Origin of the sequence: Paracoccus sp. JM45 (assembly GCF_003590715.1) — a bacterium.
Taxonomy (GTDB): domain Bacteria; phylum Pseudomonadota; class Alphaproteobacteria; order Rhodobacterales; family Rhodobacteraceae; genus Paracoccus.
Genome location: NZ_QQVY01000017.1, coordinates 1 through 42,791, shown reverse-complemented (window position 1 = coordinate 42,791; position 42,791 = coordinate 1). Strand labels below are relative to the sequence as shown.

Genomic DNA, 42,791 nt, shown 5'->3' with positions numbered 1-42,791 from the left:
CGAAACGGCAACTTGAACAGCACTTTGATGGTCAGGCAGAACTGGACCGCCGCGTCGGAAAACACCGCAGGGCGACCGGGGCTGCCGTCATGCGGCGCAAGCCAGGTCACTTCCTTGTCCAACCAGATTAGCAGTGATCCGCGTTTGCGCAGCGACGCAGTATCGTCGGACCAGTTCGTTGTGCGGTAGCGGGCGGGTGATGAAGGGTGATGGCTTACTTATGCGGTTAGAGTTCTGCAACAACGCCGTTCATTGACGGAAAACAGCATAAGTATTTTATATTATGTCATCTGAAAGGCAAAGTAGCTTGTCGTTTTACAAATATTGTAAAACGTCACTATAGTTGTACTTTTTCGAAAACTACTCTTTCGTCTTCGCCACCCTGAATCACGTCAAAAGGCTAAAATCAACGGGTCTGGAACCTACGGGTTAATCTGTAGTTATTCAGTTCAGGTGTACAGCGCATACCCTTTAACGCAATTAAGTATTTCTGGAACGGATTGTTCGAACACGGGTTGGAACAATACACGCGACTAACGGGGGGGTATCGATGGCGGTACAAGGTGATGTATCCGAATTGATCGGAACCGCGACTATTTATTGTGGTCCCGCCCCCACTCCAAATCAGCTGTGGGCGAGCTGGAATACGGATCCGGCAGTGTTGGCGGGACTTATCTCATTCAGTGCGATGATATGGATCAAGCGGCAGCATATCAGCCTTGGGCCCGCTGTCGTTGGATTGATCGCGCTGTTTGTCGCTTTCGTTTCACCGCTTTGCGCTTTCACGTCCGCCCTGTTTACGGCACGTGCCATCCACCATGTTGTCATTCTGACACTTGCAGCACCGGCATTGGCAATAGCTATGCCGGTGGTTCGCATCGGCACTGTAAGTCTGTGGCTGGCAGCTGTAACCGCTGTGATGGTTGCATGGCATATCCCATCAATATATTCTTGGATCTGGCAATCGGCCATCGCTTATTGGAGTATGCAGGCAGCGATGCTGGGTTCGGCGTGGGCGTTCTGGTCCATGGCTCTTGCTGCACCTGAAAGAACCGAACAGATCATTTACAATGCATTCGGCATTGCGGGATTGGCGGGGATCATGGGCCTTGTCGGGGCAGTGCTGACATTTTCATCCTCGATCCTTTATTTCGAACATGTCGATGGCGCGGCGCTGTGGGGTCTGGCACCGATCGCCGATCAGCAATTGGCCGGTCTGGTCATGTGGGTTCCGGGTTTTGTGCCAGTTGCAACCCTTGCGGCGGTCATGCTGCGTCGCAGCTGGATGCGCGGGATAGAGGCATGATTGCCGCGCTGAAGTTTTTCCACCTTGCGGCACTGTTGTGTTGGTGCGCGGCATTGATTGCGCTTCCTGTGCTGATGACCCTTTACAGTGGTTTCGGGAAACGGGAGTTGAAACGCGGTCAAAGGCAGACGCGCTATTCCGAGTTCCGCTTGATCACCCACTATGGATATGTCGCCTTTGCCACCCCTGCTGCCATTCTGGCCGTTGTGGCTGGGACAGGCCTAATCTTTGCGGCGGATATTTTTGATCTGTGGCTGGTTGCCAAACTTGCGTTGGTCGCCGGAATGGCATTGGTCCATGCATGGCTGGGTCATCTGGTGGTGATTTCGGCAGAGGATAGGGGATTGCACAAGATGCCCTCGCCGTTATTCGCATTGGCGGCGGTAATTCCAATGATGATCGGTGTTTTATGGCTGGTTCTGGCCAAGCCCGATCTGGTGTGGGTTACCGACTGGATGCCGGAAGTGATGCTGTCACCTAGGGGGGAAGGATTATGACTGCCGCCCTAACCTTCCGGTCCGGCCTGCGTTCCAATCCGATAATCAAAGACCAGTTTTCCCCCATGCCAACCGGTAATTCCCGTCATGACTGCGGCCAAGGCCGAAATCAGCAGTCCGAAGGGCAGAACAGCCGCGACATGGTCTGGCAACCGGAACCCCCAATTCAGCCCCAAAACCGACAAAAGCATGACAGCAAGGATAAAATGGGTCCAGCTTGCCGAACGGATACGGATGCCTGGCGCTATCAACAATTCGACCGTGCCGGTCGCGCCTGCGACAATACCGATCAGAAAGGCCAATCCGGAGGTCCACAATGCAACGCGGGGCCAGAATTCCTCGGCGCTGAACCAATACATCGCATCGGCACCAAGGGTGCAAACCGCCAGAGATATCGGGAAGGCCACCATCATTGCGTGCAGCGGATGACCGGAAAGGGCAACCTTGGATTCCGTATCACCAAAAGCGGCATGTTCCTCGATCGGGTCGGACAGTCGGCGGCGTTGTTTCCAAGTGTATTTCTGGCGCATTGTCGCTCTCATGTTCGGGCGGTCTGGTCATACAAGGCGGCAGCACTAGCAACGGTTCCTTTTATCACCGCTTGCGATGCACCGCTAAGCACCCTATCGCCCGCAGGCCCCGCAGCAACCGAAATTGCCCGTCTTTGGTGGATCATGGCTGCTGGAGCGGGGCTTATTACGGCGATAATCGCAGCCATGCTGTGGATTGCCATGCGGCGCGGCCCGCGTAAAACATCGGCACGAATATGGATTTGTGGCTGGGGTCTGGTCTTCAGCATGACGCTGCTGACCCTGCTGTTGGGCAGCGCATTGTGGGTTGGCGAACGGATGATTGCGCAGGGTGACAATGTGATCCGTGTTCAAGCGCATGCCAGCAGATACAACTGGCAGTTTACCCAGCCCGCGCCGGATGGCAGGCTGGTCACGACCGACAACATCCTTTTTGTGCCAGCCGGTCAACCTTTCGAGGTTGCAATACATTCTGATGACGTGATCCACAGCTTCTGGGTCCCGCGCCTTGGCGGCAAGATGGATGCCATACCCGGGCATGTGAACCTGCACCGGCTTCAGGCAGACCAGCCGGGACAATATGCGGGACAATCGGCAGAATTCTCGGGGCCCGGTTACCGTGACATGCGATTCACACTGGTTGCCTATGATCCCGCTGACCCGCCAAAGGCATTGACCGACGCCCCGCTTCCCAAGGCCCTACCATGACCGATATACCACCGAACAAGGCACAACGCGCGCTGCATCTTCATCGTGAACTGGATAAGGTCTGGGCCGATCTGCCGGGATTGCGGGGGTTCTTTACCTCGGTCAATCATGGAACCATCGGTCTGCGTTTCATGGCCACTGCGTTTGTCTTCTTCGCAATCGGCGGCGTTCTGGCAATGATGATCCGCGCCCAATTGGCCACCCGCCAGGGCGCGTTCCTGTCAAGCGAGCTTTATAACCAGATCTTCACGATGCACGGCAGCATCATGATGTTCCTGTTCGCCATCCCCCTGCTTGAGGGGTTGGCCCTATGGCTGTTGCCCAAAATTCTTGGGGCGCGGGATATGGCCTTTCCACGGCTAAGCGCACTTGGCTATTTCTGTTATCTATTCGGCGGCACGACCATCGTATTGTCGTTAATTTTCGGGGTCGCGCCTGATGGCGGCTGGTTCATGTATGTCCCCTTGTCAGACAAGACCTATACGCCGGGTGTAAATGCCGATGTCTGGCTGCTGGGCGTTACCTTCGTCGAGATCAGCGCCATGGCCGCCGCGGTTGAAATCACCGTGACCATCCTGCGATGCCGCGCAGCCTATATGCCCCTGACCAAGATGCCGCTAATGGCGTGGTATCTGCTGGGCACGGCAGCAATGATGTTGATCGGTTTTCCGCCGCTTATCCTCGGCTCGATCCTGCTTGAATTGCAGCGTGCATTCGACTGGCCATTTTTCGACATCACGCGCGGCGGTGACCCGTTGCTGTGGCAACACCTGTTCTGGCTGTTCGGCCACCCCGAGGTTTATATCATTTTCCTGCCAGCCGCAGGTGCATTGTCTACGATTATTCCTGTCCTCAGCCGGACGAAGATCCTTGGATATGGTGCGATCGTTGCTGCCATTCTTGGATTGGTGTTCCTGTCATTCGGACTGTGGGTGCATCACATGTTCACCGTCGGCATTCCGCATATGGCACTGGCGTTCTTCTCTGCGGCCTCTGCTTTGGTGGCGGTTCCGACCGCGGTGCAGGTCTTTGCGTGGATCGGCACGATGTACGAAGGCCGCGTCCAGTTCCGTTTGCCAATGTTGTATATCATCGGGTTTTTCGCGACATTTGTTTTAGGCGGTTTGACAGGCGTGATGCTGGCGATGGTGCCCTTCAACTGGCAGGCGCATGATACGGCCTTTGTGACCGCCCATCTGCACTATGTCCTAGTTGGCGGGTTCGTCTTTCCCATGCTGGCCGCTGTGACATGGTGGATGCCGATGATCAGCGGTCGCTGGCGTGTTGCAGGCTTGGGTGAATCAGCGTTCTGGCTGATTTTTATCGGATTTCATGGCACATTTTTCATCATGCATCTGACCGGTCTTTTGGGTATGCCGCGCCGCATCGACGCCTATCCGGACAATCCCGAGTGGGAAATTCTGAACCTTGTCTCGTCAATCTTCGGTATGATTCAAGCAGCAGGGTTCGCCCTGTTTGCGTTTGACATGGTAATGCAATGGTTGTTCGGGCGACGCAGCTGGCGCAATCCTTGGAGGGCGCCGACGCTGGATTGGGCCATGCCCCTGCCCGCGCCATCATATAACTTCGCGTCGCTGCCCGGTCCCGTCCATGATAACGCCACCGCAATCTTGCCCTTGGCAAAAGGAGAAGGCCTTCTTCCCGGTGCGCCGCGCGGACATCGTGAAACTCTGGTGGTCGAACCTGCCAGCGGAAAGCCCGACCATATCGCCGTTCTGGCCAGCAATACGGCCCTGCCCGTTCTGACATCCTTGGCCATTGGCAGCTTTTTCGGGTTGATGTTGGCGGGACTGTACTGGCTGACGCCGATTGGCATTGTAGCCACTTTGGTCATGGCATGGCGGTGGGGAACGATCATGGGTGTCGATTATGATCCGCCGTGGATCGAGGTTGCGCCCTTATTGACCCTGCCCACCCATTTCAGCGTTACAAATACCTTGGCCTATACGGGCTGTGTTGCCCTGTTGGTGGCAGACGGCACCGTCTTTGCATCGCTGCTGTTTGGTCTTGGTTTTTTGAATGTTGTCGCGCCGAATTGGCCTGCGCCCGAAACCGGTTGGGCAACCGGCATGATGGGCTTAATGGCGCTTGCAGCGTTTCTAGTGATACTAGCCGCAACCTTTGCAGGCAGAAAGGCCGCGACATCTCGTGATCCTCGCGTCTGGACGCGGGTCGGTTTCGTTTGCGCGGTTCTTGGGCTGATCCTTATGGCTGGTCTGGCAACGGGGCTGGATGACCCGCGACGCCATGCAGGCGACGCATTGCGGGCCGTCATGCTGGGATATGTCGCCGTCCATGCGATTGTGGTTGCTATGCTAGCCCTGCGTTCGGACCGTGACGCCCGCACAGGTCGCGTCGGGCCGCATCGTCGGGGCGCGATCCCAGCATGGCAACTGTTTCAAAGGTTCTTGCTGTTCACCGCAACGATCAGCCTGACCGTCGTCGTAACGCAAGAGGTCCTTTAATGGGCTGGCTTCTAAGATCTCTGGCAGGACCGGTCCTTTGGGCCGTATTATTTTCAGCAGTCTATGCGCTGCACGGGATCGGGTGCGCGGGGGGGTGGCAAAACCGACCATTCTTCTGGACTGATCTGCAGCATGCAGTATTGGCAGGCCTATGGCTGACGGGCATTATCGCGCATCTGATCCTTGTCAGATACCTGCCGTCGGGCGACGGAATAAAGCAATTTCTTATTATTGCGGGCACCGTCATAGGTCTGGTTAGTTCAGCGATCACCCTATTTCCAGTTGTGATAATTTCATCGTGTTTATCGCTCTAGCGTTTTGACATCGCAGTTCAGCTTAGACCTAAAAGGCGATGTATTTTTCATAACGGTTTGCAATATATCATATATTTTCGGTCTATGTTGCACAAATCGGATAAGGATTCATGTCGTGGATTCGGTGTGGTAGCTAGCCCGCATGAGCAAACCGATATCACCTACCTAGAAGACGACGAACTGCGCAAATTATAACGCGGCGCTGAAGCGTCGTCGATCACTGGCGATCTGGTTCGATCCCGAGATGAACTGGAATGCTAAAACTTCCGGTAGGAGGAGCAGGTCGCGAATTTTCAGTAACGCTGCCCCAAATATGCCTAACGATGAACGTGCTATTCGGAATGGCGCTTCGGCCGACGACGGGCTTTGTGGAAAGTCTGTTGGACTGACGGGCCTTGATCGGGACGTGCCAGACTTTAGCGACACCTGCCGCCGTCAAAGGGTGCTTTCAGAGCACATTCCATATCGTGGCGCTAACGGCCCACTGCATCTGCTAACCAATAACCGATATCAAGATCCAAGGTGAAGGCGAATTGAACGCCCGCAAGCAAGGCGGCCCCAAACGGCGCGCCTGGTGCGGGATCCGCATTGGTATCGACGAGCAAGCACTGGAAATCAGAGTAGTCAAGGTCACCGGCAGCAATACCAGCGACACGCAGACGCTGCCTCATCTACTCGACCAAATTCCGCGCGATCAGCAGATTGGCAGCGTGCCCAGGGACGGTGCATACGACACGCGCCGACGTCACAACGCCATCGCTGGCCATGGTGTGACCGCAGTCATCCCACCACGCAGAAATGCCTAGCCATGGAAGCCAACTACCGCCGGCGCTATCGCCATGAAAAACACACTCCGCGCATCAAGATATTTTGGTCGGCCACTCTGGCGAAACTGGAGCGAATATCACCGGCCAAGTCACGTCGAGACAAAGATGCATTGCATGAAACTGCTAGGCCTGAGGCTGAGGGCGCGCGACTTTGACCGCCAGGTCGCTAAGGTTCAGGTGCGCATTGCGATCCAGAAATGCTACACCGCCTCGGCATCCCTGTTACGAAAGCAGTGGGATAGATCTGGCGGGGGTACGAGGAGAACCGTTCATCAGCTGGTTTGCGCAACAGAGCCACATTCGGTTGCGAAGTCAATTATATCCCATTGCCGATTGTTTTACTATTCTAACCCGCATGGTATCTTATACCATCACGGTATCAGCACGCATTGGACATCCTGTTATTGCAGGTACATCGATTGGGAAACGTGTGGCCGCTTGGGCAACTCGAACCGGTTGCACCAATATGCATCGTGCCATACTTGTCGCGATCCGTTCGAAGCTACTGTAAGTGAGGGACGTACTGCAGGTGACTCAAGATAGCGCCAGTGTTCTGGGGGATCCGAAAGCATAATCCTCTTTAATTTTTATGGCGGCATCCGAATAGCCCTAAAGTCGAATACAACTTCGTATTCAAGTCTGTATTTGGGGAAATACGATTATTTATTTTATAGTGAGCCGAAGCCACCTCAGGCTGTTCCTGATAGCTTACTGTTGTTGATCAGTGAGCAAAGATCACTTCGGTAAAATCAGAATGGCACGGAAATCGTTGACGTTTGTCAGTGTCGGGCCGGTGATGATGTGCCCTTGGGTGGTTTCGAAAAAGCTGTGCGCATCATTGTTGGCAAGGGCAGCTTGCGCGTCCATCCGACCGTTCAGGCTGTCGGGGCCAGCATAGGCGCCGGCAATTTCGGCTGCCCCGTCGACGCCGTCTGTATCACAGGCAATGATATGGATGCCCGCAGCGCCCTGCAAAGTAATAGCTGCCGCCAGCGTGAATTCGGCATTTGGCCCGCCAATACCATCACCACGTCGGGTGACAGTGCATTCGCCACCTGACAACAACAGGATCGGTTGCCCTGTCTTGGTGGCTTCGGCCCGCAAAGACAGGGCAAGACGGGCTTGGGATGCGCCCAGTTCGCGCGCCTCGCCTTCCAATGCATCACCAAGCAAGCGCACATCGACGCCTGCAGCCCGCGCCTCTTTCGCGGCGGTGGCCAAGGATTGCGACGGCGCGGCGATGATGCGGGTTTCGGACGTGGCAAGCCGCAGATCATCAAGGGCAATGACGCCGGACCCCTGCCGTAACACAGCCAGCGCGGCATCCGGCACAGCGATCTGGCGCTTCTGCAGAATGTCCAGTGCATCGGCGGCAGTGCTGGTTTCCCCGACCGTCGGACCCGATGCGATATGGGCCGGATCATCGCCCGGCACATCTGATATCAACAGGCTTAGCAATGGCGCAGGGTGACAAGCCGCTGCCAGCTGCCCGCCTTTCACGCGGCTAAGGTGTTTGCGAACAACGTTCATCTCGCCGATCGGCGCCCCCGAGGCCAATAGCGCCGCATTCACCGCCATCTTCTGGTCCAGATCCAACCCCGCAGCGGGGGCGCAAAGCAACGCAGACCCCCCGCCCGAAATCAGCGCCAGCACCAGATCATCGGGACCCAGCCCCGCGACCAGTTCCAGCATATTCTTGGTCGCCTGCGCGCCGGTGGCGTCGGGGACAGGATGTGCGGCCTCGACCAAAGTGATGCCTTGCAACGGGCGGGCATAGCCATAGCGGGTGATGACCAGACCCTCGCAGGGGCCCAGATGCGCCTCGACCGCCTCGGCCATGCGGGCGCTAGCTTTGCCGGCACCGATAATGACCAGCCGCCCCTTGGGCCGGTCCGGCAGATGCGCGGGCACGACCTGCATCGGGTCGGCCACCATCACGGCACAATCAAACAGTGCTGTCAGAAATGCGCGCGGATCGGCAGTCGGGCACGGTATTGGCATTATCGGTTCGACCATCTTGAAAAGGGGCGGATGTCGGCTTGGGACCAGAATGGGCCCCAAGCCGTTGCATCATGCAAGAGCTTTTTGACGGGTCAAAAACTCGATCACGATGGCGGCGGTCCAGGTGAAACGGTCGCCACCGCAGGGTTCACCGTCAAGGGGGCCATAGTATTCGGCAAAACCGCCCAGTTCGATCAGACGCAAACTGTCGGAGACAATGCGTTCGACAATCTCATGCTGGCCTGCGCGTTCCATTCCGTCAGCAATCATATAGTTCACGATCAACCAGACCGGCCCGCGCCAATATCGCAGCGGGTCGAATTCGGCCGCTTTGGGGGCATGGCTGGGCACCATGAACTTCGCCTCCTTTGCAAGGAGGTTGATCCGCGCAGCAATGGCCAGGGCGTTCTGTGGCGGAATATCGGTAAAGGCCGCCAGAATGCCCCCGATCGAAGGGCTGTCAACCAGTTCACCCACCGCCCTGTCAAAGCACACATACTGTCCGTGTTCAGCGCTCCATAATCCGTCCAGTGCGGCGGCACCGCGAGCGGCAAAGTCGCGGGATTTCTGCGCGATTTCGGTTTCACCCAGTTCCTGCGCAAGATCGGCAAGATCACTGCACGACCGGATCAGGATGGCATTGAAACCTGGATCGACGACCTGAAACGGCGATGCGTCATGCAGCTTGCTGTTGTCCCATCCCAGATCGCGGAAATGCTGCACCAACCACATGAATTGTTCATATTGCTTTTGCGTCGGACGGTGGGCCGGGTTGGCGTGCTGGGTGTCGCGGCGCACAAAGGGTTCGACCCCCTCGGTCGGAACACGGTCCAGTGCTGCGTCCCAATCAACCGAATTGTCGCGGCCGGATTCCCACGGATGCAGGATGGCGACCAATCCAGTGCCGCGCGGATCACGGCAGCGGAAAAACCATTCATGCCACGCATGGATCTGCGGCACCAATGCACGGGCGCGGGCGCGGGCCAGATCACGGTCCTGACAACGGTCGAACAGACGTTTGACGCAGAACCCTGCGACAGGCGGTTGCGTGATGCCCGTCGTCGGAACATCGCGGCCCGTGCGCCAGACATCGGCACCAGGGAAATAGCTGTCATTCGGCGTGTGGAAAATAATATGCGGCACCATACCGTCATCCCATTGATGGGCGAACAGGGTGTCGATTTCGGTCCATGCGCGGGCCTCGTCCAGATGGGACAGACCAAGCGCGCTAAGACAGCTGTCCCAGTTCCACTGGAAAGGATACAGGCCATCGGTGGGTACGGTATAGGTGCCGCGGTCATTGTGACGCAAAACGTCCTTGGCCTGTTCGATCAGTGCGTATGTCATGGTTGTCCTCAGGCGACGGCAAGGTTGGTTTCGGGGTCGAACCAGCGGACGCGGTCCGGCTGGGGTGACAGCATCAGCGTGTCGCCGGGGCGCACGGTCAGGTCGCTGTCCAGAACGGCGCGGAAGGATGTCCCATCGACGTGACAGGTCACCAGCAGATGCGCGCCAAGCGGCTCGACTACTTTGGCGGTGGCGCTCATGCCCTGTTCGGCCAGCTGGATATCTTCCGGACGGATGGCAAATTGCAGACGGTCCAGATTGACGCGCGGGCCATCGACCACCTGTCCGGCCACGGTCCATTTGCCGTCACCGGCGGGGGTCGCATCCAGAAAATTCATCGGCGGGTTGCCGATAAAGCCCGCAACGAATTTGGCGGCGGGGTTGCGATACACCTCTATCGGGGTGGCGGCCTGAATGATCTTACCCTGATGCATGACGCTGATGCGGTCGGCCAGGCTCATCGCTTCGACCTGATCATGGGTGACATAGATGGCGGTCGTTTTGCTTTCCGCCAGAACGCCCTTCAGTTCAGCTCGCATTTCCAGCCGCAGCAGCGCATCGAGGTTGGAAAGCGGTTCGTCCATCAGGATCACGTCCGGCTCCATCGCCAATGCACGCGCCACGGCCACACGCTGACGCTGGCCGCCGGACAATTCGCCCGAATAGCGTTTCAACAGCTGGTCGATATGCATCAGACCGGCGGTGCGTTCGACGCGTCGGGTCACCTCCTCATTCGACATCTTCTGCATCCGCAGTCCAAAGCCGATGTTTTCGAAGACCGTCAGATGGGGAAAAACGGCATAGTTCTGGAATACCATCGCAATGCCGCGATCCTTAGGGGCCAGATGGTCGACGCGCTTGCCGCCGATCCAGACCTCGCCCGTGGTGGCGGTTTCAAGGCCCGCCACGATCCGCAGCAAAGTGGTTTTGCCACAGCCCGATGCGCCAAGCAGGACCATGAACTCTTGATCCTCAATGGTCAGATTGATGTCATGCAGGGCCTGATAGCCGCCGAAATTCTTGGCGACATTCTTGATCTGGATTTGTGCCATGTCTGTATGTCCTTTTGTCGGGGTTGCCCCGCCTTAGCGGTTGGCAATGCCCCACATCGCGAAGAGGTATTTGCGCACAGCGAAGATGAAGATCAGCGCCGGCACGACCAGGATGAAGCCACCGGCAAATTTCAGGTGCAGGGGTGCCTCGCCCAGGGTTTGCAGCAGAAAGGCCGGCAGGGTCCGGTTTTCGATGGTCAACACGGCGGATGCAAAGACCTCGTTCCACGAGATGACAAAGGCAAAGATTGCCGATGCCGTGATGCCCGGCAGGATCAGCGGCAACACCACCTTGGTGAATGCGGTCAGGCGCGTGCACCCAAGGGTCCATGCCGCCTCCTCCAGCTCGATCGGAATGCCCGAGAACAGCGAAAAGGTGATCAGCACTGCAAAGGGGATCGCCAGCGTCGTATGCACCAGCGCAAGGCCGAATGCCGTATCATCCAGCCCCGTGCGGATGAACAACACCGCCAGCGGCAGCGCCAGCAACGGCAATGGAAAGGCCCGCGTCAACAGGACCAGCATCCGGAACAGTTCCTTGCCGCGAAAATCGAACCGTGACAGCGCATATCCCGCAGGCGCGCCGATCAGAACCGACAGCACCATGGTGATGGCCGCGACAATGATCGAGTTTTTCAGCGCTGTCAGCATGCCCTCAAAGCCCGCAAAGAAGGTCAGGCTGCCGAGATCGAATTCGGGGATAAAGGATTTGGGAAAGCTGTTGACCGTTTCGGGCGACGACAGTGTGTTGATCAACAAGAAATACAACGGCACCAGCACCCACGCGCATAACAACACGACCGAGGCGATATAGACATACCGCCCTGCCTTGCGCGTCGAACGGGTATTGCCGACCAGTTGGGTGGCGTCGGTCATATCGATGCTCCTTTAGGGACGCGAAGCACGCGCAGGATGATCACGGTAAAGGCAATCGACAGTGCCAGCACGACCAGCGCCAAAGCCGCCGCTGCATTGCTGTTCAGCAAATCGAATTGGTAGGCATAAATCTCGCCCATTAGGACCGGCATCAACGTGCCACCAAGGGCCGCGACCACGGCAAACACTTCGAACGCCAGCACGACGCGCAGGATCAGCGCGGTTTGCAGCGACGGGCGCAGCATCGGCAGGGTAATTTTGGTGAAACGTTTCCACGGGGATGCGCCAAAAACTTCGGCGGCCTCGTAATATTCTTTGGGGATCAGGCCGATGCCCGCGACGATTATGACCAGCATGATCGCTGTTGCCCGCCAGATTTCTGCCAGCGCAATGGCCAGAAAGATCACGCCGGGATGCTGATAGGACAGGAAATTCACCGGCTGGTCGATCACGCCAAGCCCGCTCATCATGGAATTCAGAAAGCCGGATTGTTCGAAAATGGCCAGCCAGATGATGCCAGCCGCCAGATCCGAAATCCCCAGCGGGATCGTCCAGACATATAGCACCAGATCGCGACCCTTTTTCATTTTACTGACCATGGTGGCCATTAACAAAGACAGGGCCAGCTGGACCGGCACCACAATGGCCGCCAGTAGCAGGGTGTTTTTCAACGAGATGGGAAATTTCCAGTAACTGAAAACATCGCGGAAATTGGCCATCGAAAAGCCGTCCGACCCGCTGAACGCCTGCTGGGCAACCAGCACGAAGGGATAAAGGAAAAACACACCCAGAAAAAGCGTCACCGGCAGGATCAGCATATAGGGCAATAGTCGAGCGTTCATCGGATCGCTCCCATGGGGGCGCAGGGCGCCGCTTGGTGAAATGGGGGGGGATGCGCCGGACCGCAGGGTCCGGACGCGTCGTGGCGAAAGGTTATTCGACCGGGCAGGCACCTTCGGAGGGTGCATCAGGGGCCCAGCAGGGCGCGCCGGTTTCGTCCATGATCGCGGCCAGTCGCGGCTTTTGATCATCCAGAACCATGCGGATATCCTGACGGGCCAGCACGATCCGTTCGAAGGTATCGTTGAAGATGCGGTCGAACTCTCCGCCCTGATTGCCCAGACCTGATGGCAACAGACCGGGATTGGCGTCATGCGCACTGCTCATCTTGGCGACGGCGTCCCCTGCGGCCTGCACGGCCGGTGGCAGATCGTCAGGCAGATCGACGTCGATCACGGGGAAAAAGCTGGTCGCGCGCAGCGTCGCGATCTGCGTTTCAGGCGTCATCATATAGCTGATCAGCGCTTTGGCAGCATCCTTGTCTGGAGCCGTTTCGGGAATGGCCAGACCGGCCAGCACTGGCATGAATCCACGTCCTTCGGGACCTGCAGGTGCCGGGAAAGCGACAAAGTCATCAGGGCGTTCGTTGAAAGCCTGTGCCAGACGGGACGTATGGTCGAACACGATCCATGCATCACCCGACAGCAGTTGTTCCTGCATGAACGAGAAATTGGTCGAGGCGGGGTTGGTATGCTCCCACAATTCGCGGAATTTTTCCCAAGCCGTCACCGCCTTGTCAGACGCATACGTCCGCACCACGCCGTTGGTATAGGATGGATACAGATAGCCTTCAAAAAAGCGATGCTTCAGACCTTTCGGACCTGCGGGAAAACCGAATTTCGCCTGACCGGTCGCCTCGTGGACATTGGCGGTCCATGCAATCAGCTGGTCATAGGTCAGCGCGTCGATGTCTGCGCCTTCGGGCAGGTATTGCAGCGATTCCTTATTGGCGGCCATGATGTAACTGGCCTGCATCCACGGGATATATTGCGGCGTATCGGTACCCAGTTTGGACAGCGTATTAAAAGTTTCGCTGTTTGACGTGATCCCCAGATCGCCCAGATCAACCAGCTGGTCAGCCTCCATCGCGGAAAAATTGCCATGCAGCGCGCCCAGCAACCCGATGGCCCCTGATCCGGCCTGCAATTCGGCACGGATACGGGTCAGCCACGGGCCGTCTTCGTTGGCTTGGTAATCCACTGTTTCGGGGGCGTCAGCCATCACGGTTTCACGCATGGCCTGCGCTTCTTCAACGGGACGCGCTTGCGTCGACCAGAAAAGCACATCGGCTTGCGCCACAGCAGCCGAACACATCATGGCAATGCCCGAAACCGCGGCCATGTATTTGGAATGTCTGTTCATCTTAGCCTCCCCTTTTTATGACGGCGATCCTGTCCAACAGGCGGGCCGCCGTTCTTTCCCGTATCATCGGGACCGGCCCTCCTGCCGGCGCGTCAGCATCCTTGGTGCGATGGGACATTGTCGTCACCAACGTCCGAGTCGTCCCCGATAACCTGCCTCAGCATGGTATAACGATATATCAGCTGTCAACTTGATATTATCCTAGTATTCCGGATTAAATTCCGTGATGGCGTTGGTATATGACGAATATTCGATTATTTATGCTATTTCGATTATTTATGCTATAACGATATATCTAAAAGACACAGGTGCATATGTCCGTAAAGCCGACCCTTGCCAGCGTTGCCAAAGAGGCCGGAGTCTCGATTCCGACCGTTAGTCAGGTAATGCGCGGAACGGGCCGCATTTCTGAACAAACGCGCAAAAAGGTGCTGCAAGCCGCCAAAAAGCTGCATTATGTGACCGATTCACGTGCTGCGGCCATGCGATCTGGTGAATATCACGAGGTTGGCTTTCTGATTAACCAGTTGTCCAACCCCTTCAACGCCGAGGTGATCAGCGGCGTTGTCGATCTGCTGGATGCCGAAGGATATCTAGTGTCGGTGCTGGACACGCGTGACGACGCCGCCCGCCAAAGCCGCCATCTGGACGCCTTTATCCGCCAGCGCCGTGGCGGGTTGATCTGGGTCCCTGCCCTGCAAACCGACGACGATACCCTTGCGATGCTGGCAGCACAGGCAGTGCCGACCGTGTCTTTCATGCGTCCGGCCAATGCGCAGATGGATTATGTCGGCATCCGTAACGCCGAGGCCACCGCAATGGCCACCCGCCACCTGATTGAATTGGGCCATCGTCATATCGCTTATCTGGGCGGTGTCGGTATGAATTTTGTCCGCAAGCAGAGGGTCGAGGGCTATGTTCATACCCTGTCAGCGCAGGGGCTTGGTGAAGGCATTGTCTGGCAATGCCCTGAAAACAAGCTGGCAGGATTATCGGCTATGCAGGAACTGATGCATAAGCACCCGCAGGTAACGGCAGTCGTGTGTAATGGCGATATGGTGGCCATTGGGGCCTGTCTGGCGCTGGCACGGGACGGTCTGGTGGCAGGACACGATATGTCGGTGATCGGCTTTGATGATATTCAGGATGCGATCGTCGCCACGCCGCCGCTGACGACCATGGCGATATCGCCGAAAAATCTGGGCATGCGGCTGGCGCGGGTTCTGCTGGACCGGATGCGCGACCCGAAAGCCCCCGCCACCGCAACCGAGGTGTCTGCAAAACTAGTCCTGCGCCAGACCACCGGCGTCCCTGGATAGGCAACCTTCGTTAAGGGGCCTCCACCAGATCGGCATGCGGAACTGTCATCTGCGCCAGATCGATCCGACGTTCAAAGGCCATGCCATCGGCGTCGAAAAGATGGCAATCGGCAGCGGCAAACGACAGGTTGATGGTCGTGTTTTCAGGCATGACTTGCGTTCCGTTAAGAACGAAGCAGAAGTTTTCGTTTCGATCCGGCAACCGGGCATAGCCGATGGTGTTCTGTCCCAGATATTCAACTACGCTAGGTGTTGCAGTCATAACCACATCCCCCGACCCGACTGCCATGTGTTCTGGCCGGATACCAAGCGTCAGCGTCTTTCCCTGCAACGCCGAACGATCCGATGCCGGCACCATGACCGGAATGGTCAGGGACTGGCCGTTCAAATCGATCTGCACCCCTTGATCCGATGCACCGAGACAGTGCACTGGCAGGAAATTCATCCGCGGGTTGCCGATAAAGCCCGCCACGAAAGTGTTTTGCGGTTTGTGATATAGCTCTAACGGAGGGCCGACCTGTGCAATATACCCGCCATTCAGCACAACGATGCGATCGGCCATGGTCATCGCTTCGACCTGATCATGGGTGACGTAAATCATCGTGGCGCCCAGTTGCTTGTGCAGGCGGGTCAGTTCGATCCGCATATCGGCACGCAGGGCCGCATCAAGGTTCGACAGTGGTTCGTCGAACAGGAAGATCTCGGGCGCGCGGACGATGGCGCGACCAATGGCAACGCGCTGGCGCTGACCACCCGACAAATTGCCGGGCTTTTGTTGCAACCGTTCTTCCAGATGCAGTATCCGCGCGGCCTCATCGACTTTGCGCTGGACCTCGGCTTCAGGGGCTTTTTCGACGCGCAGGGGAAAAGCGATATTTTCATATACCGTCATATGCGGGTAAAGCGCATAGGACTGGAAGACCATAGCAATGCCACGTTTGACAGGGGGCAGGTCGTTGACCCGTTTGCCGTCAATAACAATATCACCCGAGGTCGTATGTTCCAGACCGGCAATCATGCGTAACAGAGTTGATTTTCCGCACCCCGAGGGGCCGACAAAAACCATGAATTCGCCTTCCTGCACATCAAGTGAAACGCCCTTGACGACTTCGAATGTGCCGAAGACCTTTTTAATCTCTTTTAGTGAAAGCTGGCCCAAGGCGCGTCTCCTGCTGGGTGCCGACCGGTCGGGGCGGACGGTTTGTGGTATATCCGGCCACAGATGCTGTGGCCGGATAGTGTGGTGGTTACTTGTAGTCTTCCAGTTCGGCGGCGGCTTTGGTCAGCGCCTCTTGGGGTTCGGCACTGCCGGTCACAACCGATTGGACCATTTCGATCATGACATTCTGGAAGCCTTTGTAGTCGGTAAACAGGGGCTCGGGGCCGCCAAAGGCGATGCCTTCGACATAGGGCGCCCAATAGGGCTGTTCGGTGATCAGCTGGTCGACCTTTTCCGACGGGCGCAGCGGCGTCAGCCCAGCATCGGGGGACATTTCATATTCCAGCTGGATATCGGGCGAGGTAATATATTTGGCAAATTCGATTGCCTTATCCTCGACCCCGGATCCCGAAAAAACGGCCAGTGAATCGGTGATCAACAAGGTGCCCGGACCTTCGGCGGACGGCCCCACCGGCAGCTTAGCCACACCCCAGTTCATATCGGTATCAGATGCGCGGAACGCTGCCGCGATCGAGGCTTGCAACATGCCGACCCCGCCATCAAGGAAGATGGCGCGCATTTCATTTTGCTCATAGGCTGTCGCGCCCTCGACCGAATAGGGGACGATATCCTTATAGGCTTGCAAGGCTGCCAGAACCTCGGGGCTGTCCATCGTGATGTTGCCATCGGCATCAATGATCTGGCCGTTATTGGTATAAACCCAATGCAGGAACTGGTGCATCGTGTTGTCAAAGGTCTTGGCCGACAGACCGTATCCCGCAACATCGGTGTTTTCGGTGATCTGCGTGGCAAAGGCGATTTCTTCTTCCCATGTCTTGGGCGGCGTTTCGGGATCAAGACCGGCTGCCTCGAAGATATCCTTGTTCCAATAGAAGGCCTTGGTCGAAAAAGCGACGGGAACGCCCCATTGGGTCCCCTCGAAGGTGACGGTGTCAACGATATGGGGGTAATAGGCGGCCTTCTCGTCCTCGGTCATCGGGATCGGAACGATCAATTCGTTCAGGGCGAATTCTTTCAGTGTCCGCGAACCGACATAGGCCATGGCAACAGGGCTGCCTGCTGCGGCCAGCGTGGTGGCCTTGTCCTGACATTGCGCCCAGCCCACAACCTCGGGGGTGACGGTCCAGCCTTCGTTCGCCGCTTCCCATTCGGCGATGTATTTTTCATGCACAGGATCAATCCTGTCGCCGCAATAGATCCAGCTGATGTCGTCGGCCATTGCAGGCAGCGCCGTGGATGCGGCCAATACCAGTCCGATCAGGCTTTTCTGGGCAAGTGTCGTCACGTTCACTCTCCTTGTTGGAATTGGTTTTTATTATTGTTTTACCGCGCCCGCGGTCAGACCGCCGACAAGATAGCGTTGCAGGAAGAAGATGATGACCAGTGCCGGCGCGATGCCGACAAAGCTGGCCGCCATCAATTCGTTCCAGATCACCTCCTGCTTGCCGAAATAGGCGAACAGCCCGACGGGCAGCGGCATATATTCGGTCTTGGAGTTGAAGGTCAGCGCAAAGATGAACTGCTGTGCATAGGCCCCGATGAAGGTCATGATCGCAACGACAACGATGCCGGGGCGGGCAATCGGCAAGATCACCCGGCGGAAGGTATAGAACTGGGATGCGCCGTCCATATAGGCGGCCTCGTTCAGTTCGGGCGGGATCCGCATCATATAGGTGCGCAGCAACCAGATCGCGGCCGGGATCAAAAATGCCGCGCCCGGAATGATCATTGCCCAATAGGTGTTCAGCATCCCCAAGGTCCGCATCAGACGGAACAGCGGGATCAATAGCACCGCCCCCGAGAACATCGAGACGGCCAGAAACCCGCCCAGCACCAGCCCCATGCCCTTGAACTTGAAACGCGCAAAGGCATAGGCCGCCGGAACCACCAGAACCAGTACAATTACCGTCGATACGGCGCTGATCAGCAAGGAATTGAAGATATACAGCGCAAACATCGGCACGCTGTCCCACATGGTACGATAGGCAGCGAAAGACCCGTTTTCGGGCCAGAAGGTATAGGGCGATGAAAACAACTGCTCGAGCGGTTTCAGGCTGACCAGAAACCCTTCGAGGAAAGGAGCCAGCATGAAAAACAGGAAGACTGCGATGCCGCAATAGATGCAAATCAGTTCCCACCAGCGATAGCGGTCGATCATCGCGCGGGTGCTGTCATGTCTGGAAAAAGGGTTCACCATGATCTGTTCCTTATGCCTTGTCAGTGCCGGCAAGACGGCGGGTCATGCGGAAATAGGCGATGCAGAACAACGAAAGGAAAAGACAGATCACCACGGCCCGCGCTGCGCCTTCGCCGTATTTTTTTGACCCGATGGCTGTGGCATAGGTGTCGATGATCATCGTCGTGGTTTCGCCTGATGGTCCGCCCTGCGTCAGAATCCAGATGATGTCGAAGCTGTTGAACGTGGCAATCAGCGACAGCATCGACATGGTGATGACGGCAGGGGCCATCAACGGCATGGTGATGCGGCGGAACCGCATCCAGCGGCTGGCGCCATCGGTCCATGCCGCCTCGTAGAGGTCGCGCGGGATGGACTGGATCGCAGCCAGAAAATAGATGGTGACCATCGGCACACCGATCCAGACATCGGTAACAATCGTCGCCCAATAGGCCGAATGCCCATAGGCCAGAAACGCGACCGGCCCGTCCACAAACCCGAAGCGCTGCAACAGCCCCGAGATCATCCCGAACTGGCCGTTATACATCCAGCCCCACATAAAGATGCCGATGGCCATCGGCACGATCCACGGTGGCATGGTCAGCAACCGGAACACATGCCGCCCCGGCACCGCGCAGTTCAGTAAGACCGCGCCGAACGTCCCGATAACCATTTTCAACAGCACCGAGAAGAACGTCCATGTGAAGGTCCGCAGGATGATTTCAAGGAAATCCCTGTCAAAGATCTTCTGGTAATTGATCCAGCCGACATAGTCATAGGTCCGGCGCAGCGATGCATTGGTAAAAGACAACCGGACAGTTTCGATCAGGGGCCATGCCACGATGATCACGATATAAAGAACGGCAGGGGCCAACAGCGCCCATGCGAAATACCATGCGGCGCGGGATTGGGTCATGCCATGACACCTTTTCGTACCAAAGCCTCGTCATAGCGGTCCCAGACGGGGCGCATATCGACGACCTGTCTGGTCCGGCGCGCATCATCGATGGACAGCGCCAGAATGCCTGCCTCCAATGCGTCCAGCGGAGATACTGGAAGGGGGCCGTTCTTCATGACATTCGCAATCACCTCGGCGGCCATGGTTTCATCCGCACCATAGTGATGTGACAGCGCGCTGGCCTGATAGGTCTTGTCGATTTTCGTCTGCTCGGACCGCACATCGGTCACCTTGAACTGCGCGCGGATAAAATCACCCTCGGCCTGACCTTTGGTGCCGAATACCGCAAAGCGGCGGAACTGGTCGGGCGCATTCAGATTGGTGTGGAAGTTCATACCAACGCCATTGGCGTATTCGATAATCGCTACCTGATAGTCGATGATATCGCCGTCATTATCAAAGACCCTGTCCGACCCGTTCCAGCCCGAAGGCTTGCGGTGGTACAGGTCCAGATCGTTGATGCCTTCGTTGCGCAGGTCGTTTTCGGGCACAAAGGTCTTGCGGCCGCCAAAGCTGGCAACCCGTTCGGGACGCGCCCCGATCAGACTGTTATACAGGTCCAGATCATGGCAGCATTTTTCCAACATAAAACTGCCGGACCATTTTTCATACCGCCGCCAGTCGCGCATGAAAAACGCGCCATGATAGGGGAAAATATGTTCTGCCGCCTCGACCGAGACGATCGTTCCCAGCATTCCCTGATCGCGCGCAGCCAGCAAGTCGCGATACAGTGGTGCATATCGCAGCACCAGACCGACCAGTAACTGGTCGGGGCTGTGGCCAGCCATCAGGCGGGCCAGTTCATAGGTTTGCTCAATGGTGGAAACGATGGGCTTTTCCGAAAAAATCTTGTTATCCGCCTGCAGGCCCAAGCGGATATGATCCAAATGCAAATGGTTCGGTGAACCGATCATTAGCAGGTCGTAACCGCCAGCTTTCACCAGGTCTTCGGGGGATGAATATTGCACACCGGGGTTGATATGATGTTCAGCCAGCGTTGCCAGCCCTGCCGGTTCGGGGTCATGATAGCCGACAATCTGGAAGTCAGGGTCTATCTGGTTAAAAACATGACCAAGATAGCCAAGCCTGAACCCAAGTCCGATGATCGCGACCTTCATGTCGACTCCCCGCACGAAATTATTTTTCTAAATCTGACCGGATCTATAGCGTTACGTCAAGAAATTTCGCTTGAATTCTTTTGCAGAACCCAAGCTGTGTAATTCGTTTTCACGTGTGCCTCTATTTTCGCAGTTCTGTCCCAAAAAGGGCAGTGATATGCCGAAGCCCCAGAAGGGCTGCGCCGATCAGGCCAGGTTCGACGGTGCAGCGGGCGGGCACCACCAATGGTCGATCAAAGCGGCGCAGGCATCTGTCGCGCACCGCGGCGTCCAGCGCATTAATCAACGGGGCGGATGTGGACAGCCCGCCGCCCGCAGCGATGATCCCCGCCCCTAACACGTTCTGGACCATCGCCAGCGGACCCGCCAGCAGCGCTAGCCAGACGTCAATTGTGGTTGTGGCATCGACATCACCCCGTTCCCAGGCCGCGACAATGTCGCGGCTGTCGCAGGGCCGGTCACCATGAAGATGGCGGTGAAGGCGTTCGATGCCGCGGGCCGAACAAACGGCGTCAAGGCAGCCGGTTTGCCCGCAACCGCAGGCGAAGGCCGGCAGGGTGATTTGCGGCTGGTCGATCACCCGCTGCGCGACAGGCCCGTGGCCGATTTCGCCCGCAAAACCGCCACTGTTGATCAGGCTGCCCCGCACGACAATGCCGCCGCCGACCCCCGTTCCAAGGATCAGGCCGAAAACCACGTGATGGCCCTGCCCTGCACCTGTCGCAGATTCGGCCAGCGCAAAACAATCGGCATCATTGGCCAGCACCACCGGCAAGCCCAATACCTGTTGCAAATCATCCTTCAGATTCCGTCCCGTCAGGCAGGGAATATTAGCCATGGTGGCGCGTCCGGTATCGGGATCAACAACGCCCGCAATCGAAAAGGCAAGCGCTTGTGGCGGTACGGGTGCTTGCGCCACAATATCGGCCAGCACCCCGACAAAGGCTGTAAAATCATATATCGGCGTCGGAATGCGCGCTATCAGGGTCACATCGGTCACGCTGGTGGCCTGCGCCGCCTTGATGGTCGTTCCCCCGATATCAAAGCACAGGATCATTACCAGACGGCCCCGCGTGCCGCGACAGGCAAAACCCGCGTCACGACACCGTCGCGATGGAAAACAATACGGTCGAACAGGTTCGTGACCACGCAGGTATGGTTGGGGACCACGCGCAGCTGTGTCCCGATAGCGGGGGCCGGAACAGTACAAGCAGTCAGATCGACAACGGCATGTTCTTCGGACAGCGACACGATACGCGCACCGGGCAAGGACGGAATAATGCCATAATCTTTAAACCCCAGCAGATCCGATGTCAGCGCCTTGGACCCCGCATCAAGCACAGCGCGCGTCGGCGTCGGGCAAGAGACAACCGTCGTCAGAACATTCATCGCCAGATCATCCGGCCCGCATTCCCCCGCCCGCACCATGGACCGGTCGTTATAGACATAGGTGCCCGCGCGGTGTTCGGTTGCGCTTGGCACCAGATGTGCGGAAAACAGATCGGGGCTACCGCCGCTGGATCGCACGGGACAGGGAATACCAAGGGCCGCCAGCTGTGCCATTGCGGCTTGCAAGAACGCCTCAACCGCAGCCGCTCCGCCGACGGGGGGATAGGTCAGCAGCCCGTCAAAAACCAGACCGGAACTGGCAGTAATGTGCCGGGCCAAAGCGATGGCCTGCGCAACGCTCTGAACACCGCAGCGTCCGGCACCGGTGTCGCATTCCACCAGAACCGCCAGTGGTTTACCCTGCCCGACAGCCGCCGAAAGGCCTGCAACCGTTTCGGCGCTGTCGGCGACAACGCGCAAGGTGGTGACGCGGTCATTCAATGCCACCAGCCGCGCCAACCGCGCCGCCCCCAGAATATTATAGGTGATCAGGATGTCGTCGAAACCGGCATCGGCAAAGACCTCGGCCTCGGATAGTTTCTGGCAATTGATGCCGATGGCACCGGCATCGGTTTGCTGCCGCGCGACCTGCGGAATCTTATGCGTCTTGATATGGGGCCGGAACGCCAGCCCATGACGTGTCATGTAATCCTGTGCGCGGGTGATATTGCCCGTCAGGCGATCTTCGTCGATGACCGGAACGGGTGTCAGCACATCATTCAGCGGCGTGCCGGTTTTGGGCCATGGGAAATCCATATCACTGCTCCTGCGCGAAAGGGTCGGCAATGCGCGGCCAAATATCGTGCCGGACATTGCGATAGAGGTTGGTTGCCGGATCATTGGGATAGGGCTTGCCCGCCGAACAATACAGGATCTGCGATGCGATCGGCTGGAATGCCGCATAGAAGTGGTTCGTCGATTTGATCACAAGAATTTTTTGCGACAACGGGTCCAGCCCCATGACCGTAAACAGCGATGGGTCATAGCTTTGTGCCCGTACGGTATTCAGAATAACCTGAATACCGGTTGGCGCACCCCTGTCATCCAGCAGCGCAATCCGGGCTGCGGGGCCGAAAGGGGCGATGCTTTCGCCAAAGGTCATGGCCGCATCCTCGACCACCGTCACGACACGGACCGGCGCATCGACAGGCTCGCCCGTCAGGGGGGCGGATTTCGCGCCGAACCTAAGGGTGAATATCGCGCCCGCACCAGCGGCGCGACAAAGGTTGACCGCAACAGGATCCCATATAGTGCCCACCGCAACATCGGTTGCGCCGCAGGCCATCAGCTGTTTCAGGATGACCGTCGCATCCCCTGCAGTGCCACCACCGGGGTTATCCCACATATCTGCAACGACGACGGGGCCGTTCTTGGCCTGCATGGCCTGCCTGACAGCCCGAGCTTCATCCAGTGTCGGCATCATATGCCGCCCACGATTGGAAAATAATTCCATGCCGAGGCTTTTTGCCAATTCAGTTCCATAGGCCGCATCGCCATCGGTCACTGCGACCATGTGGCTGCCCATTTCCGGCACATCACCGGCCATAAAACCATGAACCGCTGACAGGGACAGCACTTTGGGGTCTGATGCCTCGATTGCCATCATCTGGTCTACGAACCCCCGCATCGGCTGGCGGGACGTCGGAAAAACGTCGATCATCCGGCAGTCGAATGTGGACATGACCGGTTTGACGCGCCCCTCCAATGTATCAACGACGATGGCCCACAGGTCGGCGGCACGATCGACAAAATCAGTATGCGGAAATTCCTTGAAAAACACAAAGAAATCGGCTGCCGCAACCCGCTTGGCGGTCAAGTGGCTATGCGGGTCCATTTCGGCGCAAACCAGCACATCGGGGCCAACAATTTCACGCACCCGCGTCAGCAAATCCCCCTCGGGATCGATACAGCCTTGCGCAACCATGGCCCCGTGCAAACCCAGCACCACGGCATCGACTGGCATCGCAGCTTGCAGCTGCTGTATAATTTCATCCCGCAAGCCGGTATGGGTGAGACCCGAAACCAATCCGGCCGGATCGGCCCATGTCGCAGTGCCTTCGATCAACGTCCAGCCTTTCGCCGCACAAACCTTGCGCCCGACGGGAATTGGCGCTGTGCACAATGTCGGGGTATCGGGATGGGTACCGGGGGGGGCGTAAAAGGAATCCTCGAACGCGCGCCGGTCAATATTGATCGGCGAAAATGTGTTCGTTTCGGTCGCCATGGCCGCCACGAAAATGCGTTTTGCGGGGGCGTCCATCACTAGGCGTCCTGAATATGGGGCAGGTAACCGACAAAGCCCGAAATCTTCCAGCGTCCGTCAACCTTGCGGCACCAATACAACGTCTGCCAGTTCATGCGTTCGCTGGTGCCATCGGTACGCGGCAAGGCGCCGTCAAATTTCTTGCGTACCAGCGCGGTATCTCCGGCAATCTCGATCTGTTCCAGACGCGTGGCGTTAAAGATGCCGTCGCGCGGATCACCGGCATAAGCGCCCGCCGCATTCTGCGCGCCGAAATCCCGCGCCTGTTCCAGCCAGTCATCGCGATAGGCTTCCAACGTCGGATAGGCCAGATCGAACCCGTCCGGGTCGGCTTGGAAATGCCCGCTGATGCCGGTGAAATTAGCAGCGATAAAATCATCCTGCACCGCCGCCCAATCCGCAGCCACAAAAGCATTGATGTCGCGCGTCACCAACATGTCCCAGATCGCCGAGCGGTCGGCATCCTGCGCATCGAAAGGATTCTTGAAAGGATCGCGTTTGGTCATATTTTCATCGCCTTGTGAAATTCATTTCAATAATGCGCGAAAACCTCTAGAAAAATCCAGATGAATATGGCTGGATAACCATAAATAACGAAAATGAATTTCTTGACGCCAGATGTGATGATCTATGCAGCAATGCGATGACATGGCGATGTGGCAAAGGGATAGCGGTGCGAAGGCAATAAGAAGCGTCATGACAAATCCCACTGATTTTACACTGGCTGCAGGTGCCGGTTCGGCCAGCGATCTGATTGTCGGGCTTTCGGATGAAGACGGGCGTTTGTCGGTTCTGGAAAAGAAACTGGCCGAATTCGTGCTGGCCGATGTGAATTATGCCACCAATGCATCTATTACCGACATCGCGACGGGGGCGGGGGTATCGCCGCCGACAGTGACGCGGTTCTGCCGACGTCTGGGCTGCGCGTCGTTTTCGGATTTCAAGGTCCAGCTGGCCAAAAGCGCCTACGTCGGGTTGCGGTATCTGAAACCTGAATCCGTCACCTCCACCCCCGAGGAAGTGGCCGAGGATATCGTCACCAAAGCCCAGAACGCCCTGTTCGAAATGCACCGCAATCTGGACCTGCCCAAGATCGAACAGGCCGTGGCCCTGCTTGCGGGTGCAAAGATGATCTATGCCTTCGGGTCGGGTGGCAATTCGGCGATGATCGCCAATGAAATGCAGAACCGCCTGTTCCGGTTGGGCGCCCGCATCGCTGCCTCGGGCGATCACAGTATGAACCTGATGCTGGCGGCGGCAGCTGAACCCGGAACGGTGGTCTTCGGATCATCATTCACCGGTCGCAATCATGAACTGGTGCATTGCTTTGATCTGCTGCGCGACCGCGGCATTTCCACAATTGCGCTGACGCAAAAGGATTCGCCGTTGGCGGCGGTGGCCGATGTGGTTATTGCGCTTGATCTGCCCGAGGGGAAGAACATTTTCCGTGCCACCTCGACGCGTTATGCATCACTGGCAGTGGTCGATATCATCGCAAATCTTGTGGCCTATGCCGACCGCCCCCGATCAACCCGTATTCTGCGCGGCATCAAGGAACAGTTGATCCAATACCGTGATGGCGATGACAGCCAGATCCTTGGCGACTGATGCCGCTGCGGGACATGTGACGGCGGACGCATGCCCCGATCCTTATATTCCGTCGGAGGAACCTATCATGGCGGCAAGACTGGCCATTGTTACCGGCAGTGCGGGCGATATCGGGCGTGCGATTGCCGCGCGGTTAAAGCAGGACCATGATATCATCATCCTTGCGGATCTGGACTTGCCTGCCGCCGAACTGGCCGCCGATCAATTGGGTGCAGGGTTCGTGGCGATGCAGGTCGATGTGACTGATGCCGCCTCATGCGGTGCAATGGCCACGCAGACGACAGACATGGGCGATCTGGTCACGCTGGTCAACAATGCCGGTGCGGCGCGTGCAGCCAGCCTTCAGTCCACGTCACTAGATGACTGGCAAGCCGATCGCGCACTAAATCTGGATGCGACGTTTATCATGTTCAAGGCGGTGGCCGACCAGCTGATTGCGTCAAAAGGATCAGTCGTCAACATTGCCTCGGTGAACGGGATGGGGGTGTTCGGCCACCCCGCCTATTCGGCGGCCAAGGCCGGGATGATCCATCTGACCAATCTGATTGCGGTGGAATACGGGCAACATGGCGTGCGCGCCAATGTTGTCGCCCCCGGCACCGTACGCACCCAGGCATGGGAAGCCCGCGCCACCGCAAACCCCGCTGTCTTTGAAGAGGCTGCCCGCCATTATGCCCTTGGCCGTATCGTGAAACCCCACGATGTGGCCGAAGCTGTCGGCTTTCTGGCATCGGATCTGGCAGCAGCAATCACGGGGGTTTGCCTGCCGGTCGATTGTGGCCTGACAACGGGCATTCCCGCGTTGGCTACAACGTTCAGCCAATCAGCAGACTATCAATAAAATCCGTTCAGCAAGGCAAAGAGATGACATATTTTCTGGAAAATACATGGCTGCCCGATCCTGCACCTGCGGGCACATGGCAAATGACCTTGACGAACCTGTCCGATGCACCGCTGACGGATTTCACGCTGTCACTGACCTCGATCACGCGGATCATGCCCGATCACCAGCTTACCGGCGCGACGCTGTTGCAGCGCGATGCGAATTTCCACGAATTCGCGCCCATCAACCGCGCACCCTTGGCATCCGGCGACAGCTGGTTTTTTTCGGCATCCGGCCTGAACCGGTCACCATTCCACCGCAATGATGCGGCCAAAAGCGCGTGGATCACGCTTGCTGACGGGCAAAAACTGCCGGTGATGGTTGGTGACCTGACCCAAGGTGGCGCGGCCCCTGCCCTGCCGCGCGCGCGCCTGCCGCAAGGATGCCTGACCCTTCCTTTCGCACTGTTGCCATGGCCGAACGCGATTAAGGCGACGCCCGGCGATGCGCCCGTGATGTTACATGCACAGGCGGGCATGTCGGTCGCAGACCGCGCCCTGATGCTGTCGGTCGATGCCTTGCACAGCCGCCTGTTTCCAGCCGCGCGCAAAGTCTTCCAGCTGACTGCGGCGCCTGGCAGCCGTGCATTGTCTTTCGCCCATGACCCGGCCTTGGCCGACGAAAGCTATCATCTGGATTTCGCAGAGACTGTGACCCTGACCGCGGCCACCTCGACGGGACAGCGCTATGGCTTGATCGCGCTGGCCCAGATGCTGCACGGGGCCTTTGCAGAACATGATTACCGCTTTCCGGCGACGGGCCGCATCGAGGATGCCCCGCGCTATGCATGGCGGGGATGCCATCTGGATGTTTCGCGGCATTTCTGGACGGTCGATGAGGTCAAGCGCATCCTCGACATTCTTGCGTGGCACAAGATGAATGTGTTCCACTGGCATCTGACCGATGACGAAGGCTGGCGCGCGCAGATTATGGCCTATCCCCAGTTAACGGCCACGGGGGCAAAACGCGGGGCCGCTTTGCCCGATATGCTGCCCCAGTTGGGCGACGGACCCGACACCAGCCATCAGTTCTATACGCAGGACCAGATGCGCGATGTCGTTGCCCATGCCGCAGGTCTGGGGATCGAGGTCATGCCCGAAATCGAGACCCCCGGTCATGCGGCCTCGGTGCTGGCTGCACTGCCCGATCTGGTGGACCCGGACGAACCTGCAAACAGCTATTATTCGGTTCAGGGTTTTTTCAACAATGCCCTTAATCCTGCGGTGCCAGCGACATTCGATATGCTGGCGACAGTCTTCGACGAAATCATCGGGATTTTCCCATCTCGCTATCTGCATATCGGCGGGGATGAGGTGTCGGCGAACGCGTGGCTAACCTCGCCCTTGGCGCAGCGGTTGATGGAACAACAGGGACTGTCAGGGACGTTTCAGTTGCAAAGCTGGTTCCTGCGCAAGATCAAGGACATGCTGACACAGCGTGGCAAGATTATGGTCGGCTGGAATGAAATCGCGCATGGCGGCGGTGTACCGCCAGAAGATACGATGGTCATGGCATGGGAAAATCCGCAAGTCGGGATAGAGCTTGCGCAGCGCGGCTATGATGTTGTGATGACACCCGGACAGGCCTATTATCTGGATATGGTGCAATCGGAAGACTGGCTTGAAAACGGCGCGGGCTGGGCAGGGCCTGTCACCCCAGAACAATCCTATGCCTATGAAGCCGAAGGCGATTTTCCTGATGATTTACGCCCACGGATGCGCGGGGTTCAGGCCTGTATCTGGTGCGAACATTATACCACAACGGCATGGTTCAATGATCTTGTCTTCCCCCGCCTCGGCGCCGTAGCCGAAGCAGCTTGGACGCACACGGGACAAAAGGACTGGCTTCGTTTCGCCCGTCAGGTCCGTCTGCATCCCGTTTTATAGTAAATGCCTGATTTATCCTGAAAGGCGTCTTATGCGTATTGCGGTTGGTGGCATACACACTGAATGTTCAACCTATTCGCCGGTTCTGATGCAGGATGATGATTTTCGCGTCCTGCGAGGGGCCAGCCTGACGGCTGACCCCTATTTCGCCTTTCTGGACGGGTTCGCGGCAGATGCTGTCCCTTTGTTGCACGCACGCGCCGTGCCGGGGGGGCCGCTATCGCGGGCCACCTATGATCGTTTGAAATTGGAATTTCTGGACCGATTGCAGGCCGCGGCACCCTTTGATGCCGTTTATCTGGCCATGCATGGCGCGATGCATGTCGAAGGAATGTTCGATGCCGAGGGCGACTGGATCAGCGCCGTACGTCAGGCGGTCGGCCCACAGATGCTGATTGCCACCAGCTATGACCTGCATGGCAATGTCTCGGACCGGATCATTGATCAAATCGATATCTTTGCAGCCTATCGCACCGCCCCGCATATCGATGTGACGCGGACGATGACCGCGGCTTACGGAATGCTGCTTCAGGCATTGCAAACCGGCATCCGCCCCGGCGTTATCAGAGTGCCGGTTCCGCTGTTGCTGCCGGGCGAAAAATCCTCGACCGAGGATGAACCCGCCCGCAGCCTCTATGCTGGACTGCCGGCATACGAACAGGACGGCGTGTGGCGCGCGGATCTGATGATCGGCTATGTCTGGGCAGATGAACCCCGTGCGACAGCCTGTGTGGTTGTGACCGGTCCCGACAAAAAGGCGGCCATGGCCGCAGGACGTGCAATCGCGCAGAATTTTTGGGCGGCCCGCCATGATTTTGATTTCGGAACCCAGGCCGGCCCCCTGCAGCAAATGCTGGATATCGCCCGTCATTCCACAACCCGTCCGGTGATCCTTGCCGACAGCGGCGACAATCCGACCGGCGGTGGTGTCGGGGACCGTGGGGATGTGCTGGCCGCGTTGATCCGTTACGACTGGCAGGATGCCTTGGTCGCAGGCATCGCCGACCCTTGGGCGGTCGAGGCGTGTTTTCGCGCCGGCATCAATGCCGTGCTGCCCCTGACCATCGGCGCAGCGCTGGATCCGTCAGGCGTGACGGTTATCTCTCAGGCACGGGTGATCGGATTACATCAAGGTAAGGAGTGTTCCGACCGGCAGGCGGTGGTACAGATTTACGGCATTACAGTCGTTCTGTCAGCACGTCGTCGCCCCTATCACAACGTCGCCGATTTTACGCAGCTGGGACTGGATCCGGCGGCGGTGGCGTTGCTGGTTGTCAAATCGGGGTATCTGTCACTCGAACTGGCCCCGTTGGCGGCACCCAGCCTGATGGCCCTGACCGAGGGCGTGGTCAATCAGGACATTCTAAGTCTGCCGAACAAACACCGCCCCGCTGGCACCCTGCCGTTTGAAAAGCGGTTGGGCTTTACTCCAAAACCACAAGTTTCGGTCCGTTTTCCGGCTGCCCGATGACAGCGTGGTTCACCATCCTGCGCGACCACAGTGTGGTGCGCGTGTCAGCGGCGGCAATCTTTCTTTACGGTTTTGCGGGGGCCGCGACATCACCCTATCAGGCAGTGATCGGGATCCGCGAACTGGGCTTGTCCGACAGCGCCTATGCGGCGATCAGCTTTACCGCCTCGGTCGCGCATGTGCTGATTGCCGTGGTCAGCGGGTATCTGTCGGACCGGTATCAAAGCTATCGCAAGCCTTTGGTGTTCGTGTCTGCATTCGGGCTAGTCGGTTACGGGCTGATCTGGTTGAACCCTACACAGATGACGTTCGCTTTGGCCACCATTTTTCCGCTGGCACTGTTCCATGCGACCAACTCCATGCTGTTCGGCAACGTCCGCACACAGACGGCACGTTTTGCCCCGGACGAGGCTGCTATCGCCAATGCCCTGATGCGGATGATGGTGTCGCTGTCATGGGTTCTGGTCCCCGGCATTGTCGGGTTGATCCTTGCGCGGCATGACAGCATGATGACCGCTTATCTGATTGCCGCGACCTTTGCCGGCTGCTGTATGTTGACCATCGCCTTGGGTCTAAAGCCGGATACTTCCGCGCCTGTCCGACAGCACGTTCCCGCTTTGCCAGATCTCTTGGGTGTGCTGTCGCGCGGGATGGTCCTGCGCATTGCAGGGGTTGCATTGATTACACAAGTGCTGACCGTCAATGCCATGGTGCTGCCACTGATCGTAACGGGGCGCGCGAACGGAGTGGCATCGGACATCGGGTTTCTGGTCGGCATGGTCGCGCTGTTAGAGGTGGTCTTTATGGTCATCTGGGCCGCTATCATGCGCCATATGCATCTGACGATTGCGCTGGCGGTATCTGCAGTCCTGTATCTGGGATACCTGCTGGCCATCGCGGGGGCATCGGCGCCTTGGCATGTCTATATGGCCAGCGTTATTGCAGGAATTGCTGCGGCGGGGATCATTTCACTGCCGATCAGCTATCTGCTGGATCTGATCCGCGACCGCCCCGGACTGTCGGCATCGCTGATTGCGGTCAATATGTTTTTGGGCGCAGGGCTTGGATCGATGGTCTTCGCCCTTGGAACGGCGATCGGCGGCTATGGAACGGCCGCGGTCCTTGGCGGTGTCGCCGGTGTTCTGGGGGCCGGGCTGTTGGTCGTATTGGAAAGACGAATATAATGATCACGCTGGAAATTTGTGTCGATGATGCCGCGGGGATAATCGCGGCCACGGCAGGCGGCGCCCAAAGGCTGGAGCTGTGCTCTGCCTTGGCGCTTGGCGGTCTGACGCCATCTGCCGGTCTTATGCAGATCGCTGCCCGTGGTCCCCTGCCCGTATTGGCAATGATCCGTCCCCGTGCCGGTGATTTTGTCTGGTCCCCGTCCGAATTGGACATCCAGCTGGCCGACATCAAGGCTGCTCGCGATGCCGGTCTTGCTGGCGTTGTGATCGGCGCGTCAAAGCCGGACGGGCAACTGGATGCGGTTGTCTTGGGGAAGCTGGTCGATGCTTCAAAAGGAATGCACATCACGCTGCACCGCGCTGTGGACCTGACACCTGATCCTTTCAAGGCGCTCGCCCTGTGCCGTGATCTGGGCATAAGGCGTGTGCTGTCTTCTGGCGGCGCGCGAACGGCACTGGAAGGGGCGGACAGGCTGGTCGCAATGCAGAAAGCCGCGGCTGGCGTTGTCATAATGCCCGGCGGTGGCCTTTCTGCCGCAAATATCGGGCAGTTGGCCACAACCCTACCCCTATCCGAAGTTCACGCGTCCTGCAGTTCATCCTGCCCGCCACCCGTCGATCCGAATGTCGAATACTTCGGCTTTCAACCAGCTGGCGCAAAAACTACGGATATTACAAAGGTTGCGGCCCTGCGCGCCGCGCTGGACCGGCTGACATCCCAAGATTGACACCCCCGTCCGGACCGATCCCCAGCCCTTACCCGAAGGGTTTGTCCAGACTGGCAGAAGGCCGGCTGAACCATCGCGGGCCGGTATCGGTCATATAAGCAATATCCTCCAACCGGACGCCGCATTCGCCATAGACGCAGAGCATCGGCTCGACCGAAAAACACATGCCGGTTTGCAACCGAGTACTGTTTCCTTGAACGATATAGGGAGCCTCGTGGATATCAAGCCCCAGACCGTGGCCGGTGCGATGCGGCAATCCGGGAACATCATATCCCGGACCAAAACTTGCTGCAGCAAGCGATGCACGGGCCGCCGCGTCCACATCCTCGCAACTGACACCAAGTTGCGCCGCATCAAAAGCCGCGCGATGGGCATCATGTTCAGCCTGCCACAGCTGCCGTTGACGCGGCGAGGGATCGCCGAAGACGTAGGTTCGGGTGATGTCGGACTGATAGCCGTGCAACGTGCCCCCCATATCGACCAGAACCATATCGCCCTGCTTCAGGGTCTGCGGATAGGGGACACCATGCGGATATGCAGTCGCTTCTCCGAACTGGACAGCAACAAAAAGAGGCTTCAAGCCAAGCGCGATATGGGCTTCGTCGACGAAACTGCAAACTTCGGTGGTTGTAATGCCTGTGCGCAAATGGGCATGGACGGCTTTCTGGACCTGCCAGCTGGCATTCATGGCGGTCTGGATAATAGTGATTTCTTCGGCTGATTTGATTTGGCGAAGCCCGCTAATCATATCTTCCGCCAACACGACATTCCCCTGCATTTCGTGCGTCAGACGGGATGCAAAACGGAAAAGGGTCGCAGGGTCCAAGCCCAGCCCGCGCCCCTTATATTGCGCGACATGTCCGGCAATCAGGGCGAAAGGGTCTTCATGTTCTTCCCACATCAACAAAGGGCCCGGCAAACGCATCATGCTGTTCAGCTTGGGGGCCTCGAACACCGGTGTAACATAGACCGGCGGACCATCTGCCATAATCAAAGCGCCGTGGATACGTTCGGACTGCCCAAGCGACAATCCAGTAAAATACGTCAACGAGGATGACGCATCCAACCAAACTGCCGCCAGACCGCTGATGCCGATCTGTGCCTGCAGCGATGCAATCCGCTTTTGATGCGCGCTATCTGAAATCGGCGTTGCGTTCACCGGTCGGAAACCGGCAAGTTGGCGATCCACATTGTGATCAGCAGAGGTCATTCTATCAGTCATGATCACCCTTTATTGGCTTTGTATTTGACGCCTTAATATACAAATGGTTATTTGTCCCGTCCGATCAAATCGAAAGCTTTCTAGGGCCCGTGGACAATCATACTTTCCATAGATTTTGATTTCTGATTCAAATCTCCCAAACGGAGGTTGGGATGAACGAGCAGCGCTTTGTGGTGACGGATCGTGTGTGGCGGCGGCTTGAGCCGCATTTGCCGGGAAAAACCAGCGACGCGGGGGCGACGGCAAATGATAACCGTCTGTTTCTGGAAGCGGTGTTCTGGCGCGTTCGCACCGGGTCTCCATGGCGCGATCTGCCGCCCGCCTTCGGCAACTGGAACAGCCAGTTCCGCCGCTTCCGCAGATGGGCGAAAGCAGGGGTTTTCGAGAGCCTTTTCATAGCCATGAGTGGTGACCCCGACCTTGAATATGCCCTCATCGACGGCACCATCGTTCAGGTTCACCAAAAGGCAACCGGCGCAAAAGGGGGACTCAGGCTCAGGCCATCGGACGCTCGCGTGGCGGCCTGACGACTAACATCGTCGCGCTTGTGGATGCGCTCGGCAATCTGATCCGTTTCCTATTATTGCCCGGGCAGGCACATGACACAAAAGGCGTCGCGCCTCTGATCCGTAACGTTCCCTTCGGGGCTCTTCTGGCAGACAAAGCGTTTGACGCGAACTGGCTTCTGGAAGAACTGGATGCACATGGGGCATGCGCCGTGATCCCACCGAAATCAAACCGAAAGCAACAGCGTAACTACGACGCAGACGCTTACAAGTGGCGCCATATGGTTGAAAACTACTTCGCAAAGATCAAGGAATTCCGAGGTATAGCAACACGCTATGACAAGACCGATTGCAGCTACACCGCCAATTGGAACCTAGCTGCAGCCCTGATCGCTGCAAGATGAATGTCCACGGGCCCTAGTTCCGGACTTTGATGATGTGATCTTTTCTCAGGAACGGAAGGACGCATAATGTGCCGGGTCCGTCACGGGAGCGCCATGATCACGAACGCCGTCGGAGCTGCAATAATGAGGGCTGGCCCCGCCATTGGTCCAAGCTTCGCTCGCAACGCAGAGCCGGGAACCCGGCATCAATCCGAAGACGGTGGCGAAGTGGCGGAAGCGCCAAGCCGGCGGGGATCTCAGGACAGGGCCAAAGGAGCCGCGCTCCACGGTTCTGCCGAGGCTGAGAAGCCGATGGCTGTCGACTTCAGACGACATACGGTTCTGCCGCCGGACGGCGCTGCCCTTGCCTCTATGCCCTGCAGCCATCCATCCCGCATCTGACGCGCCCGGCATTGCATCGGTGCCTGCAGCGCCATGGAATTTCCCGGCTGCCTAGCGTGGAGGGCGACAAGCTGAAGCAGCAGGGCTTCACACGCTCTCCCATCGGCTCCCTCCATGTCGACATTGCCGAGGTGCAGACTGCGGAAGTATGGGGAGGGACAGACAACAGTCCAGTGGACTGTTGTCCCGACGATTGGCTCCACCTGTTCGTCGGCATTGACCGAACGCGCAAATTCGCCTTCACGCAGCTCTCCGAAAAGGCGGGGAAGATGGCTGCCGCTCGGTTCTTGCGCGATCTGATCGCTGCCCTTCCTTACCGGCTGCACACAGTGCTGACCGATCGATTCATTGGAATGCTATTGGTCCAAAATACAATGGCGAGAGGCGTCAAGTTTGCAAATCGAAGCTGCGAAACGAGCGCCTTCGCGCACATCTTCGACCACGTGTGCAGAGAAAATGAAATCTGGCACAGGCTGACGGAATTGAAGCACTTTTGGATGAATGGCCAAGTCGAGCGGATGAACCGCACGGCCAAGGACGCGACCGTCAAACGCTTACATCACGACGACCACAGTCTGCTTCACACCCATCTGGCGGACTTCATAGTCGCCTGCAATTTCGCGCGCCGGCTCAAGGCGCTCGGCGGCCTCACGTCTTACGAATACATCTGCAAGTTCTGTACATCCGAGCCAGACAGATTCATCCCAAATCCGATCCACTAGATACCGGTACCGAGACTGAAAACTTAAGAAACACCAGCTGCTTTTGGTCAATTCATCATTCAGAAGGAAACACCGTTTTAGCCTTTAACAATTTGCATACGAACGTGAGATTAATATTCAGATTTAAACATACGGTGGTTCCATTGCTTCAATATCCTATCTGATGTGAAGGACGAGCGATGATCATTCCTGACTTGTGGAATGACCTGACCTGGCGTGGCGATGAACAGCATAGTTCGATTGGGCGAACGAAGAATTCTCACAATTGCGTTCGAAGCCGCCCATAGGGTCATTTAGCAGGGTGCAACATTTGAAACTTGTCCTAAGCTGCCGCAATCTTGCATCCGCAGGGCCATAAATCGGGGGCCATTTGGTGGCCCCCCTATTCGGAGGTAACTCGATGACCCGCATGACTGCCAAGGATTTCGATCAAGGCTTGCTTGATCTTTATGATTTCTATGCCCATGGAAAAATCTCGAAGCGTGATTTTTTGGAACGTGCCGGAAAATTCGCTGTCGGAGGCATGACGGCTGTTGCTTTGCTGAAAATCCTTAGCCCGGATTATGCGTTGGCCGAACAGGTATCGTTCAATGATCCTGACATCCACGCTGATTACATCACATACCCTTCGCCGAACGGAACGGGGGATGTGCGCGGATATCTGGTTCGTCCCGCTGAAGCCGAAGGTCCTTTGCCCGCCGTTCTTGTCATTCACGAAAACCGCGGCCTGAACCCCTATATCGAGGATGTTGCCCGCCGTCTGGCAAAGGCAGGTTTCATGGCGCTGGCGCCTGACGGCCTTACCTCGGTTGGTGGTTATCCCGGCAATGACAATGATGGCCGTGATTTGCAGGCAACTGTCGATGGCACCGAATTGATGAACGATTTCTTTGCCGGTTTCGAACATCTGCTAGCGCGCGAAGACAGCACCGGCAAAGTCGGCGCGGTCGGCTTTTGTTATGGCGGCGGAGTCGTAAACGCGATTGCAGTGGCCTATCCTGAAATGGGCGCGGGCGTGTCCTTCTATGGCCGTCAGCCATCGGCCGAGGATGTCGCCAAGATCGAAGCCCCGTTGATGCTTCAGATGGGTGAACTGGACGAACGGATCAACGAAGGGTGGCCTGCTTTCGAAGAAGCCTTGAAGGCAAATGACAAGGTTTATGAAGGCCATATCTATGATGGGGCCAACCACGGCTTCCACAACGACAGCACGCCACGTTATGACGAAGCTAAGGCCGATCTGGCGTGGGAGCGCACGCTTGGCTGGTTCGAAAAATATCTAAGCTAGGTTCGTGACGAAGCCCTCTGGTCGCATCAATCCTGCGGCCAGGGGAATTTACAAATATGCACATAGGACCGGAACATCGGACCACCACTGCGGTTATCCCCTGACAATATATTTCGATTAAAGGATAATCCGATGTCCAGACTGGCAAGCACCATTCTTGTTACCCTGCTGGCCGCAACCCCTGTTGTTGCACAAGACGCCGGTCATGGCGATGGTGATCACGACATGCAGCACGCCGCTTCAACGATGATCGCCGACCTTTCGAACGGTGAGGGAGATCCCCGCGGTCAGGTTACCGCAGCTTCGACACCATCGGGTTATATGCACATCAAGATCCAGCTGCAGGATGTGCCGGAAGGTATCTATGGGGCACATCTGCATGAAACGGGTCTCTGCGAAGGTCCCGACTTTAAAAGTGCCGGCGGCCATCTGGCTCGCGAGGGAGAAGAACACGGCATTCTGTCCCAGAACGGTCCCCATATCGGCGATCTGCCGAACATCCATGTCCCCGCAAGTAACGCCATTACGGTCGAGTATTTCGTGCCCGAACTTTCGACCGATCTGGTTATGGACGATGACGGAACGGCATTCATGCTGCACGCGCAGGCCGACGACCTCGTTTCGCAGCCCTCGGGCGATGCCGGCGACCGGATGATCTGCGGCGTGTTAATCTCCCAGTAAATATACTTTCGAGGCCCCGCGGCGTCATACGATCGCCGCGGGCTGTGATCTGAATTCGTTGCTAATTTTCAGAAGCAACTGCCGCTTGGTACGTCGCGCGCCCCAAGATAGCCATTAAAGGGAAAGTCACATTTCTTGTCAGTTACATTTTTGATCGCTAGGTGTTTGATCCCGGACTTTGATGGTGCACTGTTTTCCTTAGAATGGAAGGACGCATTATGGGCCAAATTCTTCACGGCAGCGCCACGATGACTGAGGCAATCCGTCGAGCAATACAGAGTAGTAAATAAAGCCTGAAGACGCTTTCGACGCGTTACAGCATCAATCAGAAGATGGTCGCCAAATGGCGCAAGCGGACTTCTGTTGCGGATCGGCCGACCGGTCCAAGGACTGCCAGATCCATAGTTATGACGATTGATGAAGAGGCAATCATCGTCGCGTTCCGGCGCTATACGCTGCTGCCACTCGACAATTGCCTCTGTGCGCTCCAGCCGAGCATTCCACATCTGACACGATCGTCACTACACCGTTGTCTCCAACGGCATGATATCAGCCGACTACCCGAAGTCACCGGCGACAAGCATGTGAAGAAGGCGTTCAAAGCTTATCCCATCGGCTACTTTTACGTTGATATTGCTGAGGTTAGAGGTGGTTCGGGATTTTCGACCAGTTTGCCGCCTCGCTAAGCTCTGGCATGGGTTTCATGTCAGGCGGCGGCTTTCAGGTTCGGGTTGGCAGTATCATAGGCTTCTGTTGGCGTCAGCAACCCGTGCGATGAGTGTGGACGTTTTTCGTTGTAGTAGCTGATCCAGGCGCCGATCCCCCTGCGGGCCTCGGAACCGGTCTCAAAGGCGTTCAGGTAGACGCATTCGTATTTGAGGGAACGCCATAGCCTTTCGATCATCGGGTTGCCAATCCAGCGGCCACGCCCATCCATGGAGATATTCACTTTGGCGTCGAGCAGAACCTGGGTGAACGCGGTGCTGGTGAATTGCGATCCTTGGTCACTGCTGAATATCTCGGGCGTGCCATATCGGGCCAGCGCCTCCTTCAGGGCTTCAACGCAGAAGCTCGCGTCCATGGAGTTCGACAGCCGCCAGCTGAGCACCTTGCGGCTGTGCCAGTCCATGATCGCCACCAGATAAAGAGAACCTTGGCGCATGGGAATGTAGCTGATGTCGGTGCATCAGACCTGATTGGGGCGGGTGATGGCCAGGCCCCTGAGAAGGTAAGGATAAATCTTGTGTTCCGGGTGCTTCTGGCTGGTCTTCGGCTCCTGATAGATCGGCACAAGCCGCACGAGCTTCATCTGCCGACGAACCCGATGGCGCCCGCACCGATGCCCCTCGCGTTGCATGTAACGAGCCATTTACCGCGAGCCATACCACGGCGTCTCGAGGAACTGCCGGTCGATGATGGTCATGAACTTCAAGTTCTCGGCGCTTTCACCGCGCGGCTGGTAATAAAGACCAGAGCGCGCCAGTGACAACAGGCAGCACTGCCGCCGGACGCTGAGATCGGGGTGATCCTGCTTCACCGCTTCTTGCCTTCAGTGCCGAGAATGAGACTGGAGGCTGCGGACAAAAAATCGCGTTCCACAACCAACTGACCGATCTTGGCATGCAGCTTTTCGACCTCACCCGCAGAAATCTGCGGTGCGGCGGGCGCACCACTGCCAAAGGCCGAGACCATGTTCCCGATTGCGGTTCTCTTCCAGCCCGTGATCATAGTGGGGTGGATGTCATACTTCTTGGCCAGTTCAGCTGTCGTCAGTTCCTCGCGAATGGCTTCAAGAGCCACCTTCGCCTTGAACTCCGCCAAATAGCGCTTCCGTTTCGTCATGCAGATCAGTCCTTCGTCAATCGCCAGAGCTTAGCGACCGGTCCGAATTCCTGCGACCACCTCTCGACTGAGCGGATGGGGCCTCTGCAACAGCATGAGTGGTCGTGGCGCTTCCACAAAGAGCCCTGTTCCCGCGGTCTCGCCCTTTCCAGAACACGGATCGCACCATCAAACCGTAGAATCAAATACCTATGCCGGTCTGATTTCTTTCAGCGATGAGACGATATGATGTTGTGCATTTCGGCTGCCAGCTTTGGAAAGCGATCCGGGGTCAGGCGGTTGCCGGGCGCCGCCACGCCGAAACCGGCCAGCATCTCTCCGTCTTCGATCCAGGGGACGGCGACGGCGCTGATGCCCGCGAAGACCTGTTCGTGATCGGTGGCATAGCCGTCGCGTGCGATCCGGTCCAGTTCATGCTGGATGTCTGGGGGCACATAGGTCCGGGCCCGCAGCGAGGCGTTATGCGCCAGGAACAGCTGGCCGATGGCCGATCCGGTCATCGACACCCGCTCGCCCGGCTGGCCCGCGACATGCAGCAACTGGTGGCTTTCGATGGCGTCCAGAAAATAGATATCATCCCCCGAGGGGACCGCCAGGAAGACCGTCTCGGACGTAGCCTCGTACATCGCCTCCAGCACGGGACGCAGGCGTTCGCGCAATTGCGCGTCGTTGCCCGCCACCCGCGCGATGTTTAGGATGCGGTCGCCCAAGTGATAGCGCGTATCCCCCCCCCGCCGCCGGACATAGCCAAGCGCCACCAGCGTGTTCAGCAGGTTGTGCGTCGTGGGCACCGTCAGCACGGCGGTTTCGGAAATTTCCTTCAGCCGAGCCGATCCACCGGATCGGGCCAGAATTTCAAGAAGATGGAGTGCGCGCGACACGGATTGGATCATGGCGAACCTTCGGCAAGATGAATATTCAGCATCGTGGAATTAACGTGGCAATTCAATCGGTTTCAAATCCAACGGATAGAATTTTTTAGGAACCTTGGCCACAAATCACTCGTTGGAACCCCGCAAACACGCCGCGACGTGTTGCGGAAATTGATCGACGGCCCCGACGGTCGTATCGCAAGGAGACCATGATGAGCGAAGAACTCGACGACCTTTTGCCGCCCGTGGAATATATCACCGATGCCTATAAGGGCGCCGGCAAGCTGACGGGGAAACGCGTGCTGATCACTGGCGGCGACAGCGGCATCGGACGTGCCGTGGCGCTGCACATGGCCCGCGAAGGCGCACGCGTCGCCATTCTCTATCACGAAGACGCCGAGAGCGCCGAGGAGACCCGCAGCGGCATCGAGGCCGAAGGCGCCGAAGCCCTGATCCTTCAAGGTGACACTGGAACGCCCGCCGATTGCGCCGCCACCGTCGCCGCCGTCGTCGAGGCATGGGGCGGCATTGACGTGCTGGTCAACAACGCGGGCATGCAGAAACCCTATCACAACCAGTCCGAGATCTCGGACGCGGACTGGCAGAAGCATTTCGATGTCAACATGAACGGCATCTTCCACACCACCCGCGCCGCGCTGGACCATATGTCCGAAGGTGCCAGCATCATTAACACCACCTCGGTCAACGCCTATGTCGGCAATGCCGCGCTGGTGCCCTATACCGCCACCAAGGGTGCCATCGTCGGCTATACCCGCGCGCTGGCGCTGGATCTGCTGGACCGTGGCATCCGCGTGAACCAAGTCGCGCCGGGACCTGTGGCCACCGAAATCCAGCTGGTCTTCAAGAATTTCGACAAGAAAATGCTGAAAGAGATGTCCTCGCCCATGGGCCGTCTCGGCCAGCCGCGGGAACTGGGTCCGGCCTATGTCTTTCTGGCCTGTCAGGACAGCAGCTTCGTGACCGGCCAGACCCTTCATGTGAACGGAGGCATGATCGCCAATGGATGATCTGCACGCCGCATCCCGCGCCTCCGCCGCTTGGGCCGACCGTCGGGATCATCGCGAATGGCTGCGCACCGAGGGACGCCGCCTTCTGCGCCATTACGCCCGCGCCCGCGTTCCCAGAGGCTTTGCCACCTTGGGCAACGATGGCCTGCTGGTCGACAAGGTGCCGCAGGGCATCGTCACCGCGCGTAAGGTGCATTGCTACAGTCTTGCCACGCTGATGGGCATTCCCGGCGCATCCGCCTTGGCAGGTCACGGCATTGCGGCGCTGCTGGACGGGCCCCTGCGCGATCACGCAGCAGGGGGATGGTTCGAAGACGCCAGCGGTCCGTCGCGCAAGAAGGCGTATCTGCACGCCTTCATGGCCCTTGCCGGGGCCTCGGCGACGATGGCGGGCCTGCCGCGGGGGCAGGAGTTGATGCAGGCCGCCACGGATATCATCGACCGGCATTTCTGGATCGCCTCAGAAAAGGTAATGCAGCCGTCCTTCGCCGCCGATTGGTCCGATCCCGAGGCCTATCGCGGGGCCAATTGCAACATGCACACGACCGAGGCCTGTCTGGCCCTGTCGGACGCCACCGGCGATCCGCGCTGGCTGGACCGCGCGATCGCGCTGGCACGTCGCTTTGGTCACGACATTCCGGCAGCGCATGACGGCCTGCTGCCAGAACATTTCGCCCCGGACTGGACGCTGTTGCCCGATTATGGCGCGGACCAACCCGCCGATGACACGCGCCCCTATGGCCTGACGCCCGGCCATCACGCCGAATGGGCGGGCCTGCTGCTGAAGGTTGAGGCCGCCTGCGAAAAGGCCGGGCGTCCGGCGATGGATTGGCCGCTGACGGATGCCGTGGCCCTGTTCGACAGGTCGGTCGAATTGGGATGGGCACCGGACGGTCAGCCTGGGATGGTCTATACCGTCGGCTTTGACGGGACGGTCTCGGTTTCCATGCGCGCCTATTGGGTGCAGGCCGAGCTGGCGAATACCGCCCTGATGCTGTACCGCCGCACCAATGAGCCACGGTTCGAGGCGATCTATCGCAAGGCCTGGGACTTCATTGCGGACCGGTTGATCGACTATGACGCGGGCGGCTGGCGGCACGAGGTCAACGCCTCTGGTCATCTCAGCGGCATCGTCTATCCCACGCGCGAGGATCTCTATCACGATTTCCAAGCAACGGTGACGCCGCTTATCCCGACCTCCGCTTCACTAGCGGGAGGGCTACGCTGACATGAACCGGAGCATTAACTGGTACTAGCAGGACCATTCCACTCCAGAGAGTAGTGTCGCAAAGTTTTCGGTCTTTCGCTTCTGCTGCGAATTCAGCATTCCTTCGCCAAGATTTGGCAGACTAATTTGGCAGAGTGATGATTGATTTCAAAGGTGTCCATTATCCGAAAGCTGTCATTTTGCACGCGGTCTTCTTCTACGTCCGCTATGCCGTTTCCTATCGTGATCTCGAAGAGATTATGCTTGAGCGTGGTATTAATGTCGATCATGCGACGCTAAACCGCTGGGTGGTAAAGTTCGCTCCG

Annotated in this window: 35 protein-coding genes and 5 pseudogenes; 20 read left to right on the top strand and 20 right to left on the bottom strand. The window is 57.7% G+C overall.

All coding sequences use genetic code 11. The features are described from left to right. Nucleotides 1–152: transposase (locus DWB67_RS15095; protein WP_182911602.1), on the bottom strand; the 152-nt coding region annotated here is incomplete at its 3' end. A 536-nt stretch (nucleotides 153–688) separates the two neighbouring features. Between DWB67_RS15095 and DWB67_RS15090 the strand changes: the two genes are divergently transcribed. Together DWB67_RS15090 and DWB67_RS15085 are read left to right on the top strand one after the other, a co-directional pair. Beyond that, nucleotides 689–1,306, top strand: coding sequence for a cytochrome c oxidase assembly protein (locus tag DWB67_RS15090; RefSeq protein WP_119808419.1), 618 nt, complete (start codon nucleotides 689–691; stop codon nucleotides 1,304–1,306). Next, entirely contained in the window at nucleotides 1,303–1,803 is a 501-nt protein-coding gene (locus DWB67_RS15085; protein ID WP_119808414.1) for a CopD family protein, read from the top strand. Before DWB67_RS15090 ends, DWB67_RS15085 begins: the two co-directional genes overlap by 4 nt. 8 nt (nucleotides 1,804–1,811) lie before the next feature. On the opposite strand, the gene DWB67_RS15080 is transcribed toward DWB67_RS15085, so the two are convergent. Further along, nucleotides 1,812–2,345: a DUF2231 domain-containing protein gene (locus tag DWB67_RS15080; RefSeq protein WP_255418702.1), complete on the bottom strand. Its 534-nt coding sequence runs from the start codon at nucleotides 2,343–2,345 to the stop codon at nucleotides 1,812–1,814. A gap of 174 nt (nucleotides 2,346–2,519) precedes the next feature. Here DWB67_RS15080 and DWB67_RS15075 point away from each other — a divergent pair, with 174 nt between their 5' ends. The 3 genes and pseudogenes from DWB67_RS15075 (at nucleotide 2,520) to DWB67_RS15060 (ending at nucleotide 6,910) form a co-directional block, all read left to right on the top strand. Further along, nucleotides 2,520–3,041, top strand: coding sequence for a cytochrome B (locus tag DWB67_RS15075; protein WP_255418701.1), 522 nt, complete (start codon nucleotides 2,520–2,522; stop codon nucleotides 3,039–3,041). Beyond that, a complete protein-coding gene (locus DWB67_RS15070; protein WP_119808412.1) occupies nucleotides 3,038–5,527 on the top strand; it encodes a cbb3-type cytochrome c oxidase subunit I in 2,490 nt (829 codons plus the stop codon). Before DWB67_RS15075 ends, DWB67_RS15070 begins: the two co-directional genes overlap by 4 nt. 516 nt (nucleotides 5,528–6,043) lie before the next feature. Continuing rightward, nucleotides 6,044–6,910 (top strand): annotated as a pseudogene (locus tag DWB67_RS15060) (IS5 family transposase). 493 nt (nucleotides 6,911–7,403) lie between these two features. Here the strand turns inward: DWB67_RS15060 and DWB67_RS15055 are convergent. From DWB67_RS15055 to DWB67_RS15030, 6 genes are all read right to left on the bottom strand, one after another. Continuing rightward, a complete protein-coding gene (locus DWB67_RS15055; protein ID WP_119808410.1) occupies nucleotides 7,404–8,669 on the bottom strand; it encodes a glycerate kinase in 1,266 nt (421 codons plus the stop codon). A gap of 69 nt (nucleotides 8,670–8,738) precedes the next feature. Further along, on the bottom strand, nucleotides 8,739–10,016 hold the full coding sequence (locus DWB67_RS15050) for a trehalase family glycosidase (RefSeq protein ID WP_119808409.1): 1,278 nt from the start codon (nucleotides 10,014–10,016) through the stop codon (nucleotides 8,739–8,741). An 8-nt stretch (nucleotides 10,017–10,024) separates the two neighbouring features. Further along, nucleotides 10,025–11,068, bottom strand: coding sequence for an ABC transporter ATP-binding protein (locus tag DWB67_RS15045; protein ID WP_119808408.1), 1,044 nt, complete (start codon nucleotides 11,066–11,068; stop codon nucleotides 10,025–10,027). 33 nt (nucleotides 11,069–11,101) lie between these two features. Beyond that, nucleotides 11,102–11,944 carry a carbohydrate ABC transporter permease gene (locus DWB67_RS15040; RefSeq protein WP_119808407.1) on the bottom strand — a complete coding sequence of 281 codons (843 nt, stop codon included), beginning with the start codon at nucleotides 11,942–11,944 and terminating at the stop codon, nucleotides 11,102–11,104. Beyond that, the gene (locus tag DWB67_RS15035; RefSeq protein ID WP_119808406.1) at nucleotides 11,941–12,786 is read right to left on the bottom strand and encodes a carbohydrate ABC transporter permease; all 846 of its coding nucleotides are present in this window, start codon (nucleotides 12,784–12,786) and stop codon (nucleotides 11,941–11,943) included. Before DWB67_RS15035 ends, DWB67_RS15040 begins: the two co-directional genes overlap by 4 nt. 91 nt (nucleotides 12,787–12,877) lie before the next feature. After that, the gene (locus DWB67_RS15030) at nucleotides 12,878–14,146 is read right to left on the bottom strand and encodes an ABC transporter substrate-binding protein (RefSeq protein ID WP_119808405.1); all 1,269 of its coding nucleotides are present in this window, start codon (nucleotides 14,144–14,146) and stop codon (nucleotides 12,878–12,880) included. 314 nt (nucleotides 14,147–14,460) lie between these two features. Here DWB67_RS15030 and DWB67_RS15025 point away from each other — a divergent pair, with 314 nt between their 5' ends. After that, the gene (locus DWB67_RS15025; RefSeq protein WP_119808404.1) at nucleotides 14,461–15,465 is read left to right on the top strand and encodes a LacI family DNA-binding transcriptional regulator; all 1,005 of its coding nucleotides are present in this window, start codon (nucleotides 14,461–14,463) and stop codon (nucleotides 15,463–15,465) included. Between the two features lie 10 nt (nucleotides 15,466–15,475). On the opposite strand, the gene DWB67_RS15020 is transcribed toward DWB67_RS15025, so the two are convergent. From DWB67_RS15020 to DWB67_RS14980, 9 genes are all read right to left on the bottom strand, one after another. Continuing rightward, nucleotides 15,476–16,624, bottom strand: a complete 1,149-nt coding sequence (locus DWB67_RS15020) for an ABC transporter ATP-binding protein (RefSeq protein WP_119808403.1) — start codon at nucleotides 16,622–16,624, stop codon at nucleotides 15,476–15,478. A gap of 88 nt (nucleotides 16,625–16,712) precedes the next feature. After that, nucleotides 16,713–17,930, bottom strand: coding sequence for an ABC transporter substrate-binding protein (locus tag DWB67_RS15015; protein ID WP_255418700.1), 1,218 nt, complete (start codon nucleotides 17,928–17,930; stop codon nucleotides 16,713–16,715). Nucleotides 17,931–17,960: 30 nt separating this feature from the next. Further along, nucleotides 17,961–18,842 carry a carbohydrate ABC transporter permease gene (locus DWB67_RS15010; protein ID WP_119808402.1) on the bottom strand — a complete coding sequence of 294 codons (882 nt, stop codon included), beginning with the start codon at nucleotides 18,840–18,842 and terminating at the stop codon, nucleotides 17,961–17,963. A 10-nt stretch (nucleotides 18,843–18,852) separates the two neighbouring features. Next, nucleotides 18,853–19,737: a carbohydrate ABC transporter permease gene (locus DWB67_RS15005; protein ID WP_119808401.1), complete on the bottom strand. Its 885-nt coding sequence runs from the start codon at nucleotides 19,735–19,737 to the stop codon at nucleotides 18,853–18,855. Beyond that, on the bottom strand, nucleotides 19,734–20,897 hold the full coding sequence (locus DWB67_RS15000) for a Gfo/Idh/MocA family protein (RefSeq protein WP_119808400.1): 1,164 nt from the start codon (nucleotides 20,895–20,897) through the stop codon (nucleotides 19,734–19,736). The genes DWB67_RS15005 and DWB67_RS15000 overlap by 4 nt, the downstream gene beginning before the upstream one ends. Before the next feature lie 121 nt (nucleotides 20,898–21,018). Continuing rightward, complete coding sequence (locus tag DWB67_RS14995; protein WP_119808399.1) at nucleotides 21,019–21,954, bottom strand: ROK family protein; 936 nt, start codon at nucleotides 21,952–21,954, stop codon at nucleotides 21,019–21,021. Then, nucleotides 21,954–23,042: a D-TA family PLP-dependent enzyme gene (locus tag DWB67_RS14990; RefSeq protein ID WP_119808398.1), complete on the bottom strand. Its 1,089-nt coding sequence runs from the start codon at nucleotides 23,040–23,042 to the stop codon at nucleotides 21,954–21,956. The genes DWB67_RS14995 and DWB67_RS14990 overlap by 1 nt, the downstream gene beginning before the upstream one ends. Before the next feature lies 1 nt (nucleotide 23,043). After that, nucleotides 23,044–24,546 (bottom strand): M81 family metallopeptidase, encoded by a 1,503-nt coding sequence (locus DWB67_RS14985; RefSeq protein ID WP_119808397.1) that lies wholly within the window; start codon nucleotides 24,544–24,546, stop codon nucleotides 23,044–23,046. A 2-nt stretch (nucleotides 24,547–24,548) separates the two neighbouring features. After that, on the bottom strand, nucleotides 24,549–25,055 hold the full coding sequence (locus DWB67_RS14980) for a hypothetical protein (RefSeq protein WP_119808396.1): 507 nt from the start codon (nucleotides 25,053–25,055) through the stop codon (nucleotides 24,549–24,551). 190 nt (nucleotides 25,056–25,245) lie between these two features. Here DWB67_RS14980 and DWB67_RS14975 point away from each other — a divergent pair, with 190 nt between their 5' ends. The 6 genes from DWB67_RS14975 to DWB67_RS14950 all read left to right on the top strand — a co-directional run bounded on the left by DWB67_RS14975 (nucleotide 25,246) and on the right by DWB67_RS14950 (nucleotide 32,312). Beyond that, nucleotides 25,246–26,157, top strand: a complete 912-nt coding sequence (locus tag DWB67_RS14975; RefSeq protein WP_119808395.1) for a MurR/RpiR family transcriptional regulator — start codon at nucleotides 25,246–25,248, stop codon at nucleotides 26,155–26,157. Between the two features lie 67 nt (nucleotides 26,158–26,224). Beyond that, entirely contained in the window at nucleotides 26,225–26,998 is a 774-nt protein-coding gene (locus tag DWB67_RS14970; protein ID WP_119808416.1) for an SDR family oxidoreductase, read from the top strand. Between the two features lie 23 nt (nucleotides 26,999–27,021). Next, on the top strand, nucleotides 27,022–28,926 hold the full coding sequence (locus tag DWB67_RS14965) for a beta-N-acetylhexosaminidase (protein ID WP_119808394.1): 1,905 nt from the start codon (nucleotides 27,022–27,024) through the stop codon (nucleotides 28,924–28,926). A gap of 31 nt (nucleotides 28,927–28,957) precedes the next feature. Then, nucleotides 28,958–30,397 carry a M81 family metallopeptidase gene (locus DWB67_RS14960; RefSeq protein WP_119808393.1) on the top strand — a complete coding sequence of 480 codons (1,440 nt, stop codon included), beginning with the start codon at nucleotides 28,958–28,960 and terminating at the stop codon, nucleotides 30,395–30,397. Further along, nucleotides 30,394–31,581, top strand: coding sequence for an MFS transporter (locus DWB67_RS14955; RefSeq protein ID WP_119808392.1), 1,188 nt, complete (start codon nucleotides 30,394–30,396; stop codon nucleotides 31,579–31,581). The genes DWB67_RS14960 and DWB67_RS14955 overlap by 4 nt, the downstream gene beginning before the upstream one ends. After that, complete coding sequence (locus tag DWB67_RS14950; protein WP_119808391.1) at nucleotides 31,581–32,312, top strand: copper homeostasis protein CutC; 732 nt, start codon at nucleotides 31,581–31,583, stop codon at nucleotides 32,310–32,312. Before DWB67_RS14955 ends, DWB67_RS14950 begins: the two co-directional genes overlap by 1 nt. A gap of 28 nt (nucleotides 32,313–32,340) precedes the next feature. Here DWB67_RS14950 and DWB67_RS14945 read toward each other — a convergent pair whose 3' ends face one another. Further along, on the bottom strand, nucleotides 32,341–33,534 hold the full coding sequence (locus tag DWB67_RS14945) for a Xaa-Pro peptidase family protein (RefSeq protein WP_220475150.1): 1,194 nt from the start codon (nucleotides 33,532–33,534) through the stop codon (nucleotides 32,341–32,343). Between the two features lie 152 nt (nucleotides 33,535–33,686). On the opposite strand from DWB67_RS14945, the gene DWB67_RS14940 reads away from it, so the two are divergent. The 5 genes and pseudogenes from DWB67_RS14940 to DWB67_RS14920 form a co-directional block, all read left to right on the top strand. Beyond that, a protein-coding gene (locus DWB67_RS14940) for an IS5 family transposase (RefSeq protein ID WP_119808389.1) occupies nucleotides 33,687–34,444 on the top strand; the annotation gives its coding sequence in 2 pieces (ribosomal slippage) (nucleotides 33,687–34,023 and nucleotides 34,023–34,444; 759 coding nt in all). Between the two features lie 66 nt (nucleotides 34,445–34,510). Further along, nucleotides 34,511–35,547: pseudogene (locus DWB67_RS14935) on the top strand (IS481 family transposase). Between the two features lie 400 nt (nucleotides 35,548–35,947). Continuing rightward, nucleotides 35,948–36,835, top strand: a complete 888-nt coding sequence (yghX, locus tag DWB67_RS14930; protein WP_119808388.1) for a YghX family hydrolase — start codon at nucleotides 35,948–35,950, stop codon at nucleotides 36,833–36,835. A 132-nt stretch (nucleotides 36,836–36,967) separates the two neighbouring features. Continuing rightward, on the top strand, nucleotides 36,968–37,516 hold the full coding sequence (locus tag DWB67_RS14925) for a superoxide dismutase family protein (protein WP_255418699.1): 549 nt from the start codon (nucleotides 36,968–36,970) through the stop codon (nucleotides 37,514–37,516). A 218-nt stretch (nucleotides 37,517–37,734) separates the two neighbouring features. Further along, nucleotides 37,735–38,175: pseudogene (locus DWB67_RS14920) on the top strand (IS481 family transposase); the annotation flags it as partial. 47 nt (nucleotides 38,176–38,222) lie between these two features. On the opposite strand, the pseudogene DWB67_RS14915 reads toward DWB67_RS14920, so the two are convergent. Together DWB67_RS14915 and DWB67_RS14910 are read right to left on the bottom strand one after the other, a co-directional pair. Beyond that, nucleotides 38,223–39,358 (bottom strand): annotated as a pseudogene (locus DWB67_RS14915) (IS3 family transposase). Between the two features lie 209 nt (nucleotides 39,359–39,567). Then, nucleotides 39,568–40,251 (bottom strand): IclR family transcriptional regulator, encoded by a 684-nt coding sequence (locus DWB67_RS14910; RefSeq protein WP_119808387.1) that lies wholly within the window; start codon nucleotides 40,249–40,251, stop codon nucleotides 39,568–39,570. Nucleotides 40,252–40,442: 191 nt separating this feature from the next. Here DWB67_RS14910 and DWB67_RS14905 point away from each other — a divergent pair, with 191 nt between their 5' ends. The 3 genes and pseudogenes from DWB67_RS14905 to DWB67_RS14895 form a co-directional block, all read left to right on the top strand. Beyond that, nucleotides 40,443–41,258 (top strand): SDR family oxidoreductase, encoded by an 816-nt coding sequence (locus tag DWB67_RS14905; protein ID WP_119808386.1) that lies wholly within the window; start codon nucleotides 40,443–40,445, stop codon nucleotides 41,256–41,258. After that, nucleotides 41,251–42,486, top strand: a complete 1,236-nt coding sequence (locus tag DWB67_RS14900) for an AGE family epimerase/isomerase (RefSeq protein ID WP_119808385.1) — start codon at nucleotides 41,251–41,253, stop codon at nucleotides 42,484–42,486. The genes DWB67_RS14905 and DWB67_RS14900 overlap by 8 nt, the downstream gene beginning before the upstream one ends. A gap of 137 nt (nucleotides 42,487–42,623) precedes the next feature. Next, nucleotides 42,624–42,791 (top strand): annotated as a pseudogene (locus DWB67_RS14895) (IS6 family transposase); the annotation flags it as partial.

Excerpts from the sequence above, each read along its gene's own strand:
- DWB67_RS15025 (WP_119808404.1), top strand. The coding sequence starts at position 14,461 with ATGTCCGTAAAGCCGACCCTTGCCAGCGTTGCCAAAGAGGCCGGAGTC.
- DWB67_RS15000 (WP_119808400.1), bottom strand. The coding sequence starts at position 20,897 with ATGAAGGTCGCGATCATCGGACTTGGGTTCAGGCTTGGCTATCTTGGT.
- DWB67_RS14995 (WP_119808399.1), bottom strand. The coding sequence starts at position 21,954 with ATGATCCTGTGCTTTGATATCGGGGGAACGACCATCAAGGCGGCGCAG.
- DWB67_RS14970 (WP_119808416.1), top strand. The coding sequence starts at position 26,225 with ATGGCGGCAAGACTGGCCATTGTTACCGGCAGTGCGGGCGATATCGGG.
- DWB67_RS15005 (WP_119808401.1), bottom strand. The coding sequence starts at position 19,737 with ATGACCCAATCCCGCGCCGCATGGTATTTCGCATGGGCGCTGTTGGCC.
- DWB67_RS14945 (WP_220475150.1), bottom strand. The coding sequence starts at position 33,534 with ATGACTGATAGAATGACCTCTGCTGATCACAATGTGGATCGCCAACTT.
- DWB67_RS14900 (WP_119808385.1), top strand. The coding sequence starts at position 41,251 with ATGGATGATCTGCACGCCGCATCCCGCGCCTCCGCCGCTTGGGCCGAC.
- DWB67_RS14955 (WP_119808392.1), top strand. The coding sequence starts at position 30,394 with ATGACAGCGTGGTTCACCATCCTGCGCGACCACAGTGTGGTGCGCGTG.
- DWB67_RS15080 (WP_255418702.1), bottom strand. The coding sequence starts at position 2,345 with ATGAGAGCGACAATGCGCCAGAAATACACTTGGAAACAACGCCGCCGA.
- DWB67_RS14975 (WP_119808395.1), top strand. The coding sequence starts at position 25,246 with ATGACAAATCCCACTGATTTTACACTGGCTGCAGGTGCCGGTTCGGCC.
- DWB67_RS14960 (WP_119808393.1), top strand. The coding sequence starts at position 28,958 with ATGCGTATTGCGGTTGGTGGCATACACACTGAATGTTCAACCTATTCG.
- yghX (WP_119808388.1), top strand. The coding sequence starts at position 35,948 with ATGACCCGCATGACTGCCAAGGATTTCGATCAAGGCTTGCTTGATCTT.
- DWB67_RS15035 (WP_119808406.1), bottom strand. The coding sequence starts at position 12,786 with ATGAACGCTCGACTATTGCCCTATATGCTGATCCTGCCGGTGACGCTT.
- DWB67_RS14985 (WP_119808397.1), bottom strand. The coding sequence starts at position 24,546 with ATGGACGCCCCCGCAAAACGCATTTTCGTGGCGGCCATGGCGACCGAA.
- DWB67_RS14925 (WP_255418699.1), top strand. The coding sequence starts at position 36,968 with ATGTCCAGACTGGCAAGCACCATTCTTGTTACCCTGCTGGCCGCAACC.
- DWB67_RS15075 (WP_255418701.1), top strand. The coding sequence starts at position 2,520 with ATGCTGTGGATTGCCATGCGGCGCGGCCCGCGTAAAACATCGGCACGA.
- DWB67_RS14910 (WP_119808387.1), bottom strand. The coding sequence starts at position 40,251 with ATGATCCAATCCGTGTCGCGCGCACTCCATCTTCTTGAAATTCTGGCC.
- DWB67_RS15030 (WP_119808405.1), bottom strand. The coding sequence starts at position 14,146 with ATGAACAGACATTCCAAATACATGGCCGCGGTTTCGGGCATTGCCATG.
- DWB67_RS15090 (WP_119808419.1), top strand. The coding sequence starts at position 689 with ATGATATGGATCAAGCGGCAGCATATCAGCCTTGGGCCCGCTGTCGTT.
- DWB67_RS15070 (WP_119808412.1), top strand. The coding sequence starts at position 3,038 with ATGACCGATATACCACCGAACAAGGCACAACGCGCGCTGCATCTTCAT.
- DWB67_RS15045 (WP_119808408.1), bottom strand. The coding sequence starts at position 11,068 with ATGGCACAAATCCAGATCAAGAATGTCGCCAAGAATTTCGGCGGCTAT.
- DWB67_RS15050 (WP_119808409.1), bottom strand. The coding sequence starts at position 10,016 with ATGACATACGCACTGATCGAACAGGCCAAGGACGTTTTGCGTCACAAT.
- DWB67_RS15040 (WP_119808407.1), bottom strand. The coding sequence starts at position 11,944 with ATGACCGACGCCACCCAACTGGTCGGCAATACCCGTTCGACGCGCAAG.
- DWB67_RS14905 (WP_119808386.1), top strand. The coding sequence starts at position 40,443 with ATGAGCGAAGAACTCGACGACCTTTTGCCGCCCGTGGAATATATCACC.
- DWB67_RS14965 (WP_119808394.1), top strand. The coding sequence starts at position 27,022 with ATGACATATTTTCTGGAAAATACATGGCTGCCCGATCCTGCACCTGCG.
- DWB67_RS15085 (WP_119808414.1), top strand. The coding sequence starts at position 1,303 with ATGATTGCCGCGCTGAAGTTTTTCCACCTTGCGGCACTGTTGTGTTGG.
- DWB67_RS14980 (WP_119808396.1), bottom strand. The coding sequence starts at position 25,055 with ATGACCAAACGCGATCCTTTCAAGAATCCTTTCGATGCGCAGGATGCC.
- DWB67_RS15055 (WP_119808410.1), bottom strand. The coding sequence starts at position 8,669 with ATGCCAATACCGTGCCCGACTGCCGATCCGCGCGCATTTCTGACAGCA.
- DWB67_RS14950 (WP_119808391.1), top strand. The coding sequence starts at position 31,581 with ATGATCACGCTGGAAATTTGTGTCGATGATGCCGCGGGGATAATCGCG.
- DWB67_RS14990 (WP_119808398.1), bottom strand. The coding sequence starts at position 23,042 with ATGGATTTCCCATGGCCCAAAACCGGCACGCCGCTGAATGATGTGCTG.
- DWB67_RS15010 (WP_119808402.1), bottom strand. The coding sequence starts at position 18,842 with ATGGTGAACCCTTTTTCCAGACATGACAGCACCCGCGCGATGATCGAC.